We start from the raw sequence: 57,671 nt of genomic DNA on the forward strand, positions 1-57,671 counted from the left end.
GCTACCACCTCGACGAGAACCGGCATGCCACGCACGTGGTCGAGCTCGACGTCGAAGTCGAATCGGTGCAGGACTGGGGCCTCCTGGGCTACTACATCGGCGAGCATGTGCAGGAGCGCGTGCCGGTGGTGCACAGCCGGCGCGGCATCGGCCGCGTGCCCAACCTGCCGCGGCTCAAGCACTTCGGCGCGGCGGCCTCGTCGTCGGGCGGCGTGGAGATGTACCACATCGCCGGTGTCACGCCCGAGGCGCTGACGCTCGAGCAGGCGCTCGGCGGCCGCGCGCCGGTGGAGGTGCTGCGCTTTGGCGAAGCCGAGCGCCGCGCCACCTACGAGAAGATCAACGCCACCGGCAAGGACGCCGAGGTGCAGTACGTGATGCTCGGCTGCCCGCACTACACCATCGAGCAGATCTGGGAAGCCGCGCAGCTCATCGAAGGCCGCCGCGTGCACCCGGATTGCGAGCTGTGGATCTTCACGCCGCGCGCCATCAAGTCGCTGGCCGACCGCAACGGCTACACCAAGATCATCGAGGACGCGGGCGGCATCCTCATGACCGACAGCTGCTCGGCCATGAGCCGCGCCGTGCCCAAGGGCACGAAGACCGTGGCGCTCGATTCGGCCAAGCAGGCGCACTACCTGCCCGCGATCCTCGGCGTGCAGGCGTGGTTCGGCAGCACGGCGGAGTGCATCGATGCGGCCTGCACCGGCCGCTGGAACGGGGGAATGCAATGAGCGACGCCGTCATGAATGAACAGACCATCGTCATCCGCGGCCGCAAGGTCGTCGGCGGCATTGCCGAAGGCGAGGCGCTCGTCACGCGCGACCGCATCTCGGGCTGGGGCGGCATCGATCCGCGCACCGGCACCGTCATCGAGACGCGGCACGAGCTGCGCGGCCAGAGCTTCGCGGGCAAGGTGCTGGTGTTTCCAGGCGCCAAGGGCTCGTCGGGCTGGTCCGCGATGTTCCACATGACGCGGCTCATGAACTCGGCACCCGCGGCGTTCCTGTTCAACGAGATGACCACCAAGATGGCGCTCGGCGCCGTGGTCACGCATGCGCCCTCGATGACCGACTTCGAGCGCGACCCGCTCGAATGCATCGCAACCGGCGACTGGGTGCGCGTGGACGCCGACCGCGGCGTGATCGAGATCACCAAAAAGAACAAGCCCGGAGACCGTCCATGACCACCCGCCCCCTGCGCAGCAACTTCCCGCGCGGCTCCTACCTCTGGTCGGTGCGCAACGCCCACTGGCGCGCGCTCGGCATTCCCGAAGAGGATTGCGAGAAGCCGAAGATCGCCATCGTCAACAGCTCGTCGGAGCTGGCGGCCTGCTTCAGCCACCTCGACAAGGTGGCGGCGGAAATCAAGACCGCGATCCGCGCCGCGGGCGGCGTGCCCTTCGAGATCCGCACCGCCGCGCCCAGCGACTTCATCACCGGCGCCGGCGCGCGCGGCGCCTACATGCTCGGCGCGCGCGACCTCGTGACCAACGACATCGAGGTCGCGGTCGAAGGCGCGCAGCTCGACGGCATGGTCTGCCTCACCTCGTGCGACAAGACCGTGCCGGGCCAGCTCATGGCGGCCGCACGGCTCAACATTCCGACGCTGCTCGTGCCCTGCGGCTACCAGCCCAGCGGCGAATATCGCGGCAAGCACATGGACATCGAGGAAGTGTTCATCGGCGCGATGCATGCGGTCACGGGCCACCTGCCGGTGGAAGAACTCGTGGGCATGAGCCGCGAGGCGATCCGCGGGCCGGGCGTGTGCTCGGGCCTGGGCACGGCCAACTCGATGCACATCGTCTGCGAGGCGCTCGGCATGGCCTTGCCGGGCAGCGCGCCGGTGGCGGCGCTGAGCCCGAAGATGATGGCCGACGTGCGCGCCGCCGGCTCGCGCATCGTGCAGATGGTGTGGGACGACCTCAAGCCGCGCGACATCCTCACGCCCGGCGCCTTTGCCAACGCGGTGCGCGCGGTGCTGGCCATCGGCGCCTCGCTCAACACGGCCAAGCACCTGCAGGCCGTATCGACCGAAGGCGAATGCGGCGTCGACGTGTATGGCCTGTTCGAAAGCCTCGGCCCGAAGACGCCGGTGCTGGCCGGCGTGCGGCCGATCGGCGAGCACAGCATCGAGGCCTTCGAGGCGGCGGGCGGTTGCCGCGCGCTGATGAAGCAGCTCGCGCCCTTGCTCGACACCAGTGCGCTCACCGTCACGGGCGGCACCGTGGCGGACAACCTGCGCGGCGCCGAAGTCGCCAACGCCGAGGTGATCCGCCCCATCGACCGCCCGGTCGCGCCGCATCCCGCCATCGTGCTGCTGCGCGGCAACCTCGCGCCCGAGTCGGGCCTGATCAAGACCGGCATCGTGGAGCGCAAGGTGCGCAGCTTCACGGGGCCGGCCGTGTGCTTCTGGACCTCGGATGCGGCCATCGCGGCGCTCAAGGGCGGTGAGATCCTGCCGGGCCAGGTGGTCGTGATGCGCGGCGCTGGCGCCTGCGGCGGCCCGGCCATGGGCGGCGGTGCCTCGCGCGTGGTGTTCGCGATCGATGGCGCGGGCCTGGGCGACCAGGTCGCGATCCTGACCGACGGGCATCTCTCGGGCCTGGTCTGCAAGGGGCTCGTGGTGGCCGAAGTCTCGCCCGAGGCCGCGCTCGGCGGGCCGCTCGGCCTCGTGCGCGATGGCGACGTGATCACCATCGACCTCGATGCGCGCCGCCTCGACATCGCATTGGCCGATGCGGAACTCGCCGCGCGCCGCGCCGACTGGCAGGCGCCGCCGCCGGCCTTCGACACCGGCTGGCTGCAGCAGTACCGGCGCAACGTGAGTCCGCTCTCGAAGGGCGCCGTGCTCGTGCGCACCGAACGCCCCGAACCCTAGGCCTTTTTTTACCCGGCCTTCGCCAACCGGCGCGCACCCACGCGCGCACCCGGTGGCGCAGCCCTGCGCGCGTACCCGAGTTTTTCAACCAAGAGAAGAAGCAGGAGACAAGAAAACATGAAGAGATTCTTGATGGGGTCGGCGCTGGCGCTGGCCGGCAGCGGCGCGGCGCAGGCGCAATCCAGCGTCACCGTGTTCGGCGTGGTGGACCTCGGCGTGCAGTACACCAAAGGCGAGGGCGGCGGCTCGGTCAAGGCGCTGTCGAACGGCGGCCTGTCGACCAGCCGGCTCGGATTCCGCGGCACCGAAGACCTGGGCGGCGGCCTGCGCGCGGGCTTCTGGCTCGAAGGCAGCCTGAACCCCGACAACGGCACGGGCCGGCCGAGCAACAGCAACAACCAGGCGAGCGGCGCGGGCACGGCGGGCCCGATCACCTTCGACCGCATGTCCTTCGTGAGCCTGTCGCACCAGAAGTTCGGCGAGCTGCGCCTGGGCCGCGACTTCATTCCCACGCACTACAACAGCATCTACTTCGATCCCTTCAACGCCAACGGCGTGGCGCGCGCGGGCAACCTCACGTTCGCGGGCGCGGGCACCGGGCCGCTGCCCACCGGCATCACGGGCAGCAACACCGTGAGCTACTGGCTGCCGGCCGGGCTCGGCGGCTTCTACGGCATGGCGATGATCGGCACCGGCGAGAACGACTCCACCGCGCCCAACCGCGACGACGGCAACTTTGCCGGTGCGCGCCTGGGCTTTGCCGCGGGCGCGTTCGACATTGCGGCGGCCGTCACGCGCACGCACTTCGACGCCACCGCCGCCATCGGCAACTACACGCACGCCAACATCGGCGGCACCTGGGACGCGGGCTTTGCGAAGTTCTTCGCGCTCTACAACAAGGTGACGGTGAAGCTCGCCGCCGGCACGGTGCGCAAGAACACGGCCGAGATCGGCGCGCACATTCCGGCCTTCGAGGTCGGTCGCATCCGCCTGAGCTACGCCTACCTGGACGACCGCAGCGACGAGAGCCTGCGCAATGCCAACGGCATGCCGCGCAACCGCGACGACGCGCGCCAGTTCGGCATCGGCTACGTGCACAACCTCTCCAAGCGCACCGCGCTCTACGGCACCTATGCGCGGCTCATGAACAGCGGCCAGGCGCGCTACGTGGTGAGCGGCGGCGTGGCGCCGGCGGGCGGGCGCCGCTCTTCGGGCTGGGAGTTCGGTGTGCGGCATCTTTTTTGAAGGGAGCCTTTCATGCGACGCAGAGACCTGGCCCTTGCGGCCCTTGCAACGACGATGCTGCCCGGCGCGGCAGCCTGGAGCGCCGAAGGCAGCTATCCGGACAAGCCGCTGCGCCTGATCGTCGGCTTTGCGGCCGGCGGCGGCGCCGACGCGCTCACGCGCATCATCGCGGAGGGGTTGTCCAAGCAGCTCGGCCAGCAGGTGATCGTGGAGAACCGCCCGGGCGCCGACGGCGTGCTGGCGGCGCAGGCCACCTCGTCCGCCAAGCCCGACGGCTACACCTTGCTGATGGGCACCAACACCGCGATGGTGGCCGCGCCCACGCTGCGGCCCACGCCGCCCTACGACCCGTTCAAGGCCTTCACGCCGATCAGCTCGGCCGGGCAGTTCTCGATGTTCCTGGTGGTGCCGGCCAGCCTGCCGGTGAAGAGCGTGAACGAGCTGCTCGCGATGGTGGCGGCCAAGCCCGGGGCCTACAACTCGGCCTCGAGCAACAGCGCTTCGGAACTGGCCATGCTGCAGCTCTTGGGCGAGCGCAAGGTGGTCAACGCGCGCTACAAGGGCGACATGCAGGCCATGACCGACCTGCTGGGCGGGCAGATCCACATGATGTTCACCACCGGCACGCTGGCGCCGGGCTTCGTGAAGGACGGGCGCATCCGCGCGCTGGTCACGCTGCTGCCGCAGCGCAGCGCCTTGCTGCCCGACGTGCCCACGGGCGGCGAGCTCGGGCTGGGCAAGCTCACCATCACGCCGTGGGCCGGCTTCTTCGGGCCGCCGGGGCTGCCGCAGGCCATCACCGACAAGCTGTCGCAGGAACTGCAGAACACGCTCAAGCGGCCCGACGTGCATGCGCAGCTGGTACAGCAGGGCTTCGAGGGCTACGGCATGAGCCCCGCGAAGTTCGCCGAATTCTTCCGCGCGCAGTACGAGGCCTTCGGCGCCACCGTGCGGCAGCACAACGTGAAGTTCGAATAGCCGCGGTGGCGGCTCAGAGCCCGATCGATTCCGCGTTGCGGCGCCAGAACGCCGCATCGGGGAACGCGCCGGCGCCGGCCGCGGCGTTGTCGGCCATGTGCTCGGCGCGGCTGGTGCCGGGAATGGTGCAGGTCACGGCCGGGTGGCTCAGCACGAACTTCAGCAGCACCTGCGCCCAGCTCGAGCAGCCGATCTCGCCGGCCCAGGCGGGCAGCGGCTTGCCGCGCAGCCGGCGCAAGAGGCCGCCGCCGCCGAAGGGCATGTTGACGATCACCGCCACGCCGCGCTCGGCCGCGAGCGGCAGCAGGCGCTCCTCGGCCTCGCGCGCGTCGAGCGAATAGTTGATCTGCAGGAAGTCGAGCTTCTCGGCGCGCAGCACGGCCTCGACTTCGCGATAGGCCGAGGCCGTGTAGTGCGTGATGCCGAGGTAGCGCACGCGGCCTTTTTCTTTCCAATTGCGCAGCGTGGCGAGGTGGGTCTTCCAGTCCATCAGGTTGTGCACCTGCATCAGGTCCATGCGCTGGGTGCGCAGCCGCGCGAACGACTGCTCCATCTGCGCGATGCCGGCCTCGCGGCCCGAGGTCCAGACCTTGGTGGCAAGAAAGGCCTTGGTCCCGCGCGGCTTCGCTGCGGCGGCCAGCAGCTCGCCGGTGGTTTCCTCGGAGCGGCCGTACATCGGCGAGCTGTCGATCACCGTGCCGCCGGCCGCGAACAGCGCGTCCAGCACGCCGGGCAGGCGCTGGTATTCGTCGCTGCCGGGGCGCTGGTCGAAGCCGATCCAGGTGCCGCAGCCGACCACCGGCAGGGCTTCTTGCGTGGAGGGGATGGGGCGGGTGTTCATCGTGATGGCTGGCAGGTGTTGTGCCACCGCGGTCATCGCGGAGGTCATCGGCAGCACTGCGACAAGCTGCAGGAAGCGTGCGCGGTTCAAGCGCGCGTCGAAAAACGGAACTGGCGAGAAAGCGGGCGGGCCGAAGTTCTTCATGGAAGCGCGGTGTCGCCATGCGTCGGACGAGCAGCCGCAATAACGATAGCACCGAGGGTTCGACCGCGTGCGCCGATGCAACACCGCGCTTTCCATTGCTTGCCCGCGGATGTTTCGCAATGTTACGCTGCTTCGCGCAGGCGGAGGGCCTGCCTCTTCCAACAAGAACACCATCAGCCGGTGCGCAAGCTGCACCGCCGGCCATTGCCAATCTATGAATCCGACCTCCCGTTCCATCTCCCGCCTGCTGCACGGGCTCGTGCTGCTGCTGGCTGCACTGCTGCTGGCTGCATGCAGTGCTGCGCCGATCGCACCCGAGCAGACCCTCACGGGGCAGGAGGGGGCGGTGGTCATGAAACTGATTACCAACAGCCCTGGCGAGACCGACCCGGCGGAGACGCTGTCGGCCGTGCGCCTCGAGCGCGTGCTCGAGTCCGGCGAAAAGCAGACCGGGCGGGACATCGTGGTGCTGACGCGCACGCGCAAGGCCACCTACACCACCGCTGTGTTCAGCGGCATGGTCGCGCCCGGGCGCTACATCATCAAGAGCATCACCGGTGCGAGTGGCAACATGAGCTACTTCTATCCCATCGATGCGAAGTTCGGCAGCTTCGACGTGGTGCGCGGCGAAGTCACGCTGCTTGGAACGCTGTTGATCCAGCCGCGCCTGGGCACGCGCTTTGTCGTTGCCTATGTGCCACCGGAGGCTGAGCTGCAGAAGACCTTCGAGACCTTGTATCCCGCATTGGCGGCGCAGACCCGCGGCCGTCCGCAGCATGGCTTCGTTCCCACGCTCGATCTCGACCGCCGCGCTGCGCTGGCGCCGCAGGTCAAGCGCCTGGCGTCCATCTGGCATGGCCTGACGCAGACGGCCGACGGCGAATTCATGGCCGGCAGCAAGCTCGGGAAGGTGCTGTGGCGCAAGAGCGGAGAGAGCCGTTGGAAGGAACTCGACGTGGGTTCCTGGCGCGAGGTGCTCTCGGTCCGCCCCTACCGTGGCGGGCTGCTGGCAGCGGGCGAGGAAGGCCTTCTGCGCCACTCTTCCGACGAGGGGTTGACTTGGAAGAGCCTGGTACCGCCCGATGACGGGCTTATCCAACTGGCGCAGCCGATGCGCGATGGGGGCGTGGTTGCGATCTCGCGCCGCGACAGCCTCTGGACCGTCTACGCCTCGAAGGATCTTGATGCCGGCGTGTGGCAAAAGCTCGGGGAGTTTTCCGATTCCCGCTCGATCAACGTGCCATGGCAGCGCAGCATGAGCTTCGGCCAGCCGGAGCGCGCGGGCGTGATGATGCCCAACGGCGACCTCCATGCCACCGATGGCCGCACGCTGTTTCGCTCCAGCAATGGTCGCTCCACCCTCGACGTGAATGCCTTGCCCGACGGCACCCTGGTGTCCCAGACGGTGGTGATGACAAAAACCACCTTGCTTTCGCCCGATTGGGGGCAAACCTGGGCCGATCTCGACACCAGCCGTTTCGTCGTGACGATCGCCTTCAAGGACCGGCAGACGGCATATGCGGTGGGCCCTGTCGCCCCCAGCCTGATGCCCGGAAAGCTGGGATTGATGACCACGCGGGACGGCGGCAGGAGCTGGTCACAGACCGGCAGCTCGCCGGGAATGACGAATCCCTACGCCGTGCGCCAGATGATGGTGGACCGGGCCGATGGCTCTCTGATCGCCTTTCTGCCCGAAAACCTGATCGTGCGGTCCACGGACGAAGGAAAGAGCTGGAAGATCGTCAAGGACAACTGAGCCAGGCGCCGGGCGAAGGCGCGCCGCACAGGGCATAGGCCACCGTTCGAAGGGCGGGATTTCCATTGCCTTGCGAGGATCGGAATACTGTATAAAAATACAGTTAACGATTCAATCATGGGCCTCCCTTTCCTCGACTCCTTTTCCGCTGCCGCGGGCCGCGGCGTCTGGCATGCCGACGAGCTCGGCCTGGCCGATGCGCAGGTGGTTGCCACCGGCCATGCCGCGCTCGACGCGCAGCTGCCGGGCGGCGGCTGGCCGGTCGGCGCCATGACGGAACTGCTGCAGGCCGCGCCCGAGGCGCATGTCTGGCGCCTGCTGCTGCCCGCGCTGGCGCAGGCGGTGCAGGCGCACGGCGGGCCGGTGGTGCTGGTCGGCGCGCCCTACGAGCCCTGCGCGGCGGCGCTCGCGGCGCAGGGGCTGCCGGTGGAGGCGCTGATGTGGGTGCGCAGCGATGCGCCGGCCGCGCGGCTGTGGGCCTGCGAACAGGCGCTGCGCTGCGCCGACGTGGCCGCCGTGCTGGCCTGGCTGCCGCAGGCCCGGGTGGGCGAGCTGCGCCGGCTGCAGCTGGCGGCCGCCCAGCACGACGTGCTGCTCTTCGTGTGCCGGCCCGCATCGGCCGCGCAGGGCGCATCGCCGGCGCGGCTGCGCCTCCAGGTGGAAAGCTGCGAGGCCGATGCATCGCAGATCGAACTGCGCATCCTGAAGCGCCGCGGACCGCCGCTGGCCGCGCCCGTGATGCTGCCCGCGCGCAACGAGCGCATGGCCGCGTTGCTGGCCGCCGCCCGGCTGCGCCGCAAGCTGCGGCTGCAGCAGCAGGGCACGGCGCCGGCCGCCGAGGCCGCCGGGTCGGCCACCGTGGTGCGCATCGACGCGTGGAAAGGAAACGGGAATGCACTGGATCGCATTGCGGTGGTCGCTTGATGCCGACGCGCCCGATGCCCCGGTGCTTCCCACGCCCGAGGCGCTGGGCTGGTGGGCGCTGCGCTACACGCCGCACGTCGCCTGGCAGGACGAGGCGCTGATGCTCGAAGTCTCGGCCTGCGAGCGCCTGTGGGGCGGGCGCTCGTCGCTGATGCGCCAGCTGGCCCACGAGAACCCCGCGCCCGGTGCCGTGATGCGCGGCGCGCAGGGCGCCACGAGCCCGATCGCGCTGGCGCGGCTGCGCCTGTTCGAACGCAACGAGAACCGGCCCAAGGACATTCCCGCCGGCCTGCCGCTGGACACGCTGACGGCCGCGCACCCCCACCTCGACCTGCTCGCGCGGCTGGGCTGCCGCACCTGGGGCGAGGTGGCGGCCCTGCCGCGCGGCGGCCTCACGCGGCGCTTCGGCGCAGAACTGCGCAAGGCGCTCGACACCGCCTGGGGCCTGTGCCCCGAAAGCCACGACTGGCTCACGCTGCCCGACGTGTTCGAGCAGAAGCTGGAGCTGCCCGCGCTGGCCGAGACCGCGCCCGAACTGATGTGGTCGGCCAACCGCCTGCTCGCGGCGCTGCAGATCTGGTTGCGCGCGCGCCAGCGCGGCGCGCGTGCGCTCGAACTGCAATGGACGCTCGACCTCAAGCGCTTCAACGGCGTGAACCTGCCGCCGCACCAGCAGGTCACCGTGCGCACGGCCGAGCCCACGCAGGACATGGCGCACCTGCGCCGCCTGCTGTCCGAAAAGCTGGCCCTCACCACGCTCGCGGCGCCCGCGAGCTGGCTGCGGCTGCGCACGCTCGAAACCGATCCGTGGGCCGGTGCCAGCACCAGCTTCCTGCCCGAGGACAACCGCAAGGGCGACAGGCTGCACGAGATGGTCGAGCGGCTCAGCGTGCGGCTCGGGCCGCACCAGGTGGTGGTGCCCGCGGCGCAGGCCGACCATCGGCCCGAGCGCAAGCAGGCCTGGCGTCCCGCGCTGCAGCAGGACAAGGCGCCGGCGGACAAGGCCGGCAGGCAAGCGAGGGCCGCGGCCTTGCAGCCCGATGCCATCTACCCGCCCTGGCTGCTGCCCGAGCCGCTGCTGCTCGAAATGGACGGCGAGAGCCCGTGCTACCGCGGCCCCCTGCGCAAGCTGGTCGGGCCGCAGCGCATCGAGGCGGGCTGGTGGGGCGGCAAGGAAGACGGCGGCCAGCCCGCGATGCGCGACTACTACGTGGCCGAAAGCCCCGAGGCCGGCCTGGTGTGGATCTTTCGCGAGCGGCCCTCGGCGCGTTTTTCTCCGGCCGAGGTGCGCTGGTACCTGCAGGGGCTCTATGCCTGACCTGAGCGAAAAGCAGCTGCGCGGGCGCAACTCGGCCAAGGTGCATGCGCTGCCATTGCCTTTGCGCAAGGCTGCGCCCACGCTGCCCGACTACGCCGAGCTGCACTGCCTCAGCAACTTCAGCTTCCAGCGCGGCGCCTCCACGCCCGAGGAACTGGTCGAACGCGCCTACCAGCTCGGCTACACGGCGCTGGCCATCACCGACGAATGCTCGGTGGCGGGCATCGTGCGCGCGCATGTCTGCCTGCGCGAGCTGCCGGCCAAGCTCGAGGAATACGAGCGCGAGCATCCCGCCGAACCACCGCTGCCGCGCAACCCCGGCTTCCGGCTGCTGTTCGGCAGCGAGTTCCGCTTCGAGCGCTTCAGGCTGGTGGTGATCGCGAACGGCACCGAAGGCTGGGGCAACCTCTGCGAGTTCATCACCGCCGCGCGCAACACCGAGCTGCCCAAGGGCGAGTACCGCGTGAGCTGGGAGGGGAGCGACGTGGCCTCGCTGCAGGACTGCCAGGTTCTCTTCGTGCCGCACCGCGCGCCGGGCGCCGCCGTGGACGCGGCCACGCTGCATGAAGACCTGCTGGCCGCCAAGGCGCTCTACGCAGGCAACCTGTGGCTGGCGGTGGAAATGCTCAACGAGCTCGACGACGACCTCTGGTTCGCCGCGCTGATGCAGGCGGGCGAGCAAACGGGCGTGCCGCTGGTGGCAGCCGGCGACGTGCACATGCATGCGCGCTCCGCCAAGCCGCTGCACGACGTCCTCACGGCCGTGCGCGAAGGAAAGACGGTGGCCGAGTGCGGCTTTGCGCTGCAATCGAATGCCGAGCGGCACCTGCGGCAGCGCGTGCGGCTGGCCGAGCTCTATCTGCCCCGGATGCTCGCGAACACGCTGGTGGTGGCCGAGCGCTGCCGCTTCGACCCCGAGGTGATCCGCGAGAACTACAAGTACCCGCTCGAAACCGTGGGCAGCAGCGAAACGCCGGCCGAGACGCTGGTGCGCAAGACGTGGGAAGGGGCGCAGGTGCGTTTTCCGGAGGGCATCCCGGACAAGGTGCGGGCGCAGCTCGAGAAGGAACTCGCGCTGATCGTCGAGATGAAGTACGAGATGTTCTTTCTCACGGTGGAAGACATCGTGCGCTTCGCCAGGTCGCAGAGCATCCTCTGCCAGGGCCGCGGTTCCTCGGCCAATTCGGCGGTCTGCTATTGCCTGGGCATCACCGCGATCAATCCCGAAAAAGGCCACCTGCTGTTCGAGCGCTTCCTGAGCCGCCACCGCCACGAGCCGCCCGACATCGACGTCGACTTCGAGCACCAGCGGCGCGAGGAAGTCATCCAGTACATCTACCAGAAGTACGGCCGCGAACGAGCGGCCATCGCGGCCGTCGTGATCTGCTACCGCGCCCGCAGCGCCTTGCGCGACGTGGGCAAGGCCATGGGCATCGACGAGCGGCTGATCGACGAATTCGCCAAGGACCACTACTGGTTCGACGACACCGTGCTGGGCGAGCAGCTGTTCAAGGCGGCCGCGCGCGTCGGCGTGCAGGAAGACGAGCTCAAGCTGGTGCAGTGGATCGAGATGACGCGGCGGCTCAAGGGCTTTCCGCGCCACCTGAGCCAGCACGTGGGCGGCTTCGTGCTCACGCACACCCGGCTCACGCGGCTGGTGCCGGTCGAGAAGGCGTCCATGAAGGACCGCTCCGTCATCCAGTGGGAGAAGGACGACCTCGAAGCCATGGGCATGCTCAAGGTCGACGTGCTCGCGCTCGGCATGCTCAGCGCGATACGGCGCGGGCTCGACCACATGAACCGCTGGCGCGGCTCGATGGTGCAGATGCACCACATCCCCAACGACGACCAGAAGGTGTTCGACATGATCTGCGACGCCGACACCATCGGCGTGTTCCAGATCGAGAGCCGGGCGCAGATGTCGATGCTGCCGCGGCTCAAGCCGCGCTGCTATGAAGACCTGGTGATCGAGGTCGCGATCGTGCGGCCCGGGCCCATCCAGGGCGGCATGGTGCATCCCTACCTCAAGCAGCGCGAGCGGGTGGCCAAGGGCCTGGAGATCCATTACGAGAAGGAAGAACTCAAGCCCGCGCTGGAGCGCACGCTGGGCATTCCGATCTTCCAGGAGCAGGTGATGCAGATCGCGATGATCGCGGCCAGGTTCACCGCCGACGAGGCCGACCAGCTGCGCCGCGCGATGGCGGCATGGAAGCGCAAGGGCGGCCTCGAGAAGTTCCACCACAAGCTCGTGAAGGGCATGACCGACCACGGCTACAAGGCCGAGTTCGCCGAAGCCATCTTCAAGCAGATCCTCGGCTTCGGCGACTACGGCTTTCCCGAAAGCCACGCCGCGAGCTTTGCGCTGCTGGTCACCGTGAGCAGCTGGCTCAAGAACTACGAGCCGGCCTGCTTCCTGGCGGCGCTGCTCGACTCGCAGCCGATGGGCTTCTACAGCCCCTCGCAGCTGGTGCAGGATGCGCGGCGGCACGGCGTCGAGGTGCGGCCGGCCGACGTGACCTGCAGCGACATCGACACCACGCTCGAAGCCCGCGCCCCTGATGCGCCGCGCATGCCGCCGGGCACCGATGCGCGCTATGCCGATCGCCTCGGCCGCGAGAACCAGCCTGCGGTGCGGCTCGGCCTGAACCGCATTTCGAGCCTCAGCAAGGAAGGCGCCGAACGCCTGCTGAAAGCGCGCGCCCAGGCGCCCTTCACCAGCACCGAAGACCTCGCGCTGCGCGCCGAGCTCGACGGCAAGGACATGGCGGCGCTGGCCGCGGCCGATGCGCTGATGTCGCTGTCGGGCCACCGCCGCCAGCAGGTGTGGGACGCCACCGCGCAGCGGCGCTCGCCGGCCCTGCTCAAGGGCGTGCCGATCAACGAGCCGGTGCTGCAGCTGCCCGCGGCGCCCGAGGGCGAGGAGATCGTCGGCGACTACGCCGCGCTCGGCCTCACGCTGCGCCGCCATCCGCTCGCGCTGCTGCGACCGCGCCTCGCGCGCATGAAGCTCATGAGCGCGGAGCAGCTGCGCGCGCAGCCCAGCGGCCAGATCGTGCGCGCCTGCGGCATCGTCAAGGGCCGCCAGCGCCCGGGCACTGCCAACGGCACCATCTTCGTCACGCTCGAGGACGAGACCGGCAACGTCAACGTGATCGTCTGGAGCCATGTCATCGAGGCCTGGCGCGAGCCGCTGCTGAAGTCGCACCTGCTCGCGGTGCAGGGCACCTGGCAGCGCGACGACGACAGCGGCGGCAAGGTGCAGCACCTGATCGCCACCGGCTTCAAGGACCTGACGCCGCTCATGGGCCGGCTGGCGCAGAGCAACACCAGCCGCGACTTCCATTGATTGAGCGCAGGGCAATCGAATGCAACCGATCGTTCCATGTCTCGCGCGCCCCACGACTTTTAGCTAACCTGTTTCTCCCATGCCCGCACTCGCCCTCGATCCCGTCGTCGACACGCCGATCGGCCCGCCGCCGCCCGCGCCCGACGTGCCCATTCCCGTGCCGCCGCCACCGCCGCCCGGGCCTCCGCCCGAGGGCGATCCGCCGCCCGTGGAGCCGCCGTTCACCGACCCCGGTTTTCCGCGGCCCGTGATCGATCCTCCGCCGCCGATGCAGAAGGCCGGCGAAGTGCCGTTCGGCAAGCTGCATGCGCGGCGGTTGCGCGAGATCTACCGTTCGGCGGGCTGGCCCTGCTGCGACGCCATCGAGGTCGAGCTGCTCGCGGGCGGGTTCCTCGAGCGCGTGCGCACGCCGCATGGCCACGAGACCCTGCGCGTGACCGATGCCGGCATTGCGCGCATTGCCACCACGCTCACCCTCAACCGCGCGGCGCTCTCGCCGCACGAGTCGCTGGTCGAGCGCGTGGCGCGCGAAATGACGCGCGGCGGCCGCATCGCCTGGCGCGGCCTCGGCCTGCGGGCACGCCTGCCGCCGCTCGAAGAGGGCGGCAAGCTGCGCTGGTGCATCGCCAGGCCCGACGTGTTCTCGATCCGCAATACCAGCGTCGAGGCCTATGCGCACCCCATCGTGCACGAGGTGAAGGTGAGCCGCGCCGACCTGCTGGGCGACCTGCGCAAGCCCGACAAGCGCGCGGCCTACCTCGACCTGGGCGGCGAGTGCTGGTACGTGCTGGGCAACGATGCGCGCGGCCGCTGCATTGCCTCTCCCGACGAGATTCCGCCGGAGTGCGGCGTGCTCGTGCTCGAAGGCGAAAGGCTGGTGGTGGCGCGCGCCGCCGTGCACCGCGCCTTCGATCGCATTCCGTTCGGCGTGTGGCTCGCGCTGGCCAAGGCCCAGCCCATTGCGGGCTTCGACGACGACGCGCAGGACCTGCTGAGCGAGCCCGGCGCAGAAGGCAGCGCCTAGGCAATCTCCATTCAGCCGGCCGGCGGCCACCAGTGCTCGGCCGTGGTGCGCAGCACGCGCGCCGCATGCATGCGCACCTCGTTGCCATCGCCAGGAAGGCCGCCGCCGTCGCGGTCTTTTTCGGTGGCCACGCGAAAGGGCCAGGTCGAGATCCGGCCCACGGGCTGGCGCGGCTGCGAACGCCGCAGCGGCGAGAAAAACAGGATTCGCGCTGAGGACGCCGGCGGGCTGGCGGTGGTCATGGTGTCGCCTTGAATGTTTGCTCTTGGAGACGAGTAATTCTAGAGGAAACACTGTACAAAAGAACAGTATTTTTGCGGTGCGCGGAGGCAGCTCAGGTGTCGAAGAGCGGCCGCGCGGCCCTCGGCATGTCGGGCCCGCTGCGCAGGTTGCGCTCGATGAACTCGCGCGCAATGGCGTCCACGTTGGCCGGTGCCGGCGTGTCGAAGGACATGCGGTACTTCAGCAGCCGGCCGTTGCGGGCCGTGAGAAAGGTGAACGACTCGTAGGCCTTGCGCGTGACGGCATGCACGATGCGCAGGCTCACGCGGCGAAAGTCCTGCCCCTCGATCCGCACGTCGGTGATGGGGCCGACCTCCACTTCGGCATAGAGGCCGCGCGCCACCGCAAGCCGGACCTCGTTCACGGAAGACTCGAACTGCGCCGCGAAGCGCGGGTCGTCGATACCGGCCTGCCAGTAGCCCTGCTTCAGGTCGTACAGGTAGACGTCGACCCAGCCGATGCTGCTCTCGTAGCGGTGGCTCACGCCCAGCCCCGGCAGCCGCGCCTCGTGCCAGGTCGAGCGCACGTACTGCCAGGTCACGACGCCGGCCGCGGGCGCCGCTGCAACGGCCGCGGCTGGCGGCGTGGTGCCGGGCGCCGCGCAGCCCGAGAGCAGGGCGGCGGCCAGCAGCGCAGGCCAGAGCTTGGTCACGGCGGATGCTGCGTGGTGGCCGTGCGGTGCTACGGGGCGGGCGCCAGCTGCGGCGCGGCCACCGGCATGGCAGCCACCGCGGGCACGGCGGCCACGCCGGCATCCGGCAGCGGCAATGCATCGCCGCTGCGCGCCTTGATCGAAGGGCAGCGGCCGTAGGTGTCGTCGAAGCGCACGATGTCGTCCTCGCCCAGGTAGCCGCCGGTCTGTACCTCGATCACTTCGAGCATCGTCTTGCCTGGGTTCTCCAGCCGGTGGATGGCACCCAGCGGCAGGTAGATGGATTCGTTCTCGCGCACCAGCGTGACCTGCCCGTCGCAGGTGGCCTTGGCCGTGCCCTGCACCACGATCCAGTGCTCGGCGCGGTGGTGGTGCATCTGCAGCGACAGCTTGGCGCCGGGCTTGACGGTGAGCCGCTTCACCTGGAAGCGCTCGCCGAAGTCGAGCTTGTCGTAGGCGCCCCAGGGGCGCACCACGCGCCGGTGTTCGGTGGCCTCGGCCTGGCCTTCGGCCACGAGCATCCGCACCACCTCGCCGACCTGCTCGGCGCAGTCCGCGCCCGCCACCAGCACGGCATCGGGCGTGTCCACGATGATCAGGCCGCGGGTGCCCAGCGCCACCACGCGGCGGTGCGGCGCGTGGATGAAGGTGTCGCTCGAACGCAGCGCGCTGGCGTTGCCGCTCAGGCGGTTGCCGCTGCCGTCCTGCGGGTGCAGCGTGGCCACCGCGTTCCAGCTGCCGACGTCGCTCCAGTTGCCGTTGAACTTGACGACCGAGATGGCCTCGTGCTTTTCCAGCACCGCATAGTCGATGCTGTCGCTGCGGCAGGCCTCGAAGGCCTCGCGGTCCAGCCGGTCGAAGCTGCCGTCGGCCGTGATGGCGGCGGTGGCGCGTTCGCAGGCCTCGAGGATGTCGGGCGCATGCGTGCGCAGCGCCGCAACGAGGATGCCGGCGCGCGCCAGGAAGATGCCGGCGTTCCAGCAGTAGCCGCCGTGCAGGATCAGCGACTCGGCCACGGCGGCCGTGGGCTTTTCCACGAAGCGCACTACGGCGTGGCTGTGGCCGTCGGCCGCGGGCGCGCCGGCCTCGATGTAGCCATAGGCCGTGCTCGCGAAGCTGGGCGCCACGCCGAAGGTCACGATGCGCCCAGCCAGCGCCGCGTCGATGCCGCTTCGCACCGTCTGCGCGAAAAGCGCGGTGTCGGGAATGTGGTGGTCGGCCGGCGCGAACAGCAGCAGGTCGTCAGGCCCTGCGCGCAGCGCCGCCGCGGCCATGGCGGCCGCCGTGTTGCGTGCCACCGGCTCCAGGATCTGGCGGCCGGTGGCGCCGGCCTTGTCGACCGCCTCGCGCACCAGGAAGCGGTGGTCTTCCGATGCCACGCAGGTGATGTCGCGGTTGAGGCTGCACAGGCGCTCCAGCGTCAGCTGCAGCAGGCTCTTGTTGCCGATCAGCGGTGCGAACTGCTTGGGCAGGGTCTTGCGCGAAAGAGGCCACAGGCGCGTGCCGCTGCCGCCGCACAGCACGACGGGGTGGATGGTGGGGGTGGTCATGGCGTCATCCTCGTGAAGTGTGGTGGGCGCTTCCTTCGGTCAGAGCTGGCCGGTGTGGGTGGCCAGGCTCACGGCCTGCGCGCGCGAATGCACATGCAGCTTCTTGTAGATGTTCTTGATGTGGGCGTTGACGGTCTGCCCCGAGATGCCGAGCCGCACGCTGATCTCCTTGGAGACGCAGCCGCGCGCCACGAAGCGCAGCACCTCGCGTTCGCGCGCCGTCAGCGTGGCTTCGCGCAGCGGCGTTTCCGTTGGCGGCCGCTCGCCGCTGCCCTGCAGGTTCATGCGCGTGAGCAGCCGGCGCGTCAGCTTGGGCGTGATGGCCGCGCCGCCGTTGACCACCTGCAGCACGGCCTCGGCAAAGCTCTGCAGCCAGGCATGCTTGAGCAGGTAGCCGGTGGCGCCGAGCTCGAAGGCGTGCATCACGTGGGCATCGTCCTCCAGCGCGGAGATCACGATGATCTCGCAGTAGCGGTGCAGCTTGCGCGCCTCGCGGATCAGGTCGAAGCCCGAGCCGTCGCCCAGCCGCAGGTCGACCATCAGCACGTCGAACTCGTGGGTGGCCAGCAGGCGGCGGCCGTCGCGCACGCTGCTGCCTTGCCCTTCGAGCTGGATGCGCATGTCCGACAGCAGTTCCTGGGCGATCACGCGCCGCATGAATTCGTCGTCGTCGATGAGCAGCACGCGCACCGGCGCGTCTTCCTGCCCGGTGAGGAAGTGCGGCCACAGCGGTTCGGGCGGTGGACACAGGCCAGGCGGGCTGGCTTTCCGGCGCTCCGGCAGGTGGTCGGCATCCGGCGCGTCGGAAGGAGGAGTGGTGTCGGACATGTGGATCCCCAGGTTGGAGTTGGAGGAAGTGGATGTCGTGGGTGGTGGGTGTGTGGTGGTGTCAGTCGGCAAGGCAGCGCAGCAGCTCGCGCTCCAGGCGCTGCAGGATGGCGTTCTGGTCCAGCTCGGTTTCGGCGAACGAGCGGGCGGCCGCCCCCATGGCTTCGCGCTGCGGGCGCGAGGTGGCGAGCTGCGCGATGGCCTCGGCCAGCGCATCGGCGTCGCCGGGCGCAACCACCAGGCCGCGGCCGGAGACCACGTTGCTCAGTTCGGTGCCCGCATGGGCCGTGACGATCACGGCCTTGCCGCTCGCGAGCATGCCGCCCAGCTTGGAGGGCATCACCAGGTCGGCCGCGTCGGCGCGCTGCGGCAGCACGTGGATGTCGGCCATGCCCAGCAGCTCGTTGAGCCGCTCGGCCGGCTGCAGGTCGAGGAAGTGCACGTGGTCCAGGCCTGCGCAGGCGGCCTTCAGCGGCTCGCGGCTCGGCCCGTTGCCGCAGAGCACGAAGTGGATGTGCCTGGCGGCCGCCAGCCGGCCCGCCGCCTCGGCCAGCACCTCGATGCCCTGCTTGTTGCCCAGGCTGCCCGCATAGAGCACCACGACCGCGTCGTCCGGAATGCCGAGCATGGCCCGGTAGCCGTTCGTGCCCGGTGCGGTGCCAGGGTGCGGGAAGATCGAGCGCACGTCCACCCAGTTGGGAAGAAGCACCAGCCGCGCCGCGTCGATGCCCTTGTTCCTGGCCTTGTCGAGCATGGCGGCGGAGATGGTCGACACCCGGCTGAAGCGGCTCAGCAGCCACCGCTCGGCCGAGAGCGCGAAGCGCCGCACCCGCGCGCCGCGCACCAGTCCCAGGTCGAAGGCGGCGTCCACCTCGTAGTCCTGGATGTGCAGCCACGACTTGATGCCCAGCATCCGCGAGAAGAACAGCACCGCCGGCGCGCAGAAAAGAGGCGGCTCCACGACGAAGACCAGGTCCGGCTTCCAGCGCAGCTGCCCGAAGAGCAGCGGCATGCTCGACAGCATGAAGGAGAACAGGTGCAGCATGCGCGCCAGCGCGCGCGGCCTGGCCGGCACCCAGGTGGGGGCGCGCCAGACCGTGATGCCGTTCCAGTCGGTCTTGCGGTAGGCCCAGGCCGAGTGCCCTTCGAACGGTGCCCAGTGCGGAAAGAACGGCGGCGAGGCGATCACCCGCACTTCATGGCCCTTGGCATGCAGCCACTGGGCCATTTCGCCCGAGTACTTGCCGATGCCGACGAGCTCGGGTGTGAAGTTCATCGAATAGAGCAGGATTTTCATGAAGGTCTCTGGAAGGAACCGCGAACCAGCCGTGCGAGCGGAAAGAAGCCGAGCAGCGCGCGCATCCGCACTTCGTAGAGGAGCAGGTCGGACACGGCGGCAATGAAGAACACGTAGTGCGGCTTGCCGGGAAACATCGACACCACCACGCCGTAGGCCATGAGCCGCAGCAGCACCTCGGCCAGCGCCCACCGGCCCAGCGAGCCCATCGACGCCCTGAGCGCGAGCAGCATCTCGTGGTGGACCGTGTAGGTGCGCAGCAGGAAGTAGGGCGCCATGCACAGGAAGATCTCGAGCGCCTCGCGCCCCACCTTCAGCAGCGGCGCGGCGGCCGTGATCACGACGCCGAGCCCGGCGAAGAGCGCGCAGCCCAGCAGGAAGGAGTGCCTGGCGAGCCGCAGGTCGGTGCCATCCGCGTTGGCGGGATCGGTGCCCAGCATGGGGCGCGTCTTGGTGTAGAGGAAGGCCTGCACGAACTGCGAGGGCGCCTCCGCCAGCAGGAAGGCGATCTTGAAGGCGCCCACGTAGCCGAGCGGCATGAAGAAGGCCACCACCAGCAGGTCTGACTTGCGAAGCAGGAAGATCAGCAGCGAATAGACGGTGGCGCTGCCCTGCGACGCCAGCTCGAGCGCGGCGGGCCCGGCCGGTGGGCCCGCGACCCAGCGCGTCTGCATGCAGGCCGCGCCCACCAGCACGAAGGCCAGCAGGTTGATCAGCAGCAGCTGCGTCGCGCGCAGCTCGGCGCCCCAGGCCGCAAAGGCGGCCACGCCGATCACCAGGATGGTGGAGCGGATGCCTCCCTCCAGGTTGAGCAGGCCGGCGCGGCCCAGTCCCCGGCTGAACGACAGGCGCAGGCTCATGAGCGAGAACACCGCGAGCGTCGCCATCAGCAGCGCGAAGGGCGCGCCCACCACCGGCAGGTGCTGGATGCGCAGCACGGCGGCGCTCAGCAGCGCGGCCAGCGGAAGCCCGATGGCCAGCGTGCGGACCACGTCGCCGCGGCGCACGCCCGGCGGCACGGTGGCGGCATGGCGCGCGAACAGCAGCGGGCTGCCCAGCGTGGCCACCACCAGCGCCACTTCCATCACCGACTGGTAGATCGAGTATTCGCCGAAATCCGATGGCGAGACATGCGCGGCCATCAGGAACAGCGCCGCGAAGCCCGCAAGGTACACGTAGAGCCGCGAAGCCAGCGCGCCCAGGCCGTGGAGCTGCACCGCGCGCATGCCGGTGAGCTGGGCGGTGCGGTGGAGCATGTTCATGGCCGTGCCTGGGTGCGTGCGCGCGGTGGCGTCATTTCGGCCCGGCGGCGCCTGCGAAGCGCGTGCCGCCCGCGGGGCGCTGCGCCAGCCGGCGCATGCCGAAGGCCCAGTTCTTGGCCCGGCGCGCGAGCCGCAGTGCGGCCGTGAGCAGCGCGACCGTGTGCACCCGCCCGTGCAGCACGTGCGCCATCGCGATCTTGGCGCTGCCCTGGAAGTGCAGCGCCAGCACGTTCACCAGTTCGCCCGACGGCGTGACCACGCAGGGCTGGCCGCCGACGAACACGAGGCGCTTGGCGCCGCCCCGGCCCTGGAATTCGTTCACGAGCAGGTTGTGCCCGCCGTTGATGTTGTGGTCGATCACGCGTCCGCCGAACACCCGGTTGATGGGCGCCGCGTTGCCGCTCGCATGGGCCCAGAGGTGCAGCAGGGTCATGTCAGACACCCCGCCGCGCACGCCCCGCGCGGCAAACCGCGCCGCGATCGCGCGCAGCTTCCTGCGGCCGCTGGGCGATGCATAGGTGTTGAGCAGGAAGGCGATGAACTGCTGCAGGCCCGCCGCGGTCCAGTAGCTGACGTGCGGCGATATCTGGCAGGGGTCCCAGCCATCGTTCGTGCGCATATAGGAGCCAGAGAAATCCGCCTTGCCGGCCACGCGCCGGATGTGCGCGCCGATGCCGCGGAACAGCAGCACGTCGCTGTCGATCAGCACGAACTCGCGGTGCTCGGGGTGGGCGCGCAGGTATTCCGACAGCAGGAAGTAGCGCCGGAAGCAGATCTTCTCGAACTCCGGCGGATTGCTCGACAGGTGCACGTAGGTGCGGCACAGGCGCTCGTAGCCGGGCCCGGCGTCGGTGCCCGACAGCACGATCAGCGGCTCCTCGGCACGCGCCGCGGATTCGCGGCACAGCAGCAGGGGCTTGTTCTGGCGGTCTTCCACCACGATGAAGGCAAGTGAATGGGTCATGGTCATGGGGTCAGGGCCGGGGCGCCGTCGCATTGCGGACCAGCGCGACGTGCGCGGGAAGAAACTGGAAGTCGTCGTCCAGCGGCAGGTCGAGCGTGAAGAGCCCGCCGCGGGCGTTCGCCTGCGCGATCCAGCCGCGCACCTGGGCGGCCGTGAAGCGCGGCGGCGTCGGCTGGCCCCAGGAGGCGCCGAGCGGCGTCAGCAGATGGAACTTCAGCTCCGAGCGCGGTGCGTTCAGCTGCGCGGGAGGCTGCATGAATTCGCCGGCCATCAGGTTCTGGCAGGGCGCGGCCTTGGCGCTGAAGCGCGCCGGGCCCTCGCCGGCATTGAAGGCCAGCCAGCGGTCGGGGGCGCCGCTGCGCGCCGCGGCGCACAGCGCATCCCAGCCGGACGGCGAGATGCCCCGGGTGTTGTAGACGCCGTCGAACCACCAGCCCCTGGCCAGCGCGCCGTAGTGCTGCGACCAGTCGCGGATCACCGCGGTCCATGCGGCGATGAAATCGGCCGGCGGCGGCTTCTGCTCGGAGATGTCGCCCAGGCAATTCATCAGCTCGGGGTCTGCCTGCGGCGCGCGAAACGGCAGGTAGAGCACCAGGGCGATGCCGCGGCTGCGCAGCGCGCGGCCGATCTCCAGCGGCAGGTCGCGCGGCGGCCGGTCCGCGGCGCTGTGCGGGCACAGCGCCTCGAGCGCCGCATTCGGCGCGATGTACTGGCCGTTGTTCTGCCCGAGCGTCAGGATGAGATGGGAGGCGCGCATCTGCGCGAGCGATGCCGCAAATGCTTCGACGTCGAAGCGGGCGGCCTCGGCGATCGACTGCCTGTCGGGCAGGTAGTGCACCATCACGCCAAAGCCGCTGTCCGCCGCTGCCGCAGTTGCCGCGCAGGCGGCAGCGAGCAGCCCCGCCGCGAGCAGCTGCCGAAGAGCGCCTGCAGTGCGCGTCATTGCATGGCTCCGGCCAGCGAGACGGCCTCGCGCTTGAGCATGAGATAGCGCCTGGCCACCGCGCCGGGCGCGCAGGCTTCGGCATGCAGCCAGGGCGGCTGCGTGTCCCGGTGCTCGTCCAGGTAGCGCGCCAGCCGGCCCATGTCGCATGGCTCGCTGCCGATCAGGAAGGCGTAGCCGCCGAACAGCTCGCGGTGCACCGGAATGTCCGAGAGCAGCAGCGGCACGCCCAGGGTGGCGGCTTCGGCGGCGGAGAGGTTGAAGCCCTCGAAGGCCGACAGCGAGATGAAGGCCGTGGCGCCGCAATAAAGCCGCGTCAGGTCCTGGCGCGAGACCAGCCCGCGGTGCCGCACGCAGTTGCCGAGCTCGGGTGCCATGCTGGCGACCATCCGTTTCACCTCGGCCGCGCCGTTGCCCGTGATGTCGAGCCAGTCGACCAGACCCTCGCGCTTCATGCGCTCGAAGAGCTTCAGTGCGGCGCCGAAATTCTTGTGCGGGTAGTAGTGGTAGGACGCGATCAGGTAGCGCTCGCCCACGGGCGGCTCGCGGGACGCACTGGCCGAGCCGGCCGCGCGCGTGGCCTCCACCGGGTTGAAGATGACGCTCGCGTGCTCGCAGCATCCGAAGTACCGCTCGAAATCCTGCTGGCTGCTCCTGCTGATGAACACCACGTCGGCCGCGCTGCGGGCCACGCGCCTGAGGTTCCAGTCGAGCCACAGGCGCTTGGTGCGGCTGAAGTACGCGGGGTAGTAGCGGTACTGCAGGTCGTGGACGATCACGATCGAATCCCGGTGGCGCCCGAACAGCGTGAACGGCAGGAAGTAGTTGGGAAACAGCGAGAACACCCGCTCGCCCGATACCAGCGCCTGCAGCCGGTGGTAGTTGTAGAGCAGTATCTCGACCAGGAACCGGCTGATGCGCAGGCGCCGTGCCACCGCGAAGAGGCGCGGATGCCGTTCGCTGGCCGGCTGGATGTGGTCGCCCTTGCACAGGCGCATCCTGCGCAGCAGCAGGTCCGACACGTTCAGCACGCCGCCCGCGCCGCGGTTCAGGCGGATCGTGTCGTAGAACAGGTACTTGTACATGCTGGACCTCAGGCTGCGCGCGGGGCGTAGCGCGCCGCGCGGCGCACCGGGCGGAAGCGCGAACTCAGCAGGCCGGCGAGCAGCGCCGCAATCAGCCCCGATGCCGCGAACGGCCCCCAGCCGAGGATCGGCCCGCGCAGGAACGGCACGTAGGCGGCCAGCAGCACCAGCGCGCACAGATAGCTGCCGGACAGCGCGGCGCGCGGATCGACCATCCTGTCCAGCACCCGGAAGCCGGCCGAGATCGCAAGGCCGAACATCACGGGCCCGGCCAGCCCGAAGTCGAAGTACGCCGTGGTGAAGGGCGGCAGCGACAGGTTGGACTGCGAGAAGTTGCCCAGGATGGCAGGCCACCCCAGCGGATCGAAGTCCGGAAACAGCTTCAGGTCGCGCGGCAGGATGAACGAGAACGCCGACAGCAGGTAGCGCCCCCATCCGAGCTCGGGCTCGGATGCGCGCTCCAGGATGCCGGCCACGACGTACATCGCGTCGAAGTCCGGGCTGAAGGGAAAGGTGGCGAGCGTCTCGCCCCAGAAGCTGCCGCGCGACACCAGGTTGAGCACCGGGCCCAGGCCGGCGATGGCGCCGAAGATCAGCAGGGCCAGCATCCAGCGCCGGCCCCGGCCGAAGAGATGGATGAAAAGAGGCAGCAGGCCGATCAGCAGGACCTGCCGCGCCGTGTTGACCGGGTTCGCGGCGAAGGCAGCCATTGCCAGCGAAAGGCCCGCGGCGCACCACGCCCAGAGCGTGCCGCGGCGCATGGCATGGATCGCCAGCGCCACGAAGCAGACCAGCACGATCAGCTTGGGCAGCGTCGAATAGACGATGTAGTCGACCGGCAGGTTTTCCTCGGTCCCCGGCATGCCGCGCGCGATGAAGTTCAGGTCGGGGCGGATGAACAGCGAGCCGAAGGCCGAGACCGCGCCGCTCAGCAGCAGCAGCGCCGGGTGGGCCACGCCGGCCACCGGCAGCTCGGGCGCCGCCGCGCGCGCGCGCGCCGGCGCCGGTGCCGGTGCCGTTGCGTCAGGCAGGCCCAGCCGGGCTGCTTCGACACCCGCCATGTACAGCAGCAGCAGCGTGAGCGCCTGCATGTGCGCCACCGGGCCGATCACCCCCGTGTCCCAGAACGAGACGTCGGCGGCGATCTGCATCGCCGGTGCCACCGAGAAGTAGGTCAGGATCGTGGCGTAGTGGATCAGCAGGAAGACGCTGGCCCCCGGCGTGCGGAGCATCGACAGCTGGACCAGCGACAGCGCGCACACCGCCGCATAGCCCCAGGCCGGCTCGAGCAGGCCGCACAGGAAGGCGATGGCGATGCCTGACCAGAAGGAGAGCGCTCTCATGGGAGGCCTTGTGCTTGTTTGTTGTTGCGTGCGGGAGCCGGCGCGGGCTCAGGCGTGCGCCAGTTCCTGCGCGGCGGGCTGCAGCGACTTCTGGTAGTCCGCATAGGTGCGCTGCAAGCCCTCGGCCAGCGACACCGTGGGGTGCCATCCGATGGCGGCCGCGCACGACACGTCGAGCAGCTTTCTGGGCGCGCCGTCCGGCCGCGAGGGATCGAAGCGGATGCGGCCCCGGTAGCCCACGACCTCGCCGACCAGCCGCGCCAGCTCGGCGATCGTCTGGTCCTCGCCCATGCCCAGGTTGATGTGGGCGCACATCGGCGTGGTGTGCTGCTCGTAGCCCGCGCGGCTCAGGCCCATCACGGTGGTGCAGCCTTCGGCCATGTCGTCCACGTAGAGGAACTCGCGCTTGGCCTGGCCCGTGCCCCAGATCAGCACCTCGGGCGCATTGGTGGTCTTGGCAAGGTGGAAGCGCCGGATCAGCGCCGGCACCACGTGGCTGTTCTCGGCGTGGTAGTTGTCGCCGGGGCCGTACAGGTTGCACGGCATCACGCTGCGGTAGTCGATGCCGTGCGAGGCGCCGTACTGGCGGTTGTAGCTCTCGCACAGCTTGATGCCGGCGATCTTGGCGATGGCATAGGGCTCGTTGGTGGGCTCGAGCTGGCCGCCCAGCAGCGCGTCCTCGCGGATCGGCTGCTCGGTGATCCGTGGATAGATGCAGCTGGAGCCGAGGAACAGCAGGCGCTTGACGTTCGCAAGGAAGGCCTGGTGCGTGACATTGGCGGCAATCAGCAGGTTCTGGTAGATGAACTCCGCCGGATAGGTCATGTTGGCGTGGATGCCGCCGACCTTCGCTGCCGCCAGGTACACCTGGTCGACGCGCTCAGTGGCGAAGAAACGGCGAACGGCCTCCTGGTCGAGCAGATCGAGTTCCTCGTGGCTGCGCGTGACGACCTCGTGCCCGAGGCTGCCCAGGCGCTTCACGAGCGACTGCCCCACCATGCCGCGATGACCAGCAACGTAGATACGCATATGTTCTTTCGGTTAAAGGTTGAGGGTTGAGGGATGTGGCGCCTAGCGTGAGCCGCGTGCCCCGGCCACCACGAGAAAGGTCTTCAGGAGAATTGCGATGTCCTGGCGGATCGAGAGGGTGGCGACGTAGTCCGCATCCATCGCCGCGCGGCGCCGGTAGCTGATCTCGTTGCGCCCGCTCACCTGCCACAGCCCGGTGATGCCGGGCCGCACGGCGCAGTAGCTGCTCCAATAGACGCCGTACAGCTCCTTCTGGGCAAACATGCAGGGCCTCGGGCCGACCACGCTCATGTCGCCCTTGAGCACGTTCCAGAACTGGGGCAGCTCGTCCAGGCTGTACTTGCGCAGCACCGCGCCGAAGCGCGTGATGCGCGGATCACGGTCCAGCTTCTGGTACATCTCCCATTGCCGCCGGGCCGCCTCGTTGCCGCGCAGGTAGCGCTCCAGCACGGCGTCGGCATCGGGCACCATGGTGCGGAACTTGTAGAAGCTGAAGACGCGCCCGTCCCGGCCGTAGCGCGGCTGCTTGTAGATGCCGGGCTTGCCGGAAGTCAGCAGCACGCCGATCCAGACCAGCGCGAACGCCCACCCCAGCAGAAGGAAGAAGCCGCCTGCCAGCAGCACGTCCACGGCCCGCTTGGTGCCCATCAGCAGCCGTGAATTGCCAGGCGAATGGACGGCGGCATCCGATCGCAGTGTGTTCATGATGCGGCGCTCGCACGGGCGGGTTGGGGAAGCTCGGCCACTGCGCTCGGGTACTCGTGCACCCGCGGCTGGTAGCCGCCGTAGCGGTAGGCCAGCTTGCCGTAGTAGCGGCGGCTGGTGTCCATCGCGTTCAGCACCACGCCCTGGAACTGCGCGCCGGAATGCCGCAGCTGGTTCGCGCTTTCCGACAGGTCGCCCAGTTCGTTGTCCCCGGCGCGCGCCACCATCAGCAGCGTGCCCATCCAGGGCGCCAGCTCGGCGGTCTCGGAAGCCAGCAGCATCGGCGGCGTGTCCACGATCACCACGTCGTAGTGTTCCGAGGCTTTTTCGAGAACCTCGGCAAAGGCGTCGCTCGTCAGGAGCGCGCTCGGGTCCGAGGGCAGCGCCCCGGTGGTCATCACGTCCAGGTGCCCGAGCACGCCCGTGTGGACGGCGTTCTGGAATTCGATCGAGCCGCGGATCAGTTCCGACAGGCCGCCGCGGCGCTTCAGCCCGAACATGCTTGCCAGGCTGCTGCGCCGCAGGTCGGCGTCGATCAGCAGCACGCGGCGGCCGGTCGAGGCGAGCACCGCCGCCAGGTTGCCCGCCACGAAGGTCTTGCCGGCGCCCGGCGTGGCGCTGGAGATCATGACGCGGTTGTTCGACGCCTTGGGCATGGCGAACTTCAGCGCGGTGCGCAGCCGCCGCAGCCCCTCCAGCGCCGGGTCGTTCGGATGCTGCGCTGCCAGCAGGTGCACGCCGGGCTTGGCGTGGCGAATGGCGCGGTCGAGCAGGGGCTGGTTCGTGCTGAGCGTCACGGTGCTGTAGACGTCCAGGCCCGTGTGGGTCTCGATCTCGGCCGGGCTGGCGATGGTCTTGCGCCACGACCTGCGCAGGAACGCGGAGCCCGCCCCGAACGAAAGGCCCGCGATCAGCGCGATGCCCATGACGATCGAGGGCTTGGGCCGGATCGGCTTTTCCGGGAGCAGCGCCTGGTCGAGCACGCGCACGTTGCCGATGCGGCCTTCCTTGGCCAGGCGCATCTGCAGCGAGCTGTTGAGCAGCGACACGTACAGGTCGGTGTTGACCTTGATGTCCCGCTGCATGCGCAGCGAGTTCTGCTGCAGCATGGGCATGCGGCGGATGCGCTGCTCGACGGTGCCCATCGCCTTCTTGAGCGAGGCGATCTGCGCGTCGACGGTCATCACGCTCGGGTCCCTGGACGTGAAGCGCTCGGAGAGCTCGATGCGCTTTTGCGTGGCATCGAACAGCTTCGTCTGCAGTTCCAGGTTCTGCGACAGCGCGTTGCGCGCCTCGTCGTCCAGGCTGATGGTTCCGTTCTGGTTGCGGTACTGGTTGTAGATTTCCTCGGACTGCTCCAGCTGCAGCTTGAGCTTGGGCAGCTCGGTGCCCAGGAAGTTGAGGGCGCGCTGCGCCTGGGCCGTCTTCTGGTCGATGTTCACGCGAACGTAGAGTTGCGCGACCTCATTGAGCAGGTTGGCCAGCTGCGTCCGGTTGCCGTCGCGCCAGCTCACTTCCACGACCGACGACTGCTTGCCCTTCTCGATCACGCGCAGTTCGCGCTGCAGGTCGAGCAGCACCAGCTGCTTGGACTGGCGCACCAGCTCGAAGGCCGCGCCGGGCAGGCCCGAGATCGAGCCGACCAGCAGGTGGATCGGGCCGAGCGGGGTCTGCGCGTCGAGCGGTACGCCGACGGTGCCGGCGATCGGCTTGTCCAGCTTGGGGTGGGTCAGCGTGTAGCTGCCGTTCTCGCCCGCGGTCAGCAGGAAGCGCTTGCCTTCGAGATCCACCGGCACGTCCATCTGCGCGACCACGATCTGCTCCTTGCCGCTCACGTAGCCCGACAGGCCCGCGAAGCCCGGCTCGGAGAGCGCCTTGGCGTGGCGCGCCAGCCAGGCGCCGACGATCGGCACGTACAGCGGCTGCGCCTCGATGTAGAGCTTGGTGTTCTCGATCGCCTGCTCGAGCACCAGGCGCGACTTGAGGATCTCGGCCTCGCCCGCGGTCGGCGTCTTGGCGTTGAGCGCGTTGCTCGCGGAGTCGCCGACCAGCGTGCCGCCCGAGCGGTCCGGGTCCTCGACCTGGATCAGCACGTTGGCCTCGTACACGCGCGGCCCGAACATGGCGTAGGCCGCGCCCAGCAGCAGCGCGACAGCGGTGATGCCCGCGATCCTCCACCGGTTGTCCAGCAGCAGGTCGACATGCTCCCTGAGCCTGGAAGGAGGGTTGTCGGATGCCGCGGCATCGGGGACCGAGGGAGCGGGGAGTGCAGGTTGCCAGTGCGCATTCATGGGGATCACCTTTGTGTGTTGCCTGGACGGAGTGGGGGCGCGGCTTCAGCGGCGGCTGGTGGTGCCGCCGAGGTTCACGACCTGCGCGGCGGGAAGGATCAGGCTGATCACGCGGTTCCAGCGCGCCAGCGGCACGGGGTCGATGTAGACCACGTCGCGCGGCTGCAGCTCGAAGCGGTCGGCCAGCGCCAGCGCCACCGGGTTCTTCGCATCGAGGTGGAACACCTCGGGCACGTCGCCGCTCGAATTGCGCACCACGTAGATCTGGTCGGTCGACGCGGTCTGCAGCGCCGGGCCGCCCGCATCGCCCAGCGCCTCGTTCAGGCTCAGGCGGCCGTCGCGCATCGTCAGGGCCGTCGGGCGCTGGATCTCGCCCATCACGTAGATGCGGCTGTCGTCGCGGCTGCCCACGTTCACGATGTCGCCGTTCTGCAGCGGGATGCGGGTCGGGTCGAGCCCCAGGCGCCGAAGCAGCGGCAGGTCGATCACCATCGTGCGCTCCCCGCGCGTCAGGGTCACGCGCGAACGGTCGCCCGCCTGCGTGATGCTGCCGGCGCGGTTGATGGCCTCGGCCAGCGTCATCGGCACGTCGGTGAAGATCTGCAGGCCCGGCGTGCGGACCTCGCCCTCCACATAGACGCGCCGGCTGCGGAACGACTGGATCCTGACGCTCACGAGCGGATCCTTGACGAAGGGCGAGATCTTGCTGGAGATCATCTCGGCGGCGGACCTCTCCGTCATGCCCTCGATCCTGGTGCGGCCGATGTAGGGAAAGCTGATCTCGCCCTCGGCATCGACGATGAAGCCGGGCGCCACGCTCACCCCGGTCGGGTCCGTCTGCTGCGAGATGACCGCGCCCGCGGTGGGCATCAGCTCGGGATGGCGGTAGACCACGATGCCGACCACGTCGCCCGGGGCGATCGTGTAGGCCGGCGCCTTGCCGAACAGCTGCCGCACTTCGGCCGGCAGCGCGGCGGGGTTGCGCGTTGCCATCGTGCGGATCAGCTCGGGCGTGATGGAGACGATCTTCGGCTCGCCCTTCGCGTCGCCGCTCGAGCGGTAGGCGCCCCAGTTGCCGCTGTCGGGCGGACCGAATCCCGGAACCCCGCAGCCGGCCAGGCACAGCGGCAGCAGCAGCAGTGCCGCCGATCGGATGCGGGGGCGGGTGCGGGCGGGAACGGCGCGGGCGATGCGCAAGGAACTGGCCGGAGCGGGGTGTGCCATGGGGTGTGTCCTTTCTTCCTGGGGAATCGGTTCACTGCGGGACGTAGGCGCCGTGCTCGGGGCGCTCCACGACGGGTGCGAGCGGGCTCGGGCTGGTGCTGGGGCTGCGGCGTTCCGGGCCGGCGCCGATGGCGCAGGCGGCCACCCAGCCGCCGACGGAGCGCAGGAACAGCTGCTGTCCCCGCGCCGTGCACAGCGTGTGGTCGGCTTCGCGCATGAATTCGTACTGCACGGCCTGCGCGAACGGTTCGCTGCGGAACGGGCCGAGCTGGTCGCGGTCGTGGTCGCAGACATGCAGCGAGCCCGAATAGAGCAGCTGCACCGCCACCTTGCGCTCGACCAGGCGCCGCATGGTGGCGCCGAACCACACGGCGTTGACCTCGGGCGGCTTGCGTTCGGCGAAGAAGCCGGGCAGCGGCTTGGTCGAATGGCTGGGCAGCAGGTGGCGCTGCAGCCAACGCTTGGCCTTGCCCGCGAACGACGGATGCGCAGGCGCCGCCAGCGCGCGCCGCAGCGTGCGTTCCCAGCGCGAGCGCCGGTCCGGAAAGGCGAAGCCGTCGAACAGCGAGAGCGCCACCACGCGCGTGTCCGTCGCGGCCGCGGTCATGGCGTGCTCCACGCCCGAGCACATGCCCACGATCGCGAACTTGCGGATGCCCAGCATGTTCTCGAGAAGGTCCATGCCGGCGCGCAGGTCGCGCACCGCGCGGGCCTGCAGGTCGGACGAGGCGTCGGACGCGTCACTGTCCCCCACGCCGCCAAGGTCGAAGCGCAGGCTGCTCACGCCGCGCGCGGCCAGCACGTGCGCCAGCTTCACGTTGATGCGGCGCGGCCCGACCCGGTGGTTGGCGCCCATGTTGAGCATCAGGCAGGCGACGTCGGCCGGCGCCCGGTACATGGGAATGGTGATCATGCCCATCAGTGCGTCTCCTGGTCCGAAGCGGACGGGGCATTGCGTCATGTCATTCATGGAGGGCCCCCTGCAGGCGGTTGAGCGCGTCGGCCGGAACCATGGCGCTGTTGGGATAGGGATCGGCGGTCCAGTCGAGCCGGTGCTGGAAGTAGGCGAGCCGCACCGGCATGTGGCGCGACTGCTGCTCGGCCGCCCACTGCGCGGTGTGCTGGTCGTCGGGCGAGGTCAGCACCAGCGTGTCGTGCAGGGCCGTGAGCGGCAGCGATTCGGGCGCCAGCGCGCCGAGCTGCGTGCGCAGCGCGGGCGACAGCACGGTGCCCAGCGCTTCCTCGGGCAGCGCGTCGGGGTCGTGCGCAAGGTTGCGGCGCCAGACCAGGTCCGGAATGCAGAAGGTCGTGTCGATGGCCGCCACATGCTGCTCGCGCAGGTGGCGCGCATAGCGCCGGCCGTCGATCACCGGCTCCCACAGCACGAGCCGCGCCGGGTCGCAGCGCCCGTTGCGCGCCGCCAGCACGGCCAGGGTGGCGCCGAGCCGCGCGCCGACCCAGACGATGCGGCTTCCCGGGGCCCTGCGGCGCAGCTCCTCGTGGGCCGAGCACAGGTCGCGGCGCCAGCCGTCGAGCTCGCCTTCGCTTTCATCGCCGGGCGAGTCGCCCGCGCCGTGGAAGTCGAAGCGCAGCGTGGCAATGCCCGAGCGCGCGAGGCGCTCGGCCAGCACCTTGAAGAAGCGGTGGGTCCGCAGGCCCTCCTGGCCGAAGGGCGGGCACACGAGCACCGCGGTACTGCCGTGCCGTCCGTCGCCGGCGGCATGGAACACACCGAAGATCTGGCGCGACGCCGGTCCGAACATGAAGGGGTGTGCGTTCATTGCGGCACCCTTTGCGCTGCGCGCCTTTCCGCCGCGCGGGAGCGGGTGCAGGTCTGCGCCGCGAAACTCGGCACGCTGGCGCGCACGTGCGTCTGCCGCCATTCCGCAATCGCTCCCACGCTGTCCACGCGCGGCGGCGCGGGCTGCAGCACGAGCCACAGGATGCGGCCGGCCACGGGCACTTCCACGCTCCGGCAGTCCGGCTCCAGCCCCACCTCGAAGCGCTCGGTCGGCACGATCAGCCCGAGGCCGATGGCCTTGAGGCAGGCTTCCTTGCGCGTCCAGCAGGTCAGGAAGGCATGCTCGCGCTCGGCGGCGGGCAGGGCCAGCAGCGCCTCGCTCTCGCTGTCCGTGAAATGCTGCGCGGCCAGCGCGAGCGCGTCGGGAATCGGCCGCAGCAGCTCGACGTCGGCCCCCAGCGGACCGCGCTCGCCGATGGCGAGCAGTCCCAGCCCCAGGCTGTGGCTCAGCGAGAACCGCACCCGCGGCCAGCCCGACAGCGAAGGCTTGCCGAATGCGCTGCGGGTGAAGCGCAGCGCCTCGGGGCGTTCGCCCGTCTGCGCGGCCAGCGCGCAGCGCAGCGCGGCATGCGCGGCAACGAAGCGCTGCCGGTCGGCCGCGAACCGGAACTGCGCGGCGCGCTCCAGTTCCTCGTCGGAGAGGAGCCGCTCGGCCTCGGGGCCGGGTTCGCCGTCCAGTTCGAGATACCGGCAGACCGGCGCATCGACGGAAGTCAGGGAGAAAGCTGCGGAGCCCATGATGAATCACTCCTTGCGCAGCCAGCTGCCGAAGGCGCGGCTCAGCAGGCCGTCGCTGCGCGCCGTGCCCTTCAGGTTGCCGAGCGGCAGTTTTCCGAGATCCGAGAGCTCCGCGTCCTCCGCGGCCTGCTGCGCGGACGAGGCGATCTGCCCGAGGTTCTCGAACAGGTAGCGGCGCGGCTGCACGCGGTAGCCCAGCGTCTTCTCGGCCTGCTGGATCGCGCGCAGCACCAGCAGCGAATCTCCGCCGAGGTCGAAGAAGTTGTCGCTCGAGCGGATGTCGTTGACGTCGATCCCGATCACCGAGGCCCAGATCTGCGCGAGCCGCGCGTGCTCGGGGATCAGGATGCTGCCTTCCTCCGCGGCCGCGGCACCGGCCGGCGCATCCACCGGCGCCGCGGCCCTGAGCGGATCGACGGCCGCGAGCCTGCGCAGGTAGGCGGCGCTCGCGGAGCCTTCTTCGCTCGCGAGCTCGGCCAGCGAGGCCTCGGGACGCTCGGCCACTTTCTGCAGCAGCTCGAGATAGCGGTCGCGCAGCTGCGCCCCGGTCTCGCGCAGGTAGATGTCGGCGTTGTAGATCAGTGCGCCTTCCAGCCCGTGCGGCTTGTCCATCAGCCACACGCCGATGTCGTCGGTGGCGCCGCGCTGCATCAGGTGCAGCTGCCGCGTCTGCAGGCTGCCGAGCCGGCGCGCACGGTCGCGCGCATCCTGGAACGAGAACATCGCCTGGTAGGGCCCCACGGCGCGGATGCGCGCGGCCAGCGCGGGCTCCGCCATGAGGCGCTCGAACGGCACCTGCTGGTAGTTCATGAGCGAGAGCAGCTCGCGCTTCACGTAGCGCATGAACTCCGCGAGCGGCTGCTGCAGGCCGACCTGCAGCGACACCGGCAGCACGTTGTTGAAGAAGCCGATCACGTCTTCCGTCTCGGGCTGCTGCCGGCCGCGCACCGGGTTGGCGATCACGATCGCCTCGGAGCCGATGATGCTGCTCATGGCAAAGGCATACACGCCGAAGGTCAGCATGCTGAGCGTCACGTCCATGTCGCGCGCCGCCTTGCGCAGCTGCTGCGTGGTGGCCAGGTCGACGCGGATCCAGTGGGCGCCGCCCTGGCCGCTCTTGCCGGCGCGCCGCGGCATGTCGGTGTTGGGCTGGCGCGGCATCGGCGCGCTCGCAAAGCGCTTGAGCCAGAAGTCGAGCTGGTCCTGGAACGAGGGCTCCTTCATCCAGTGGGCCAGCCACTCGGCATAGTCGCCCTGCGTGGTGGCGATCGGCGCCAGCGCGTGCGGCCGGCCGCGCTCCGCCGCGTCGTAGATGGCGGAGAGTTCGCGCTGCAGCAGGTCGAAGGACCAGCCATCCCAGATCAGGTGGTGCGGCACGAAGACGAACACATGCTCGTGCACGTCGAGCTGGAACACCGCCGCATGCAGCATCGGCGCGCGGTGGATGTCGATCGGCCGATCGGCGAGCTCCTGCATGCGTTCGGCCAGCTCGGCCTCGCGCTGGTCGGCCGGCAGGTCGCGCAGGTCGATGAAGGGCAGCGAGAAATCCACCGCTTCCGCGATCAGCTGGACCGGCTGGCCGGTGTGCGGATCGGTCCCCATGCGGGTGCGCATGGCGGGCTGGCGGCGGATGATTTCCTTGAACGCGGCCTCGAAGCGCTCGGCATCGAAGACGCCGGTCAGGCGCTGCGCCGCGGGCGCGTTGTAGACCGAGCGGTCCGGGTGCAGGTCTTCCATGAAGCGGATGCGCTCCTGCGCGGGCGTGAGCGGCGCCGTCTTGCGGTCGATGCGGCAGGGCAGCGGCGCCTGCGCGCCGGCGCCCACGCGCTGCAGGCCCTCGACCACGGCGGCCAGCTTCTCGGCCGTGGGCGCTTCGAACAGCGAGCGCAGCGGCAGCGTGATCTGGAACTCGCGGCTCAGCAGCGTGGTCAGGCGCGAGGCCAGGAGCGAATGCCCGCCCATCGTGAAGAAGTCGTCGCGCATGTCCAGGCCCGGCAGGCTCAGCACCTTTTCCATGGTGGCGAGCACCTTGCGTTCGCTTTCGGTGCGCGGGCCGGCGCCGCGCCGCGCCTCGTCGCGCGACACCGCCTGCGGCGCGGGCAGCGAGACCCGGTCGACCTTGCCGTTGGGCAGCGTGGGCAGCGCGTCCAGCGCCACCACGTGCTGCGGCAGCATGAAGGCCGGCAGGCTCTCGCGCAGGTGCGCCATCAGCGTGTCGAGCTCGAAGTCGACGCCCGGCGTCAGCGCCAGGTAGGCCACCAGCCGGACATCGCCCGGGCTGTCTTCGCGCGCCACCACCACGCAGCGCGAGACGCCGGCCACCTCGCAGCAGCGCGCCTCGATCTCGCCGGGCTCGATGCGGTAGCCGCGCACCTTGAGCTGGAAGTCGAGCCGGCCCAGGTGCTCGATGAGCCCGTCGTTGCGCCAGCGGCCGCGGTCGCCGGTGCGGTACACCGTCTTGGCGCTGCCGAAGATGCGCGCGGCAACGAAGCGCTCGGCCGTGAGTTCGGGGCGGTCGATGTAGCCCAGCGCCAGGCCGTCCCCCGCGATGCAGATCTCGCCCGGCACGCCGATCGGGCAGGGCTGCAGGTCGCCGTCGAGGATCCAGATCTCGGTGTTGTCGACGGGGTGGCCGATCGACACGCCGCGCGAGGCGACGACGTCCGGCCGCACCAGCCAGGCCGTGGAATACACGGTGGTCTCGGTCGGTCCGTAGCCATTCCAGAACTCGTCCATGCGCTCGCACAGCGCGAACGCCATGCTGGGCCGCAGCGGCTCGCCGCCGGTCCAGCCGCGGAAGCCGGGCGCGCCGGGCCACTGGGCGTCGAGCAGCAGCTGCCACATGCCGGGCGTGGCCTGCAGGAAGGTGATGCGCTCTTCCTTGAGCAGCCGGCACAGGCGGTTGCCGTCCATGGCCACCTCGCGCTGCACCATCACGATCTCGGAGCCGCCCGACAGCGGCAGCAGCAGGTCCGGCACCGCCATGTCGAAAGACAGGGTGGTCACCGCGGCGATCCGGTCGTTCGGGCTCAGGGCCGATTTGCGCTGCATCCACTGCAGCAGGACCACCACCGAGTGGTGCCGCGCGCACACGCCCTTGGGCAGGCCGGTGGAGCCCGAGGTGTAGATCACGTAGGCGCCGTCGTCCGGGCCGGCATCATCGCCGCTCGGCGGCAGCGGCTCGCCGCTTTCCTGCTGCCAGGCGCTGTGGCGGTCGATCTCGAACACCCGCTCGGCCGCGTCGGCGCGCCAGTTGCGCGGCGCCACCGCGATGTCCGACGAAGTCAGCAGCAGGCAGAGCACGGCGTCCTTGGCGTAGTGCTCGAGCCGTGCCTGCGGAAACCCGGGATCGAGCGGCACGTAGGCCGCGCCCGCCTTGAGCACGGCCACCAGTGCGGTGACCATCTCGATGCTGCGTTCCAGGCACAGCCCCACGCGCTCGCCGCGGCGCACGCCGCGCGCGCGCAGCGCCCGCGCCAGGCGGTTGGACTCGGCATCGAGCTCGGCATAGCTGCAGACCCGCGCACCGTCGCGCACCGCGGGGCGCTCGGGCTGCAGCGGCACGTGTGCGAGGAAGCGCGCCAGCGCATGCGGCGCGCCCTCCAGCGGCGTGCGCGGCGGCTGCAGCGCGACCAATTCCTGCGCGGCCTCGGGCGACAGCACCTCGAGCCGGCCGACCGTCTCGCCGGGGTTGCGCACGGCCGAGCGCAGCACGCATTCGAAGATGTCGAGCCAGCGCTGCACCGTGGCCTCGTCGAACAGGTCGGTGTTGTACTGCGTCTCGATCTGCAGCCCGCCGTCGAGCGGACGCAGGTTCAGGAAGAGTTCGAAGTTCTCGTACTGGCGCGCGATCGTGTCCTGCGCGACTTCGAGGCCCGGGAAGGTCTGCGCGCTGCTTGCCACGTCGGGGTCGACGTTGAACGCCACGCTCACCAGCGGCAGCCGGCTCGGGTCGCGCTGCAGCGACAGCTTGCCCAGCAGGGCGCCATAGGTGAGCGCCTGGTGCTCGAAGGCGTCGAGCACCGTGGTGCTGCATTCGCTCAGCAGGGCATCGAAGCGAAGCTGGGCATGGACCGCCACGCGCAGCGGCAGCAGGTTCACGCAGTGGCCCACCAGGCCGGGCATGTCGCGCGCGACCTGGCCCGACGCGGGAATGCCCACCACGATGTCGTCCTGCCCCGTGAGCCGGTGCAGCGTGGCGACGAAGCCGCTGAACAGGCCCGCGAACAGGCTGGCGCCGGTCTTCGCGCTCATGGAGCGCAGGCTGCTCACGAGGCGGCGGTCGAGCAGGCGTTCGGTGCGCCGCGAATGGAAGGTGCGCACGGCGGGCCGCGGATGGTCCACCGGCAGGTCGAGCACCGGCAGGGTGCCGCCCGCGAAGCGCTCCAGCCAGTAGTCCACGTGCGGCTGCATGTCGGGATGCGCGGCCTCGGCGGCTTCCTCGGCGGCGAATTCCGCATAGCTGGGCGCGGGCTTCAGCGGCTGCCCGCTGCCGGCCTGCTCGGCGTAGAGATGGCCGAGCTGCTCGCTGATGACCATCCAGGACCAGCCGTCGCACACCACGTGGTGGGCCGACATCACGAGCTCATGCTCGGCATCGCCGAGCCGCAAGAGCACCGCGCGGAACAGCGGGCCGTGCTCCAGCGCGAAGGGCGTGCAGACCGCGTCGTCATGCGCGGCCTTCAGCGCCAGCGCCCGGGCCTCGGGCAGGAGGCCGCTCAGGTCCTGCTGCTCCAGCATGCCTTCGCCGGGCCGGCTGACCAGCATGCAGCTGCCGTCCGGCGAGATGGTGGCGCGCAGCGCCTGGTGCCGTTCGACCAGCTGCGCCACGGCACGCGCCATGGCGCCGGTGTCCAGCGGCCCGCGCAGGCGCAGCAGCACCGATTCGTTGTAGGCCAGCGAGGCGTCGGTGCTCATCGACGCGCCGAGCCAGATCTCGCGCTGCGACTCGGTTGTCGGTATGACGCATTCGATGAGGCCGCCGGTGGCGGCGGGGCGGAGAACGGCGTTCATGCTGCGGCCTTTCCATTGATGAGGGAGGTGGGGCTCGCGGCGTCGGGCACGTACCAGAAGGGCTGGCCGTCGACGTCGCGGGCGAGGACGGAGCCGTCTTCTTCGCAGCGCTTGCGGTAGTCGAAACCCGTGATCACCGTCGCGCGGCGCGGCAGGAAGCCCGATTCCTGCATCTCGGCCACCGACTCCTTGAAGACGCGCTGGATGGTGGCGATGTCCTCGGCGCTGTGCGCGCTAGTGAGGAAGCAGGGGAAGTTGTCCAGGATGTGCACGCCGCGGCTGCGCATCATGGCGAACAGCAGGTCCTGCAGCGGATGCTCCTCGAGCCAGCTCACGCGCCAGAGCGAGGCGAACTGGCGGATCGCGATCGGCGCGCCCACCTCGGCGCACCAGGCCGTGAGCTCGTCGGCCATGGCGGCGGTGCTGCCCGTGAGGCCGGCCTGCAGCGAGGGGCCGGCTTCCTTCAGGTGCGTGAGCGAGGCCTTGGCCGCGGCCAGCGCGAGCGGGTGCCGCACGAAGGTGCCGGCAAAGTAGGTCACGCCCACGCCCGGGATCGAGTCGTCGCCGTACTGCCAGGCGCCGCCGTCGAGCGCGTCCATGAAGGCCCGCTTGCCGGCGATCACGCCCACCGGAAAACCGCCGCCGATCACCTTGCCGTAGGTGGCGAGGTCGGCGCGCACGCCGAAGAGGTCCTGCGCGCCGCCCAGGCCGACGCGAAAGCCCGTGATGACCTCGTCGAAGATGAAGCAGGTGCCGCTCTTCTCGGTGATGGTGCGCACCTCCTGCAGGAACTCGCGCGGCTGGAAGTCGGGCCGGCGGCTTTGCACCGGCTCGGCCAGCACCGCGGCCAGGTCGTCCGCGTTCTCGCGGATGAAGGCCAGCGCCTCCGCCGTGCCGTAGTCCAGCACGCGGATGTCGCCGAACATGCCGCTCATCACGCCCGGAGCCGCAGACAAGCCCTTGCCGCCCTTGCCGGCGCGCACCAGCACCTCGTCGAAGGTGCCGTGGTAGGAGCCGGTGAACACCACCACGGTGCTGCGCCCGGTGACCGTGCGCGCAATGCGCAGCGCGGCCATCACGGCTTCGGAGCCGGTGTTGCACAGGGCGGCGCGATCGCAGCCCGTGAGCTCGCAGATGAGGGCGGTGACCTCGGCCGCCAGCGGATGCTGCGGGCCGATCTCGTAGCCCGCGTCGAGCTGCCTGCGCACCGCTTCCTGCACGAAGTCGGGCTGCCAGCCGAACATGTTCATGCCGAAGCCGTTGAGCGCATCGACGTATTCGTTGCCGTCCAGGTCCCAGAGCCTGGAGCCCTTGGAGCGCTCGATCACGATCTGGTAGGTGATCTCCTTTGTCAGCGGCCGGAAGCCGTTGACCACGCGCGGGTCGGCCATGTGCGGGCGGTTGGCCTGCGTGAACTGCTTGCTCTTTTGCGTGCGCTCCACATAGCGCCGCATGAAGGCCGCCAGCCGCGCCTTCTGCCGGCCACTCGGCTCGGCGGTGCGCTGGGTGTGGATGCGCGCGATCGCGCCGAAGGCCTTGGTGACGTCGTAGCGCTGCGGCTCCCTGGCCGGGGCGGGTTCGTCGGCGGCGGGCTGCGCCGCCACGGCCGCGGTGCTTGCGGCGGCAGCCGGCATGGCGGACGCAACGGGCAGCGTCTCGATGGCCGCGCCCGACAGCAGCGCGAGCTGGCGCCGCATCAGTTCCATCTGCTGCGCCACCAGCTGGACGATCGGCCCGCTGCCGATGTCGCCGCCCGCGGCCGGCACGGTCACCCCGGGGAGGAACGCGGCCGGCGGCTGCGCGGCCGCTGCCTGCACCGGCGCGGCCATCGCCAGCGGCACCGCAGCAGCGGATGCAGGTGCGGATACAGCCGCAACCACGGGCTCGGGCGGCAGGCTCTCGCGCAGGAAGGCGGACAGGGTGTCGAAGCTGCGGTAGTTCTCCATCAGCTGGCGAAAGCTCAGGTTCACCTTGAAGCGCTTCTTGATCTGCGTGGCGACCTGCGTCAGCGTGAGCGAATCCAGGCCCAGCTCGCCGAAGGCGGCATGTCCCTCGGCCTGCATCATGTCGATGCCGGAGATGTCCTCGAACAGGGAGCGCAGCCGCGTGTCCATGGATTCGGTGGGCGCAGCAAGGGCGGGGGACGCGGGAGAAGAGGGAAGTGGCGGGGGCACTGCAGCTGTCACGGTCGGCTCCAAGAAGGTGGGTGGAACGGAGAGCGCGGGCGTGGATGGGGCAACGGGCAGCTGGGCCGGCGGCAAAACCGGCGAGGGGATGGCCGGGCTCGCCGCGGCCGCTGCGATGTCGACCCAGAAACGCTTGCGTTCGAAGGGGTAGGTGGGCAGGCGCACGCGCTGTGCGCCGGTGCGAACGGAAAGGCGCGACAGCTCCACGTCCGCGCCGCAGGTCCAGAGACGGGCCAGCGCCAGGCGCAGCGTGCGGGCCTCGTCGGCGGGCTCGCCGTGCAGCAGCGGCATCACTTCGGCCGCGCCGTGCTGGCGCACCAGCGTGGCCAGCGTGTTGCGGGGCCCCACCTCGATGAAGAGCGGGCGCACCGCCTGCGCCATGGCGCTGCGCACGGCGGGCGAGAACTGCACGGTGCTGCGCAGGTGGCGGGCCCAGTAGGCGGGGCTGGTGGCCTCGGCCTCTTCGAGCAGGCGGCCCGTGAGCGTCGAGAAGATCGGCACCGTGGGCGCATGCAGCGCCACTTCGCCGACCAGTGCCTCGAAGGGCGCGACGGCGCCATCCATCATCGAGGAATGGAAGGCGTGCGAGGTCTGCAGCTGGCGGCTCGCGATGTCTTCTTCCTGCAGCGAGGCGCGCAGCGTTTCGATCGCGTCGAACGGGCCCGCCACCACGCAGGCCGTGGGTCCGTTGTCCGCGGCCAGCGAGAGCAGCGGCCCGAGCCGGGCCGAGAGTTCGGCCGCGCCCAGGCGCACCGACAGCATCGCGCCCGCGGGCTGCGCCTGCATGAGCGCGCCGCGGCGGGCCACCAGCCGGGCCGCGTCTTCCAGCCGCATCACGCCGGCGATCACCGCGGCCACGAACTCGCCCACGCTGTGGCCGATCAGCGCATGCGGCCGCACGCCCAGCGAGAGCAGCCGGCGCGCCAGCGCGTACTCGATGGCGAAGATCGCGGGCTGCGTGACGGCGGTGGGCAGCAGCGCCTGCGGGTCGTCGCCGAACATTCGCTCGCGCAGGTCGAAGTCCACCGCGCTGCCGAAGGCCTTCAGGCAGGTGTCGAAGGCGGCCGCGAACACCGGATCGTTGGCGTGCAGGATCTTGCCCATGCCGGTGTACTGCGCGCCCTGGCCCGGGAACATCAGCACCGGCTGCGGCGCGCGCGCATCGACGCGGCCGCTGGCGCGCCACGGGCTGTCGCCCGCGCGCAGCGCGGCCACGGCCTGCGCCGCGTCGCCGGCCACCACCGCGCGGCGGAAGGCATGCGCCTTGCGGCCGACGCTCAGCGTGTACGCCACATCGGCCAGCGGCACGCCGGGCGTCGCGTCGAGGTGTGCGGCCAGCTGTTCCGTGGCCACCGCCAGCGCGGCCTCCGAGCGGGCCGAGATCGGCAGCACCTGCGGCCCCGCGGCGCTGGCCGTGGCAGGCCGCGCGGGCGCTTCCTCGAGGATGATGTGCGCGTTGGTGCCGCCCACGCCGAAGGCGCTGACGCCGGCGCGCCGCGGCTGGCCGGTGCGCGGCCAGGCCTGCAGGCTGCCGCTCACGTAGAAGGGCGTGCGCGCGAAGTCGATCGCCGGGTTGGGTGCGCTGAAGTGCGCGGTCGGCGGAATCGCCTCGTGGTGCAGCGAGAGCGCGGCCTTGATGAGGCCGGCGGCCCCCGCGGCCGTCACCATGTGGCCCACGTTGCTCTTGAGCGAGCCGAGCGTGCAGTAGCCCAGCGCGCCGGTGTGCTCGGCATAGGCGCAGGTCAGCGCCTCGACCTCGACCGGGTCGCCCATCGGCGTGGCGGTGCCGTGCGCCTCCACGTAGGAGATGCTGCGCGCGTCCACGTTGGCTGCCGCCAGCGCCGCGCGGATCACCGCGGCCTGCCCGTCCACGCTGGGCGCGGTGAAGCTGGCCTTGGTGCCGCCGTCGTTGTTGACGCAGGCGCTGCGCAGCACCGCGTAGATGGTGTCGCCGTCGGCCTGCGCATCGGCCAGGCGCTTGAGCAGCACCACCGCGGCGCCGTCGCTGAAGACCGTGCCCTGGGCCTGCGCGTCGAAGCTGCGCGTGTGCCCGTCGGGCGAGAGCATCGAGCCTTCCTGGTACAGGTAGCCGCTGCGTGGCGGGCAGGTGACGGAGGCCCCGCCGGCCAGCGCCATGTAGCACTGGCCGGTGCGCAGTGCGTGGAAGGCATGGGCCACCGCCACCAGCGAGGTCGAGCAGGCGGTATGGATGCTCACCGCCGGCCCCGTCAGGTTGAGCCGGTTGGCCACGCGCGTGGTGATGTAGTCCTTCTCGTTGGCCAGCATCACCTGGAACTCGCCCACCGCTTCGATGAGGTCGGGCCGCGTGGCGACGTGGCGCTGGAAGTAGCTGGCGTTGTACATGCCGGCATACACGCCGACCGGGCCCGGCGCCGCATCGGGCACGTAGCCCGCGCGCTCCAGGCATTCCCAGCAGATCTCCAGGAACACGCGCTGCTGCGGGTCCATCAGCGCGGCGTCCTTCGGGCCGATGCCGAAGAAGGCGGCGTCGAAGTTCTCGATGCCCTCGATCACGCCGCGGGCCCGCACGTAGGCCGGGTCCTTGCGCAGCGCTTCGCTCACGCCGGCATCGAGCGTGTCGTCGTCGAAGAAGCTGATGGTGTCGCGGCCGGCAACGAGGTTCTCCCAGAACTGCTCGACATCGGCCGCACCCGGAAAGCGCCCGGCGGTGGCGATCAGCGCAATCGCATCCGACATGTGGGCGTCGGGCTCGGCGGGCTGCTGTTGCTGCTGCTCGTGCGCTGTGCGCGGCGCGGCGGAGGATGCGGGCGCCGCGTCGGCGGCGGCCGTCTCCAGCTCGGCCGCGATGGCGCTCGGCGTCGGATGGCGGAAGAACAGGTTTGTCGACAGCGGCTGCGCGCTGTCCTGCTGCAGTTCGGCCAGCACCTGCAGCACGCGCAGCGAGTCGCCGCCCAAGTCGAAGAAGTTGTCGTTGCGCCCGACCTTCTCGATGTGCAGCGCGCGCGCGAAGGCTTCGCACACGCGCTGCTCGGCGGCGCTGCGCGCTTCCTCGAAGGGCTGCGCCAGATCGGGCCGCTCGGCCGCCGGTTCGGGCAGCGCGCGGCGGTCGAGCTTGCCGTTGGGCGTAACCGGCAGCTGCGCGAGCCAGACCTGCGCGGAGGGCAGCAGCGCCGCGGGCAGGCGCGCGGCCAGGTGCGTGCGCAGCGCATCCCACGAGAGCTTGTGCGAGCGTGCGACGAGGTAGGCCACCAGGCGCAGCTGCCCATCGGCGTCGGGCCGCGCATCGACGGCGCAGGCCTGGATCGCGGGGTGCGAGAGGATGGCCGCCTCGACCTCGCCGGTCTCGATGCGGTGGCCGTGGATCTTGACCTGGCCGTCGCGCCGGCCGATGAATTCGATGGTGCCGTCGGGCAGCCAGCGCGCCAGGTCGCCGGTGCGGTAGAGGCGATCGCCCGGCGCGCCGAACGGATCGGGCACGAAGCGCTCTTCGGTCAATTGCGGCTGCCGCAGGTAGCCGCGCGCGAGCCCATGGCCACCGATGCACAGCTCGCCCACCAGGCCGCTAGGCAGCAGCTCCATCGAAGGGCTCAGCACGCGCAGCACGGTGTCCTTGATCGGCCGGCCGAGCGGCACTGAGCGCAGCTCGGCGGGCAGCGCCGCCGGAATGCGGTGGGTGGCCGCGAAGGTGGTGCATTCGGTCGGCCCGTAGCCGTTGCTGAGCGCCAGCGCGGGCAGCGCGGCCAGCGCGCGCCGCACGTGCGGCACCGAGAGCGCTTCGCCGCCGGTGATGAGATGCCGCAGGCCCGAAAGGTGGGCCGGGTCGTCGTCGATCACCGCGTTGAACAGCGCCGCCGTGAGCCAGGCGGTGTGCACCTGGTGGCGCGCAATGGTGCCGGCCAGGCCCGCGCCCGTGGGCACGCGCTCGCCATGCACCACGCAGCAGCCGCCGTTGAGCAGCGGGCCCCAGATCTCGAAGGTGGCGGCATCGAAGCCCAGCGGCGCGGCGTGCAGCACGCTGCGGCCCGGCGCCAGCTGCGCATAGTCGATGCCGACGACCAGCCGCAGGATCGCGCGGTGGCAGATCTCGATGCCCTTGGGCGTGCCCGTGGAGCCCGAGGTGTACATCACGTAGGCCACCGATTCGCCGTCGATGGCAGGAGCGCTCCAGGGCGCGGGTTCGGTGTCCTCGGCTTCGTCGAGCAGCAGCAGCGCACGGGAGGCGGGCACCAGGTGGCGCAGCGCCGAGGTGCTGACCACCTGCCGCGCGTTCGCCTGCTCGAGCATGAAGGCGATGCGCTCGGGCGGGAAATCCGTCGGCACCGGCACATAGGCCGCGCCGGCCTTGAGCACGCCCAGTTGCGCCACCACGGCCTCGATCGACCTGTCGAGCACCAGCCCCACGTTGTCGCCCGCACGCACGCCCAGGTGCTGCAGGCGCTGCGCGAGCTGGCCGGACTGGCGCTCCAGTTCGCCGTAGCTCATCTGCGCATCGCCTTGCGCGAGCGCCATGGCATCGGGCGCGGCCGCGGCCTGGCGCGCGAACAGGCCCACCACGGTGAGGCTCGGGTCAAGGGGAGCGGGGGGCGTGTTCCAGTCGGCGAGCTGGCGCGCACGGTCGGCGGCGGGCAGGGTGCGGATCTCGCGGAGCGGGCATTCGGGCCGCTCGAGCAGATCGGCGGCGGTGTCGGCAATGGCTGCCAGCAGCTGCTGCACCGATGCCGCGTCCAGCAGGCTTGCTGCCGCGCTGGCGTGAAGGCGCGGCGTATCCGATGCGGTGGTGCTCAGCCAGAGGAGGAGGGGGGCCTGGACGCCGTCGACGCCGGGGTCGCAGCCCAGCCAGAGAACTTTCGGCGATGGCTCCAGCGGGCCTGCCGAGCCCGCGGTAGACGCCTGGCGCCGTTCCTGGTCGAGCAAGGCCAGCCAGGTGCGGGCCGATTCGGACGGATCCGGCTGCTGTTCGCCGAGCCAGCGCGCCTGGAGCAGGAGCCACGCCGCCGCAAAGGGGGTGTCGGGCAGCTGGCCGGTGGCGTCGAGCCATTGCGTCCAGCGCCGCGTGCCCTGCTCCCCGAGCGCCACCGAGTCCTGGACCCGTTCGTCCGGCCTGTCCGAATTGAGGCGCGAAACGAACAGATCATCCAATGAAAGTCGGGGGGGCGCGGATGGCGCCGGATCGGCTATTTGAATTTTCATAGAAAAAACGAAAAAAAGAATGCATGCAATAGATGGGATTCATGAATTGGCAATTGGCCAATAAAAATTCATTAGTACGTTAGTTTCTATTTCGAGGCAATCCTAGAGGCTTTGTCCGGCGCGGTGTTGATCAAAGTTTGTCAGGTTACATTCCCGAATCATTCGTTACATACTCGTACTACCTCATATCGCTCGAACAGGGTAACCAGCGCCCATTTCGGGCGCCTTTCCCCGATTCCGCCCGAACTGAGGAGCAGGCGTTTTCACGGAAGGCATTGGCCCAGGGAACTCACTGTAGGAATTGCGCCGCTGCCGCGCATGAGCAATGCGCCCCCTCCAGAGGGAGACAAGCGCCCCCGGCCGCACTGCTTGCGACCATGACAAAGCGCCTGTCGAAAACATGGCAAACCGCTGCTGCGCAAGCCGAATACATCTGCAAAATGGGGAGGCGGGGTAGAGGCGAGACAGGGGAGTGCCGGCAGCCCGGCATCACCTGCGCCAGATGCCGCAGCCGGTCTGCCGGGAGCAGATTGGGCGGGGCCGCGAAGCGCAATGGATGTAATCGCTACCCGCGCGGGGCAAGGTAGCCATTAATTGACTTGGCTTCGGGTGAATATGAAGATATTCCCCGAGGGGGCGCCGCAGTTGTGTAACTCCAGGGTGGTCGGCTGCCTCGCCGATTGACAGGATTCAGGCCGATTTTTTTGTAAATTTAATAAATCAATCGGGTTTGTGGCGTTTTGATAGCAATTCAAGGCCTGGAGGTCCGCAGCAAATCCGAAAAGCGCCGGCTCTTGCCGGAAGTTCGTCCGTGCGGCACCCGAATCGCCAGGGGTGCATTTCAGCCAATGAGGAAACCAGCCCATGCTTCCCAACCTGCTGCCCTTGCGTCACCGCGCCGAAGCCTACAGGCGCAAGTTCCTGGTCAACGAGACCGAGAACCTCTTCATGGGCTCCTTCGAGAGCTTTGCCGCCGCCGAGGCCGGCGCGCCGGAGTCGAAGGCCGTCGGCTACAGCAACGCCAAGGCGGCCGGCGAGCTCTACACCCACCAGATCTACTTCTACGACTACCCCGGCCTTTTCTGGCTCGGGAGATCGTTCGACGAGGGCATGCGGCGCGTGTTCGACCTGGGCGGCCACGTGGGCATCAAGTACTACGCATTCCGCCGCGTCCTGCCTTACCCCGACAGCCTGCGCTGGACGGTCTGCGACGTGCCCGGGGTGGTGCAGTCAGGCAAGGAGCTGGCCGTGCAGCGCGACGCCACCGCGCAGCTGGACTTCACCACCGACTACCAGGGCGCCAGCGGCTGCGACGTGCTCTATGCCTCGGGCAGCCTGCAGTATTTGCCGCAGCGCATCGCCGAGATCCTGTCGGGGCTTGCCGTGAAGCCCAGGCGCATCGTGCTGAACACGACGGCCGTGCACCCCGAGCGCACCATCTACACGATCAACAGCATCGGCATCGCGTTCTGCCCCTACCGCATCCAGCACGTCGAGGAGTTGTGGGCCGAACTCAGGGATGCCGGCTACAAGCGCCGCGATGCCTGGCGCAACGAAGGCAAGCCGATCGAGGTGCCGTTCGTCGAGGGCGGCGACAAGCCCTACTACGCGGGCTGCTGCTTCGATCTGGCGGGATAGTGGGTACCTAGGTACCATCTCCATCTGTTACTCGGCCCCCTGGTTGCGCCAGCCTCGGCGGCCCGAGCCCCCGGCCTTCCGATCCGCTTCGGAGGGCCTCCTTGCTTTAGTGCTTAAGTTGGCGTCTTCGCTACAACGCGGCTGGCTTGCGTCCGACAAGCCAACGCGGCAGGGAAAGACTTTTTTCGAAATTCACGCGAAGGAACATTTCGGCAACAACACCAATCGAGGGATCCGCATGCCTTTGACTTTCCTGATGAGCCTCCAGCACGTACCGCTGCCCAAGAAAGTAGTGACTCCCGAAGACGTTCGACACGTGTCGGTCCTCAAGGCAACGGGCCTGATCGAAGCTGAAATAGCGCCGGCGCTGGACGGCTCGGGCAAATACAAGAACGCACGCAACGCCATCGTGAAGCGCATCACCAAGGAGGGGATGGCCGAGATCAACAGGATGCGGACCGAGGAGAGCCGGTCGAAGCTTGCGCGGCGGCTCTGAGCGGCGTGCAGGCCGCGCAGGAGTGCGGGGCTGGTGGAGCGGGTGAAGGGAATCGAACCCTCGTATGAAGCTTGGGAAGCTGCCGTTCTACCATTGAACTACACCCGCAGCAGGCGCGGATTCTACCGTCAGTCCCGAGGGCGGGCCTCATTGCTTCGGATGACGCGGCGGCGGCTTGGATTGCCTACGCTGGCGCATCCCGTTGCCGCAAGGAAGCCCGCCATGTACGACCGCGTCATTCAGCTCGCCGGCTCCTTTGCTGCGGGGGCGCTGGCCTCCGGCGCCTTGCTGGCGTTCGCGGCAGGCGGTCCGCCTTCCAACGTCGTGGCCCCGCGCAGCATGGCCGCGCGGCCGGCCGCGGTGCCGCTGCCGGCCGTTGCAGGAGCGTCCAGGCTCGGTCTGCTGCGCAACGAAGCGGCCAGCGGGGACGAGCTTTCGAACTGGCAACTCTCCAATGCCTTGTTCGACAGGTACGACGCGAGCGGCGAGGCCGACGATCTCTACGAGGCCCTGATCTGGATGGAGAGGCGCCGGGATGTGTCCGGCAATGCGCAACTGATCGCGCGCGTCGTCGACCGCTACTGTGGGCAGCGCGTGGTGCGCTGGCACTGGTTCTGCGTCGAGGGCGAGTAATTCCCCAGGCAATGCCGACATCACCAGGAGCAGACATGGACTTCCTCAGGATCTTTCACGCAGCAGCACTCTTGGGACTCGGCGCGGCCGGCACCGGGTGCGGGCAGGGCCAGCCATCGACCGGGCCTGCGGGTGCCGAGGCCGGCCACGTCGTGGCGGCAGTGGACGCAAAGGTGGCCGCGGAGCGCCTGGACAGCTACATCGGCGCGGTCTTCTCGCAGCAGCAGCAGGCACTTTCCCTCAAGGCGCCGGAGCCGGACGCCCCGGGCTTTTGAGAGGAGGCGAGCCATGAAGCCCGATTGCTCCCGCATGATGCTTTTTGCGGCCGTGCCGCTGGCCCTGGCCGCGTCGATGGCAGCCGCGCAGCCCGGCATGGACAAACCCGCCTCGATGCCGCTTGCCGAACTCAAGCAGGCCTACCTGGCCTGCGACCGCACGGCGACCCGCCAGATGCTGGACATGGAATCCGCGGCGCGCTGCTCGTTCATTGGCGAAGCACTGCAGGATCGCGCCTTCGACGGCAGCTTCGACCGGCTGCTGGCTTGGTGGCGCACCGAAAAGCAGCTGGCTGCCGCCGTGCAAACCGCGGAACAGCCGCTCGCGCGCGAAGGGCAGTGAAGGGAAGGCGCCCCGGGGCAGGTCGCCCCGCCGCGCGCCACCGGGTCAGCGCCGGAAAACCGAAGGCTCGTTCTGCCCCCGTGCCGCTGCAAGGCACTTGCTCGCCGCCTCCGCAGCCTCCTGCCTCAGTTGCTGATCGAGCGCGTCGGGCGCAGGCCCGAGGTCGCGGAAGTAGGCGATCTGCTTCCTGTGCAGGTCGCTCGCCGCGTCGCGGGAGCGCTGCTCCAGTTCCTTCCACAGCCGCAGGTATGCGACGGTGGCGGGCACGAGCTCCGGTGCAGCCGGCACAACCGGCGCACCCGGGACGAGGTCGGCGCCGATATCGATCTCGTCCGCATGCGCGAACTGTTCCTCGGCCCATGCCGGCTGGGGCTGTATGTTCCCGGCCTGGGCCTCTTCGCCGATGCCGGCGGCAAACCAGCGGTAGGTATTCTTACGTTTGCCGACGCGGCCCGTGGTTCGCACGAACAGGTAGCCCGCTGTCGCGTTTCCCGTTTCATCGACCGGTATGCCGGCTGCCCGAAGCGCCTCCACCCTCTCGTCGACGCTCAAGTAGAAGGACAACTGCAACGTGACTGTTGCGTTGTGAATGACCTGATGGACCATTGCTCCGCTCACATTGGTTGGCAAAGGGCGAAGCATCCCTTTCCCGGCCCTGCAAGTGAAGACTTGAAAGAGGCAAAAAGTGTGAATTTTTTCACTAATTGCAAAGAAAGTTTGCGGTCGTGAACCCTCAGCGCAGGAAGACGTGCTCCATGAACTGCCGGATCGGGTATTGCACCACGGCCTGCACGCCGGCCGGCAGTTCCAGCGGCCGCATCAGCATCTTGAGCGTGGCGCCCGGGCTCAGGTGGGTGCGCACGGTGCTGTTCATGCGCGCGCTCAGCTGCTGGATGTAGGCCGTGTCGGCGGCCCGCCCGGGGGTGCGGGCGCGCACCACGTGGCGGATGGCGCAGTCGGCGTCCTCGCTCTTGAGTTCCAGCGTGCGCCGGCCGATGGTGCCCAGCACGCGGAAGCGGCCCAGCCCTTCCTGTTGCCGGTAGCGCCGGAAAAAGCGGTAGAAGTGCTTGTAGTGGCTGACCTCGTCGGCCGCGATGCGGCTTGCCAGGTCACGCAGCACCGGTTCGGTGGTGCTGCGCGCCAGCGCCCGGTAGTAGCTGGCGGTGCCGGTCTCGATCACGCAGCGCGCGGCCAGCTCGAGCCCGCGCGTCGGCGCGAGCAGCTCCACCTTGCAATAGGTGGCGTATTCCTCCAGGAAGCTGCGGTAGGCGCCTTCCCAGTCGAATTCGGGCCAGACGTGGGACACGTAGGCGCGCAAGGCCCGGCCATGCTGCAGCTCCTCGGCTTCCCATTGGTGGGTGAGCCAGGCGGTGACCTCGTCGTCGCCGCGGAAGAAGTCGACCAGGTTCTGGGTGTACAGGTCCGAGCCGCTTTCGACGAACGAGGCGCAGGCTACGAGATAGAAGAGATTTTCGTCCCGGCGGACCTCCGGCCGCGCGATGCGGGAGAAATCCAGGTCCTCGATCTTCCAGTGTGCTGCCTCATGGCCTGCCATGCATGCTCCTTGATTCACGTTGAAATGAATGGGACGAAGCCGGGCGCATTTGGTTCTGCGCGCTAATTCCCATATTAGCTTTGGCACCCGGGCGGCGCCGGCGCCTCCTGGCGAAGGCGCGGCCCGCAAGCGAAACCTATAATCGATTGTTCAAGCAAATCAAGCAGTCAGGTCGGTTCGCCGCAGTGGTTTCGACGAGAGGGTCGCCATCGCCAGGCCGCCCTCGACAGAAGACGAAATCCAAAGATGAGCCAGCCCACAATCACGGTCGCGGACATCCGCAAGACCTTTCTCGATTTCTTCGCTTCCAAGGGCCACACGGTGGTGGCCTCCAGCTCGCTGGTGCCGGGCAACGATCCCACGCTCATGTTCACCAACTCGGGCATGGTGCAGTTCAAGGACGTGTTCCTCGGCGAAGACAAGCGCCCCTACGTGCGCGCCGCCTCGGTCCAGGCGTGCCTTCGCGCCGGCGGCAAGCACAACGACCTGGAGAACGTGGGCTACACCGCGCGCCACCACACCTTCTTCGAGATGCTGGGCAACTGGAGCTTCGGCGACTACTTCAAGCGCGAATCGCTCACCTGGGCCTTCGAGCTGCTGACCAAGGTCTACAAGCTGCCGGCCGAGAAGCTCTGGGCCACCGTCTACATCGAGGACGACGAGGCCTACGACATCTGGACCAAGGACATCGGCCTGCCGCCCGAGCGCGTGGTGCGCATCGGCGACAACAAGGGCGGGCGCTACATGTCCGACAACTTCTGGATGATGGCCGACACGGGCCCCTGCGGCCCGTGCTCCGAGATCTTCTACGACCACGGCCCCGAGATCCCCGGGGGCCCGCCCGGCAGCCCTGACGAAGACGGCGACCGCTACATCGAGATCTGGAACAACGTGTTCATGCAGTTCGACATGCAGCCCGACGGCTCGGTCAAGAAGCTGCCCGCTCCCTGCGTCGATACCGGCATGGGCCTGGAGCGCCTGGCCGCGATCCTGCAGCACGTGCACAGCAACTACGAGATCGACATCTTCGAGGCGCTCATCAAGGCCGCCGCGCGCGAGACGGGCGAGAAGGACCTGGGCAACAACTCGCTCAAGGTGATTGCCGACCACATCCGCGCCACCTCGTTCCTGGTGGCCGACGGCGTCATTCCGTCGAACGAAGGCCGCGGCTACGTGCAGCGCCGCATCGTGCGCCGCGCCATTCGCCACGGCTACAAGCTGGGCCAGAAGAAGCCCTTCTTCCACAAGCTGGTGCCCGACCTCGTGAAGCTCATGGGCGAGGCCTACCCCAAGCTGGTGGCCGACGAGAAGCGCATCACCGAAACCCTCAAGGCCGAGGAAGAACGCTTCTTCGAGACGCTGGCCAACGGCATGGAAATCCTCGACGCGGCCCTGGCCGGCGATGCCAAGACGCTGCCGGGCGAGGTCGCCTTCAAGCTGCACGACACCTACGGTTTCCCGTTGGACCTGTCGGCCGACGTGTGCCGCGAGCGCGGCGTGAGCGTGGACGAGGCGGGCTTCAACGCCGCCATGGAAAAGCAGAAGGCCGCGGGCCGCGCCGCCGGCAAGTTCAAGATGGACCGCAACGTCGAATACGGCGGCGCGGGCAACGTCTTCACGGGCTACGAGAAGCTCGAAGAAAACGCCAAGGTCGTGGCGCTGTACTTCGAAGGCGCGGCCGTGCAGCAACTGAAGGAAGGCCAGCCCGGCATCGTGGTGCTCGACACCACGCCTTTCTATTCGGAGAGCGGCGGCCAGGTCGGCGACCAGGGCGTGCTGGTGGCCGAGGGCGTGCAGTTCGGCGTGGACGACACGCAGAAGATCAAGGCCGACGTGTTCGGCCACCACGGCACGCAGACCCAGGGCACGCTCAAGGTGGGCGACACGGTCAAGGCCGCGGTCGACACCGCGCGCCGCGCCGCCACCATGCGCAACCACTCGGTCACGCACCTGATGCACAAGGCCCTGCGCGAAGTGCTGGGCACGCACGTGCAGCAGAAGGGCTCGCTGGTCGATGCCGACAAGACGCGCTTCGACTTCGCGCACAACGCAGCCGTCACGAACGACCAGATCCTCGAGATCGAGAAGCGCGTGAACGCCGAGATCCTGGCCAACACCGAGACGCATGCGCGCGTGATGGACATGGAGTCGGCCCAGAAGACCGGCGCCATGATGCTGTTCGGCGAGAAGTACGGCGAGAGCGTGCGCGTGCTCGACATCGGCTCCAGCCGCGAGCTCTGCGGCGGCACCCACGTGGGCCGCACGGGCGACATCGGCCTGTTCAAGATCGTGAGCGAAGGCGGCGTGGCCGCCGGCGTGCGCCGCATCGAGGCCGTCACGGGCGCCAATGCGCTCGGCTACCTGCAGGAGCTCGAAGCCACGGTGCAGAGCGTGGCCGCCACGCTCAAGTCGCCCGCTGCCGAGCTGCAGGGCCGCCTCGTGCAGGTGCTGGAGCAGGTGAGGGCGCTGGAGCGCGAAGTGGGTTCGCTCAAGGGCAAGCTCGCGTCGTCCAAGGGCGACGAGCTCCTGGCGCAGGCGGTCGACGTCAACGGCATCAAGGTGCTGGCGGCCAAGCTCGACGGCGCCGACGCCAAGACGCTGCGCGACACCATGGACAAGCTCAAGGACAAGCTCAAGACGGCGGTGGTCGTGCTGGCCGCGGTCGACGGCGCCAAGGTGCAGGTGGCTGCGGGCGTCACGAGCGACACGGTCGGCAAGGTCAAGGCCGGCGAACTGGTCAACTTTGTCGCACAGCAGGTGGGCGGCAAGGGCGGCGGCAAGGCCGACATGGCCATGGCCGGCGGCACCGATGCCGCGGGCCTGCCGGCGGCGCTCCAATCGGTGCAAGCCTGGGTGGCGGAACGCACCTGATGGCCCGAGCCGAGGTGCCCGGCCGGCCTCCCGGCGAAGTGCTGGTGATGGGGGCGGGCACCATCGGCTGCTTCGTGGGCGGCAGCCTGGCGGCGGCCGGCGTGCCGGTCACTTTCGTCGGCCGTCCGCGCGTGCTGCAGGGCCTGGCCGAACACGGCCTGGCGCTCACCGACCTGGAAGGCGGCACGCACCGCCTGCCGGCCGCGAGCCTTCGGCTGAGCGAGCAGGTGCCCGTCGGCGCGATGCCGTCGCTGGTGCTGCTGTGCGTGAAGAGCGGCGCCACGGCCAGTGCCGCCGCCGAACTGGCTTTTGCGCTGCCCGCGGGCACGCTGGTCGTCTCGCTGCAGAACGGCATCTCCAACTGCGCCTCGGCGTCGCGCGTGGGGCCCACGCTCCAGGTGCTGCCGGGCATGGTGCCCTACAACGTGGCCGAGATCGGGCCCGGTGCCTTCCACCGCGGAACGGCCGGCCGGCTGGCGGCGCAGGACGATGCGGCGCTGCGGCCCTGGCTGCCAGTCTTCGCGCGGGCCGGCGTACCGCTCGACCTTTACCCTGACCTGCTGCCCGTGCAGTGGGGCAAGCTGCTGCTCAACCTCAACAACCCGGTCAATGCGCTCTCGGGCCTGCCGCTGCGCGACGAGCTGCTGCAGCGCGGCTACCGGCGCTGCTTTGCGGCGCTGATCGACGAGGCGCTCGGCGTGCTGGGCAGCGCCGGCATCGCGCCCGCGCAGGTGGCCGCGGTGCCGGCGCAGCGGCTGTCGGCGGTGCTGCGGCTGCCCGACTGGCTGTTTCGCATCGTCGCGGCGCGCATGCTGCGCATCGATGCCAAGGCCCGCTCGAGCATGGCCGACGACCTGGCGCTCGGGCGCCGCACCGAGATCGATGCGCTCAGCGGCGAGGTCGTGCGCCTCGCGCAGGACCAGGACCTGGAGGCGCCGCGCAACGCGAGGATGTTCGCGCTGCTCGAGGAGTGGCCCGCCCAGCCCCGGCGCTGGACGGCACGGCAATTGCAAGACGCACTGGGCCTGTCGTAGCGCGGACGCTGTACCCTCTGGGGCCATCGGTGCGCATGGTTTCAAGGGAGTGTTCTCATGCAGGTTCTGATCCTCGGCAGCGGTGTCATCGGCACCTCGGTGGCGTACTACCTGGCACGCGCCGGCCATGACGTGACGGTGCTCGAGCGCCAGCCCGCACCCGCGCTCGAAACCAGCTTCGGCAACGCGGGCGAGGTGTCGCCCGGCTACTCCGCGCCCTGGGCCGGGCCCGGCGTGCCGCTCAAGGCCATCAAGTGGATGCTCATGCAGCACAGCCCGCTGGTGATCAAGCCCATGCTCGATCCGGCCATGTGGCGCTGGGGCCTGTCGATGCTGTGCAATTGCACGCAGGCGCGCTACGAGCTCAACAAGGGCCGCATGGTGCGGCTTGCCGAATACAGCCGCGACTGCCTCAAGGCGCTGCGCGCCGACACCGGCATCCGCTACGACGAGCGCGCGCTCGGCACGCTGCAGCTCTTTCGAACCCAGCAGCAGCTCGACGGCATCGCCAAGGACGTCGAAGTGCTCCAGGCCTCCGGCGTGCCCTACCAGGTGCTCGACCGCGAAGGCTGCGTGCAGTACGAGCCGGCGCTCGCGGCCGTCAAGAACAAGTTCGTCGGCGGCCTGCGCCTGCCGGGCGACGAAACCGGCGACTGCTTCAAGTTCACGCAGGCGCTGGCCGTGCTGGCCGAGGCGGCCGGCGCGAAGTTCCGCTTCGGCGTGGGCATCCAGGCCATCGAGCACGGCGCCGGCGGCGTCACGGCCGTGCGCACCGATGCCGGCCGCTTCACGGCGGACCGCTACGTGGTGGCGCTCGGCAGCTACTCGCCGGCCATGGTCAAGCCGCTGGGCATCGACCTGCCGGTGTACCCGGTCAAGGGCTTCTCGATCACCGTGCCCATCTCCGACGCCAGCGGCGCGCCCGAATCCACCGTGATGGACGAGACCTTCAAGGTGGCCGTCACGCGGCTGGGCGAGCGCATCCGCGTGGGCGGCACCGCGCAGCTCTCGGGCTTCGACCTGCGGCTCGACGCAAGGCGGCGCGACACGCTCGAGCATGTCGTGACCGATCTCTTTCCGAAGGGCGGCAATGTGCGCGACGCCTCCTTCTGGACCGGCCTGCGCCCCATGACGCCCGACGGCACGCCGGTGATCGGCGCCACGCGCATTCCCAACCTGATGCTGAGCACCGGCCACGGCACGCTCGGCTGGACCATGGCGGCCGGCACCGGCCGCGTGATGGCCGACCTGATCGATGGCCGAAGCCCCGCCATCGACATGGAAGGCCTGACGGTGGCGCGCTACGGTGCGTAAAAAGGGCAGCGCTGGCCCCGCGGCCAGCTGAACAACCCGCCTGAGAACCACCCGCCGACCGCACGGCGGGATGCGGCCGCGCGCGCCGGACTCAAGGGTTTGTACTTAGATTGACGAAGCCATTCGTACTCGGTATTCTTCGTCTCGTTCCATTAATAAATCACTGTTTCATTAGTGAAACAAACAGATCAACCCCACGAACGCCATGCCATCCACACGCCGACAAGCCATTGCAGCCGCGCTCGCCTTCGGCGTCGCCTGCGCCACGGGGCCCGCCAGGGCCGAGAGCAGCTATCCGAGCAAGCCGATCACGCTGGTCGTCGCCTATCCGGCCGGCGGCGACACCGACGCGCTGGCGCGGCTCTTCGCCGAGAAGCTGTCGGCGCGCGTGGGCCAGCCCGTGGTGGTCGACAACCGCCCCGGCGCCAGCGGCATCATCGGCAGCGCCTATGTCTCGAAGGCGCAGCCCGACGGCTACACGCTGCTGCTCGCCCCCAGCACCTTCTCGATCGCGCAGCTGGTGCTCAAGACGGGCGGCACTTCGGGCTACGACGTGCTGAACGGCTTCACCCCCATCGTGCAGACCGGCAGCCTGCCGCTGTTCCTGGTGGCGAGCGGCGCCAGCGGCATGGCGAGCGTGAAGGACCTCGTGGCCGCGGCCAAGGCCGGCAAGCCGCTGACCTATGCGAGCCCGGGCAGCGGCTCGCCGATGCACATCCTGGGCGAAATGTTCAACCGCGCCGCGGGCGTGAACCTTGCGCACGTGCCCTACAAGGGCGTGGCCCCCGCGGTCAACGACGTGCTGGGCGGCCACGTGCCGGCCACCTTCATCACGCTGGGCCCGGTGGCGCCGTACCTTGCCAACGGCAAGATGCTGCCGCTCGCGGTGGCATCGCACGAGCGCTCGGCGCTCGCGCCCAAGGTGCCGACGCTGCAGGAGCTCGGCTACAAGGACGTGGAAGTCACGGCCTGGAACGGCCTCTGGGGCCCGCGCAACCTGCCGCCCGAGATCGTCAAGATGCTCAACGCCCACTTCAACGAGATCCTGAAGATGCCCGAGATCGTCTCGCGCATGGCCGTGCTGGGCACCACGCCCGTGGGCGGCAGCGCCGACGTGCTCGGCAAGACCAACGCCGCGGACTTTGCGCGCTTCGGCAAGGTCATCAAGGAGCTCGGCATCCAGGCCGACTGAAAAAGCACCATGACCGAACCCAAAGCCGTTCCCGATCCCTCGAGCCTGCAAGCCCTGCTGGCCGAGCTGCCCGCCAACCTGCTGGCGGGCCGCCGCATCCTCGTGACCGGCGGCGCGCGCGGGCTGGGGCTTGCCTTTGCGCAGTGCATCGCCGCGGCCGGTGCGCAGGTGGTGCTGGCCGACATCCTCGGCGAACTGGCCGAGAGCGAAGCCAAGGCGCTGCGCGATGCCGGCCACCGGGCGCATGCGCTGGAAGTCGACCTGTCGGACCCGGCCTCCATCGAAGCCTGCGCCGCGGAAGCGCTTCGCCTGCTCGGCGGGCTCGACGGCCTCGTCAACAACGCGGCCATCACCAATTCGGGCGGACGCGATGCGCACCAGCTCGACGTCGACACCTGGGACCGCGTGATGAACGTCAACGTGCGCGGCACCTGGCTCATGGGCCGGGCCTGCCGGCCCGCGCTCGCGGCCAGCGGGCGCGGCGCGGTGGTCAACCTCGCGTCCGACACCGCGCTCTGGGGCGCGCCCAACCTGCTGGCCTATGCGTCGAGCAAGGGCGCCGTCATTGCCATGACGCGCTCGCTGGCGCGCGAGTGGGGCGGCGACAACATCACGGTGAACGCCGTGGCGCCCGGTCTCACGCTGGTGGAAGCCACCGAGTACGTGCCGATGGCGCGCCACCAGAAGTACCTCGAAGGCCGCGCCATCCCGCGCGAGCAGCAGGCCGCCGATGTCTGCGGCGCCACGCTGTACCTGCTTTCCGGCCTCGCGCGCTTCGTGACGGGCCAGCTGCTGGCCGTCAACGGCGGCTTTGCAATGCACTGATTCAAATTTTTTCCGACGAATGGAGTGAACACGATGAGCGATTTGTCCGAACAGCAGAAGATCACCGATACCGCCGGCAGCACGCTGGCGCAGCCCGAAGGCAGCAGCCTGGCCGAGTGGATGAACAGCCGCATCGCGCGCTACGAAACCCGCAAGTACGACTGGGATGCGCTCAAGTTCCAGGCCGACTTCGACCCCAAGTTCCGCCGCGCGCAGATGCGTTACGTGGGCACGGGCGGCACCGGCGTTGCGAAGGACGTCAACACCGTGCCGGCCGAGCACTTCACCTTCTCCACCATGGTGATCCCGGCCGGCCATGAAGGCCCGCCGCACCTGCACACCGACGTGGAGGAAGTGTTCTTCCTGATCCGCGGCAAGCTCAAGGTGGTGATCGAAAAAGACGGCGAACGCTTCGAAACCATCATGACCGACCGCGACCTGATCTCGGTGCCGCCCGGCGTATACCGCGAAGAAATCAACATCGGCGACGAAGACGCGCTGATGTGCGTGATGCTCGGCGCCAAGAAGCCCGTGACGCCGACCTATCCGGCCGACCATCCGCTCGCGAAGATCAAGCGCTGAAGAAAAAGAAAGAGGCCATGAACGACGCCATTGCCACCCACGCGCAGAGCGCCTTGCCCGCTTCCGAGCTGGCGCTGCTGGAGGCCCGCTTT

The 57,671-nt window shown here is 69.5% G+C and carries 44 protein-coding genes and 1 tRNA gene (2 of these 45 cut by a window edge); 22 read left to right on the forward strand and 23 right to left on the reverse strand.

Annotated elements, in window-relative coordinates; all coding sequences use genetic code 11:
* The 5 genes from VPA02S_RS27200 to VPA02S_RS27220 all read left to right on the forward strand — a co-directional run.
* A protein-coding gene (locus VPA02S_RS27200) for an aconitase X (RefSeq protein WP_062366789.1) crosses the window boundary here: on the forward strand, positions 1-734 show its 3' portion. It extends 562 nt beyond the left edge of the window; only the last 734 of its 1,296 coding nucleotides appear in the window; its start codon lies off the left edge, out of view; the stop codon is at positions 732-734.
* Positions 731-1,186, forward strand: a complete 456-nt coding sequence (locus VPA02S_RS27205) for an aconitase X swivel domain-containing protein (RefSeq protein ID WP_062366792.1) — start codon at positions 731-733, stop codon at positions 1,184-1,186. The genes VPA02S_RS27200 and VPA02S_RS27205 overlap by 4 nt, the downstream gene beginning before the upstream one ends.
* On the forward strand, positions 1,183-2,880 hold the full coding sequence (ilvD, locus tag VPA02S_RS27210) for a dihydroxy-acid dehydratase (protein ID WP_062366793.1): 1,698 nt from the start codon (positions 1,183-1,185) through the stop codon (positions 2,878-2,880). The genes VPA02S_RS27205 and ilvD overlap by 4 nt, the downstream gene beginning before the upstream one ends.
* A 117-nt stretch (positions 2,881-2,997) precedes the next feature.
* Entirely contained in the window at positions 2,998-4,125 is a 1,128-nt protein-coding gene (locus tag VPA02S_RS27215; protein ID WP_062366795.1) for a porin, read from the forward strand.
* 12 nt (positions 4,126-4,137) lie between these two features.
* A complete protein-coding gene (locus VPA02S_RS27220; protein WP_062366797.1) occupies positions 4,138-5,103 on the forward strand; it encodes a Bug family tripartite tricarboxylate transporter substrate binding protein in 966 nt (321 codons plus the stop codon).
* 13 nt (positions 5,104-5,116) lie between these two features.
* Here the strand turns inward: VPA02S_RS27220 and VPA02S_RS27225 are convergent, their stop codons facing one another.
* Positions 5,117-6,088 carry an aldo/keto reductase gene (locus VPA02S_RS27225; RefSeq protein WP_062366799.1) on the reverse strand — a complete coding sequence of 324 codons (972 nt, stop codon included), beginning with the start codon at positions 6,086-6,088 and terminating at the stop codon, positions 5,117-5,119.
* Between the two features lie 214 nt (positions 6,089-6,302).
* Between VPA02S_RS27225 and VPA02S_RS27230 the strand changes: the two genes are divergently transcribed.
* The 5 genes from VPA02S_RS27230 to VPA02S_RS27250 all read left to right on the forward strand — a co-directional run bounded on the left by VPA02S_RS27230 (position 6,303) and on the right by VPA02S_RS27250 (position 14,456).
* A complete protein-coding gene (locus tag VPA02S_RS27230) occupies positions 6,303-7,844 on the forward strand; it encodes a WD40/YVTN/BNR-like repeat-containing protein (protein ID WP_012748305.1) in 1,542 nt (513 codons plus the stop codon).
* Between the two features lie 117 nt (positions 7,845-7,961).
* Complete coding sequence (gene imuA, locus VPA02S_RS27235) at positions 7,962-8,768, forward strand: translesion DNA synthesis-associated protein ImuA (protein ID WP_062366801.1); 807 nt, start codon at positions 7,962-7,964, stop codon at positions 8,766-8,768.
* On the forward strand, positions 8,737-10,086 hold the full coding sequence (locus tag VPA02S_RS27240) for a Y-family DNA polymerase (protein WP_062366802.1): 1,350 nt from the start codon (positions 8,737-8,739) through the stop codon (positions 10,084-10,086). Before imuA ends, VPA02S_RS27240 begins: the two co-directional genes overlap by 32 nt.
* The gene (locus VPA02S_RS27245) at positions 10,079-13,432 is read left to right on the forward strand and encodes an error-prone DNA polymerase (protein WP_062366804.1); all 3,354 of its coding nucleotides are present in this window, start codon (positions 10,079-10,081) and stop codon (positions 13,430-13,432) included. Before VPA02S_RS27240 ends, VPA02S_RS27245 begins: the two co-directional genes overlap by 8 nt.
* 79 nt (positions 13,433-13,511) lie before the next feature.
* Positions 13,512-14,456, forward strand: a complete 945-nt coding sequence (locus VPA02S_RS27250) for a hypothetical protein (RefSeq protein ID WP_062366806.1) — start codon at positions 13,512-13,514, stop codon at positions 14,454-14,456.
* Between the two features lie 11 nt (positions 14,457-14,467).
* Here the strand turns inward: VPA02S_RS27250 and VPA02S_RS27255 are convergent, their stop codons facing one another.
* The 19 genes from VPA02S_RS27255 to VPA02S_RS27345 form a co-directional block, all read right to left on the reverse strand.
* Entirely contained in the window at positions 14,468-14,698 is a 231-nt protein-coding gene (locus tag VPA02S_RS27255; RefSeq protein ID WP_018904695.1) for a hypothetical protein, read from the reverse strand.
* Between the two features lie 92 nt (positions 14,699-14,790).
* Positions 14,791-15,390, reverse strand: coding sequence for a hypothetical protein (locus VPA02S_RS27260; protein ID WP_062366808.1), 600 nt, complete (start codon positions 15,388-15,390; stop codon positions 14,791-14,793).
* A 29-nt stretch (positions 15,391-15,419) separates the two neighbouring features.
* Positions 15,420-16,940: a mannose-1-phosphate guanylyltransferase/mannose-6-phosphate isomerase gene (locus VPA02S_RS27265; protein ID WP_018904693.1), complete on the reverse strand. Its 1,521-nt coding sequence runs from the start codon at positions 16,938-16,940 to the stop codon at positions 15,420-15,422.
* 39 nt (positions 16,941-16,979) lie between these two features.
* Positions 16,980-17,768 (reverse strand): LuxR C-terminal-related transcriptional regulator, encoded by a 789-nt coding sequence (locus VPA02S_RS27270; protein ID WP_012748297.1) that lies wholly within the window; start codon positions 17,766-17,768, stop codon positions 16,980-16,982.
* 61 nt (positions 17,769-17,829) lie between these two features.
* Positions 17,830-19,065: a glycosyltransferase WbuB gene (locus tag VPA02S_RS27275; RefSeq protein ID WP_018904692.1), complete on the reverse strand. Its 1,236-nt coding sequence runs from the start codon at positions 19,063-19,065 to the stop codon at positions 17,830-17,832.
* Entirely contained in the window at positions 19,062-20,327 is a 1,266-nt protein-coding gene (locus VPA02S_RS27280) for a lipopolysaccharide biosynthesis protein (RefSeq protein WP_012748295.1), read from the reverse strand. Before VPA02S_RS27280 ends, VPA02S_RS27275 begins: the two co-directional genes overlap by 4 nt.
* A 31-nt stretch (positions 20,328-20,358) precedes the next feature.
* Positions 20,359-21,291: a hypothetical protein gene (locus VPA02S_RS27285; protein WP_230537796.1), complete on the reverse strand. Its 933-nt coding sequence runs from the start codon at positions 21,289-21,291 to the stop codon at positions 20,359-20,361.
* A 10-nt stretch (positions 21,292-21,301) separates the two neighbouring features.
* A complete protein-coding gene (locus tag VPA02S_RS27290; RefSeq protein WP_018904691.1) occupies positions 21,302-22,234 on the reverse strand; it encodes a hypothetical protein in 933 nt (310 codons plus the stop codon).
* Positions 22,231-23,319, reverse strand: a complete 1,089-nt coding sequence (locus VPA02S_RS27295) for a glycosyltransferase (RefSeq protein ID WP_012748292.1) — start codon at positions 23,317-23,319, stop codon at positions 22,231-22,233. The genes VPA02S_RS27290 and VPA02S_RS27295 overlap by 4 nt, the downstream gene beginning before the upstream one ends.
* A gap of 8 nt (positions 23,320-23,327) precedes the next feature.
* Complete coding sequence (locus VPA02S_RS27300; RefSeq protein ID WP_018904690.1) at positions 23,328-24,662, reverse strand: hypothetical protein; 1,335 nt, start codon at positions 24,660-24,662, stop codon at positions 23,328-23,330.
* Between the two features lie 48 nt (positions 24,663-24,710).
* A complete protein-coding gene (locus VPA02S_RS27305) occupies positions 24,711-25,691 on the reverse strand; it encodes a GDP-L-fucose synthase family protein (RefSeq protein ID WP_018904689.1) in 981 nt (326 codons plus the stop codon).
* 42 nt (positions 25,692-25,733) lie between these two features.
* On the reverse strand, positions 25,734-26,396 hold the full coding sequence (locus VPA02S_RS27310; protein WP_012748289.1) for a sugar transferase: 663 nt from the start codon (positions 26,394-26,396) through the stop codon (positions 25,734-25,736).
* A complete protein-coding gene (locus VPA02S_RS27315; RefSeq protein WP_018904688.1) occupies positions 26,393-28,687 on the reverse strand; it encodes a polysaccharide biosynthesis tyrosine autokinase in 2,295 nt (764 codons plus the stop codon). The genes VPA02S_RS27310 and VPA02S_RS27315 overlap by 4 nt, the downstream gene beginning before the upstream one ends.
* Before the next feature lie 45 nt (positions 28,688-28,732).
* Entirely contained in the window at positions 28,733-29,911 is a 1,179-nt protein-coding gene (locus tag VPA02S_RS27320; RefSeq protein ID WP_018904687.1) for a polysaccharide biosynthesis/export family protein, read from the reverse strand.
* Positions 29,912-29,942: 31 nt separating this feature from the next.
* Complete coding sequence (locus VPA02S_RS27325; protein WP_012748286.1) at positions 29,943-30,830, reverse strand: alpha/beta hydrolase family protein; 888 nt, start codon at positions 30,828-30,830, stop codon at positions 29,943-29,945.
* A gap of 43 nt (positions 30,831-30,873) precedes the next feature.
* On the reverse strand, positions 30,874-31,692 hold the full coding sequence (locus VPA02S_RS27330; RefSeq protein ID WP_018904686.1) for a serine aminopeptidase domain-containing protein: 819 nt from the start codon (positions 31,690-31,692) through the stop codon (positions 30,874-30,876).
* Positions 31,689-32,450, reverse strand: coding sequence for a 4'-phosphopantetheinyl transferase family protein (locus VPA02S_RS27335; RefSeq protein ID WP_018904685.1), 762 nt, complete (start codon positions 32,448-32,450; stop codon positions 31,689-31,691). Before VPA02S_RS27335 ends, VPA02S_RS27330 begins: the two co-directional genes overlap by 4 nt.
* A gap of 6 nt (positions 32,451-32,456) precedes the next feature.
* Entirely contained in the window at positions 32,457-37,463 is a 5,007-nt protein-coding gene (locus VPA02S_RS27340; protein ID WP_026284012.1) for a non-ribosomal peptide synthetase, read from the reverse strand.
* Entirely contained in the window at positions 37,460-44,821 is a 7,362-nt protein-coding gene (locus VPA02S_RS27345) for a type I polyketide synthase (protein WP_062366810.1), read from the reverse strand. The genes VPA02S_RS27340 and VPA02S_RS27345 overlap by 4 nt, the downstream gene beginning before the upstream one ends.
* Positions 44,822-45,685: 864 nt before the next feature.
* On the opposite strand from VPA02S_RS27345, the gene VPA02S_RS27350 reads away from it, so the two are divergent.
* Entirely contained in the window at positions 45,686-46,459 is a 774-nt protein-coding gene (locus tag VPA02S_RS27350; RefSeq protein WP_018904683.1) for a TIGR04325 family methyltransferase, read from the forward strand.
* Between the two features lie 238 nt (positions 46,460-46,697).
* Positions 46,698-46,955, forward strand: a complete 258-nt coding sequence (locus tag VPA02S_RS27355; RefSeq protein ID WP_018904682.1) for a hypothetical protein — start codon at positions 46,698-46,700, stop codon at positions 46,953-46,955.
* 34 nt (positions 46,956-46,989) lie between these two features.
* Here the strand turns inward: VPA02S_RS27355 and VPA02S_RS27360 are convergent.
* Positions 46,990-47,063 (reverse strand) — tRNA-Gly (locus VPA02S_RS27360).
* 114 nt (positions 47,064-47,177) lie between these two features.
* On the opposite strand from VPA02S_RS27360, the gene VPA02S_RS27365 reads away from it, so the two are divergent.
* The 3 genes from VPA02S_RS27365 to VPA02S_RS27375 are packed head-to-tail and all read left to right on the forward strand — an operon-like array spanning position 47,178 to position 48,206.
* Positions 47,178-47,588, forward strand: a complete 411-nt coding sequence (locus VPA02S_RS27365; protein ID WP_018904681.1) for a hypothetical protein — start codon at positions 47,178-47,180, stop codon at positions 47,586-47,588.
* 35 nt (positions 47,589-47,623) lie between these two features.
* Positions 47,624-47,863, forward strand: a complete 240-nt coding sequence (locus VPA02S_RS27370; protein WP_018904680.1) for a hypothetical protein — start codon at positions 47,624-47,626, stop codon at positions 47,861-47,863.
* Between the two features lie 13 nt (positions 47,864-47,876).
* Positions 47,877-48,206: a hypothetical protein gene (locus VPA02S_RS27375; RefSeq protein WP_038107161.1), complete on the forward strand. Its 330-nt coding sequence runs from the start codon at positions 47,877-47,879 to the stop codon at positions 48,204-48,206.
* A gap of 45 nt (positions 48,207-48,251) precedes the next feature.
* Here the strand turns inward: VPA02S_RS27375 and VPA02S_RS27380 are convergent, their stop codons facing one another.
* Both VPA02S_RS27380 and VPA02S_RS27385 read right to left on the reverse strand, forming a co-directional pair.
* Positions 48,252-48,812 carry a hypothetical protein gene (locus VPA02S_RS27380; protein ID WP_018904678.1) on the reverse strand — a complete coding sequence of 187 codons (561 nt, stop codon included), beginning with the start codon at positions 48,810-48,812 and terminating at the stop codon, positions 48,252-48,254.
* Positions 48,813-48,939: 127 nt separating this feature from the next.
* On the reverse strand, positions 48,940-49,761 hold the full coding sequence (locus VPA02S_RS27385; RefSeq protein WP_018904677.1) for a ferritin-like domain-containing protein: 822 nt from the start codon (positions 49,759-49,761) through the stop codon (positions 48,940-48,942).
* A gap of 246 nt (positions 49,762-50,007) precedes the next feature.
* Here VPA02S_RS27385 and alaS point away from each other — a divergent pair, with 246 nt between their 5' ends.
* From alaS to VPA02S_RS27420, 7 genes are all read left to right on the forward strand, one after another.
* The gene (gene alaS / locus VPA02S_RS27390) at positions 50,008-52,632 is read left to right on the forward strand and encodes an alanine--tRNA ligase (protein ID WP_062366812.1); all 2,625 of its coding nucleotides are present in this window, start codon (positions 50,008-50,010) and stop codon (positions 52,630-52,632) included.
* Positions 52,632-53,666, forward strand: coding sequence for a 2-dehydropantoate 2-reductase (locus tag VPA02S_RS27395; RefSeq protein WP_018904675.1), 1,035 nt, complete (start codon positions 52,632-52,634; stop codon positions 53,664-53,666). The genes alaS and VPA02S_RS27395 overlap by 1 nt, the downstream gene beginning before the upstream one ends.
* Positions 53,667-53,723: 57 nt before the next feature.
* Positions 53,724-54,980, forward strand: coding sequence for a D-amino acid dehydrogenase (locus VPA02S_RS27400; protein ID WP_018904674.1), 1,257 nt, complete (start codon positions 53,724-53,726; stop codon positions 54,978-54,980).
* A 205-nt stretch (positions 54,981-55,185) separates the two neighbouring features.
* Positions 55,186-56,172: a Bug family tripartite tricarboxylate transporter substrate binding protein gene (locus VPA02S_RS27405; protein ID WP_018904673.1), complete on the forward strand. Its 987-nt coding sequence runs from the start codon at positions 55,186-55,188 to the stop codon at positions 56,170-56,172.
* Positions 56,173-56,181: 9 nt separating this feature from the next.
* On the forward strand, positions 56,182-56,997 hold the full coding sequence (locus VPA02S_RS27410; RefSeq protein WP_018904672.1) for an SDR family oxidoreductase: 816 nt from the start codon (positions 56,182-56,184) through the stop codon (positions 56,995-56,997).
* Between the two features lie 33 nt (positions 56,998-57,030).
* A complete protein-coding gene (locus VPA02S_RS27415; RefSeq protein ID WP_018904671.1) occupies positions 57,031-57,579 on the forward strand; it encodes a cupin domain-containing protein in 549 nt (182 codons plus the stop codon).
* Positions 57,580-57,596: 17 nt separating this feature from the next.
* Positions 57,597-57,671, forward strand: the 5' portion of a protein-coding gene (locus VPA02S_RS27420) for an alpha/beta fold hydrolase (protein ID WP_062366814.1). Its footprint extends 801 nt past the window's final position; 75 of the gene's 876 nt are visible here — the first part of the coding sequence; its start codon is at positions 57,597-57,599; the stop codon falls past the right edge of the window.

The organism is Variovorax paradoxus NBRC 15149 (genome assembly GCF_001591365.1).
In the GTDB taxonomy this organism is placed as follows: Bacteria; Pseudomonadota; Gammaproteobacteria; order Burkholderiales; family Burkholderiaceae_C; genus Variovorax; species Variovorax paradoxus.

Bases quoted from the DNA above. Each gene is read 5' to 3' on its own strand.
- VPA02S_RS27205 (WP_062366792.1), top strand. From the start codon at position 731: ATGAGCGACGCCGTCATGAATGAACAGACCATCGTCATCCGCGGCCGC.
- ilvD (WP_062366793.1), top strand. From the start codon at position 1,183: ATGACCACCCGCCCCCTGCGCAGCAACTTCCCGCGCGGCTCCTACCTC.
- VPA02S_RS27215 (WP_062366795.1), top strand. From the start codon at position 2,998: ATGAAGAGATTCTTGATGGGGTCGGCGCTGGCGCTGGCCGGCAGCGGC.
- VPA02S_RS27220 (WP_062366797.1), top strand. From the start codon at position 4,138: ATGCGACGCAGAGACCTGGCCCTTGCGGCCCTTGCAACGACGATGCTG.
- VPA02S_RS27225 (WP_062366799.1), bottom strand. From the start codon at position 6,088: ATGAAGAACTTCGGCCCGCCCGCTTTCTCGCCAGTTCCGTTTTTCGAC.
- VPA02S_RS27230 (WP_012748305.1), top strand. From the start codon at position 6,303: ATGAATCCGACCTCCCGTTCCATCTCCCGCCTGCTGCACGGGCTCGTG.
- imuA (WP_062366801.1), top strand. From the start codon at position 7,962: ATGGGCCTCCCTTTCCTCGACTCCTTTTCCGCTGCCGCGGGCCGCGGC.
- VPA02S_RS27240 (WP_062366802.1), top strand. From the start codon at position 8,737: ATGCACTGGATCGCATTGCGGTGGTCGCTTGATGCCGACGCGCCCGAT.
- VPA02S_RS27245 (WP_062366804.1), top strand. From the start codon at position 10,079: ATGCCTGACCTGAGCGAAAAGCAGCTGCGCGGGCGCAACTCGGCCAAG.
- VPA02S_RS27250 (WP_062366806.1), top strand. From the start codon at position 13,512: ATGCCCGCACTCGCCCTCGATCCCGTCGTCGACACGCCGATCGGCCCG.
- VPA02S_RS27255 (WP_018904695.1), bottom strand. From the start codon at position 14,698: ATGACCACCGCCAGCCCGCCGGCGTCCTCAGCGCGAATCCTGTTTTTC.
- VPA02S_RS27265 (WP_018904693.1), bottom strand. From the start codon at position 16,940: ATGACCACCCCCACCATCCACCCCGTCGTGCTGTGCGGCGGCAGCGGC.
- VPA02S_RS27270 (WP_012748297.1), bottom strand. From the start codon at position 17,768: ATGTCCGACACCACTCCTCCTTCCGACGCGCCGGATGCCGACCACCTG.
- VPA02S_RS27275 (WP_018904692.1), bottom strand. From the start codon at position 19,065: ATGAAAATCCTGCTCTATTCGATGAACTTCACACCCGAGCTCGTCGGC.
- VPA02S_RS27280 (WP_012748295.1), bottom strand. From the start codon at position 20,327: ATGAACATGCTCCACCGCACCGCCCAGCTCACCGGCATGCGCGCGGTG.
- VPA02S_RS27285 (WP_230537796.1), bottom strand. From the start codon at position 21,291: ATGACCCATTCACTTGCCTTCATCGTGGTGGAAGACCGCCAGAACAAG.
- VPA02S_RS27290 (WP_018904691.1), bottom strand. From the start codon at position 22,234: ATGACGCGCACTGCAGGCGCTCTTCGGCAGCTGCTCGCGGCGGGGCTG.
- VPA02S_RS27295 (WP_012748292.1), bottom strand. From the start codon at position 23,319: ATGTACAAGTACCTGTTCTACGACACGATCCGCCTGAACCGCGGCGCG.
- VPA02S_RS27300 (WP_018904690.1), bottom strand. From the start codon at position 24,662: ATGAGAGCGCTCTCCTTCTGGTCAGGCATCGCCATCGCCTTCCTGTGC.
- VPA02S_RS27305 (WP_018904689.1), bottom strand. From the start codon at position 25,691: ATGCGTATCTACGTTGCTGGTCATCGCGGCATGGTGGGGCAGTCGCTC.
- VPA02S_RS27310 (WP_012748289.1), bottom strand. From the start codon at position 26,396: ATGAACACACTGCGATCGGATGCCGCCGTCCATTCGCCTGGCAATTCA.
- VPA02S_RS27315 (WP_018904688.1), bottom strand. From the start codon at position 28,687: ATGAATGCGCACTGGCAACCTGCACTCCCCGCTCCCTCGGTCCCCGAT.
- VPA02S_RS27320 (WP_018904687.1), bottom strand. From the start codon at position 29,911: ATGGCACACCCCGCTCCGGCCAGTTCCTTGCGCATCGCCCGCGCCGTT.
- VPA02S_RS27325 (WP_012748286.1), bottom strand. From the start codon at position 30,830: ATGGGCATGATCACCATTCCCATGTACCGGGCGCCGGCCGACGTCGCC.
- VPA02S_RS27330 (WP_018904686.1), bottom strand. From the start codon at position 31,692: ATGAACGCACACCCCTTCATGTTCGGACCGGCGTCGCGCCAGATCTTC.
- VPA02S_RS27335 (WP_018904685.1), bottom strand. From the start codon at position 32,450: ATGGGCTCCGCAGCTTTCTCCCTGACTTCCGTCGATGCGCCGGTCTGC.
- VPA02S_RS27340 (WP_026284012.1), bottom strand. From the start codon at position 37,463: ATGAACGCCGTTCTCCGCCCCGCCGCCACCGGCGGCCTCATCGAATGC.
- VPA02S_RS27345 (WP_062366810.1), bottom strand. From the start codon at position 44,821: ATGAAAATTCAAATAGCCGATCCGGCGCCATCCGCGCCCCCCCGACTT.
- VPA02S_RS27350 (WP_018904683.1), top strand. From the start codon at position 45,686: ATGCTTCCCAACCTGCTGCCCTTGCGTCACCGCGCCGAAGCCTACAGG.
- VPA02S_RS27355 (WP_018904682.1), top strand. From the start codon at position 46,698: ATGCCTTTGACTTTCCTGATGAGCCTCCAGCACGTACCGCTGCCCAAG.
- VPA02S_RS27365 (WP_018904681.1), top strand. From the start codon at position 47,178: ATGTACGACCGCGTCATTCAGCTCGCCGGCTCCTTTGCTGCGGGGGCG.
- VPA02S_RS27370 (WP_018904680.1), top strand. From the start codon at position 47,624: ATGGACTTCCTCAGGATCTTTCACGCAGCAGCACTCTTGGGACTCGGC.
- VPA02S_RS27375 (WP_038107161.1), top strand. From the start codon at position 47,877: ATGAAGCCCGATTGCTCCCGCATGATGCTTTTTGCGGCCGTGCCGCTG.
- VPA02S_RS27380 (WP_018904678.1), bottom strand. From the start codon at position 48,812: ATGGTCCATCAGGTCATTCACAACGCAACAGTCACGTTGCAGTTGTCC.
- VPA02S_RS27385 (WP_018904677.1), bottom strand. From the start codon at position 49,761: ATGGCAGGCCATGAGGCAGCACACTGGAAGATCGAGGACCTGGATTTC.
- alaS (WP_062366812.1), top strand. From the start codon at position 50,008: ATGAGCCAGCCCACAATCACGGTCGCGGACATCCGCAAGACCTTTCTC.
- VPA02S_RS27395 (WP_018904675.1), top strand. From the start codon at position 52,632: ATGGCCCGAGCCGAGGTGCCCGGCCGGCCTCCCGGCGAAGTGCTGGTG.
- VPA02S_RS27400 (WP_018904674.1), top strand. From the start codon at position 53,724: ATGCAGGTTCTGATCCTCGGCAGCGGTGTCATCGGCACCTCGGTGGCG.
- VPA02S_RS27405 (WP_018904673.1), top strand. From the start codon at position 55,186: ATGCCATCCACACGCCGACAAGCCATTGCAGCCGCGCTCGCCTTCGGC.
- VPA02S_RS27410 (WP_018904672.1), top strand. From the start codon at position 56,182: ATGACCGAACCCAAAGCCGTTCCCGATCCCTCGAGCCTGCAAGCCCTG.
- VPA02S_RS27415 (WP_018904671.1), top strand. From the start codon at position 57,031: ATGAGCGATTTGTCCGAACAGCAGAAGATCACCGATACCGCCGGCAGC.